This is a genomic window from Nocardia sp. NPDC049526, from assembly GCF_044465765.1.
GTDB lineage: Bacteria > Actinomycetota > Actinomycetes > Mycobacteriales > Mycobacteriaceae > Nocardia.
The window spans coordinates 638306-695976 of record NZ_JBITMA010000001.1 but is presented as its reverse complement, the minus strand read 5'-3'; the positions used below and the strand labels follow the sequence as shown (position 1 = coordinate 695976).

Here is a 57671-nt window from a genome sequence, read left to right as displayed (position 1 = left end):
CGCGGGTGATGGCGAGCAGCGCGAGCCCGGCAGGCAGGGCGCGCATCAGCGCGGTGAAGAGCGGACGGTCCGGCGGCAGGAATTCGGTGGTCACGGCGTAGGTGGAGCCCCATGCGATCGGGGCGAGTGCGGCGAGCGCCAGGGTGCCGGCGTACGAGTCACGCGCGGCGGTGGTTGTTGTCATGTCGGTCGCTCCTCATTGATAATCTCAACGTTGAAATATCTACTCGGCGGGATACCTCACCGTCAAGTAGATTAATGTTGAGATAATCACTATCGAGAGGAACGCCGTGGCCGACGCGATCGATCTGTTCACCGCGCACTGGAACCGGGAACGGCCGGACGTCGACGTGTCACCGATGGCGGTGATCGGGCGCATCCAGCGGCTCTCCCGCCTGCTGGAACAGGACCTGAAGAAGTTCTTCGCCGGACACGGACTGGAGTTCTGGGAGTTCGACATGCTCGCAACCCTGCGTCGCTCCGGTGGCGCCGACGGACTCACCGCGGGCGCGCTCAACCAGGTCGCCATGCTCACCTCGGGCGCCATCACCAACCGCATCGACCGCCTCGTAGCCAAGGGCCTCGTCGAGCGCGCACCCTGCCCAGAGGATCGCAGAGCAATCCGCGTCCAACTCACCGCCACCGGCCGCACCCTGATCGACGACCTACTGCCCTTGCACATGGCGAACGAGCAGCGCCTCCTCGCCGCACTCGATCAGCAGGACCGCGGTCACCTCGCCGATCTGCTGCGAACCCTGACCGAATCGCTGGGCGATACCGCGTCGTCCTGATTCGACGACTGTCCGATTACGCCACCGACAACTACTGCCGCGAGTCCACAAACGCGCGTAAGGCGACTAGAGCTCTACGGTCGGCTCCGATTCCTCGCTCGTCGGCGCGGCCGAGGGGATCGCGGGAGCGCGTGGGGGTGGCGGGGTTGGGGTCGATGCGGTGGTCGGGGCGACGGTCGTTCCGGGCGGGGCGTTGCCGCCGGGCACCGCGCTCTCGGGCGATATGTTGCCGCCCGGCAGCACACTCGCGGGCGCGACATCGGCGGGCACGGCGTTCGAGCCACCGGGCAGTGCGCTCTCGGGTGAGCTGTTCACGCCGGGCGGTACCGCACTTCGAGGCGGCGCGCTTTCGGGCACGCCATTCGCAGCACCGGGCAGTGCGCCCTCCGGTGTGCCATTCGCGCCGGGCGGTACGGCATGCTCGTTACTGCCCGGCGGCACGGTGCCGCCCGGCTTGCCCTCGTGCGTATCCGGCACCAGCTGCATCAACGTCGTGAAGTCGACGACCTGGGCACCGAGCGTCGGCGTCGCGATGATGACGCCGTTGGTGAAAAGTCGGTAGGTACCGGCATTTTGGGGTAGCGCCATTTCCGGGCCGAGCGGCCGGCCGACCGCGCTGCTCGCGCCGCCGATCCGGCGATATTCGGCATCGATCGGGGATTCGGCGACGAGGGTCTGCTTGCGGGGATCCACCGGATTACCCGCACCGACCACCGGGGTGCCGAGTTCGGCGGGCGTCGGTCCGACATCGAAGGCGTAGATATCGGCCGGTTCCCCACCGTCGGGTGCGGAGGAGTACTCCGAACGCAGGATTCGGCCGTCCCGCAAAAGCACCGTCCCCGCGGTCGATGCAATGGCAGCGGCCGCGCGCGGATCCTCCTTGGCCGTGCCGGGATACTCCTGGCAGTCGGTGGTATCGCAAGTCTGCGCGTAAGGGTAGCGGCGCTCGGCCAGCGCGTACGAACGTGCCGCGATCGCTTGTGCGCGAAGGGCTTCCGTCGCTCCCTTGTCAGCCCAGTTGGCCTGTACCTCCGCCGGGACGACACCGAGCAGATAGTCCTCGACGTCGACGCGGTTCACCGTGCGCGCCTCACCGTTTTCCATGGCGACACCGAGCGAGCCGCGATATGCCGAACCACCGCACAGCGTCAGATGTTCGGCGGCGGGACGGTTGGGCCGCGGGTTGAGCGGATAGATCCATGGGTCGGCGGTCGCCCGCTGCCACAGCACCTCACCGTCACAGCCCATCGTGACAACCACATTCGCGCCGCCGCCGGGCAGCGCGGTGAGATGCGCGACCTGGCCGCGCGGCAGCATTTGGCCCGCGACTCGCAATCCGGCGTCGGCATAGGCGTCCAGCGTCGAGTCGTCCTGGGCGGACAGCCGCACTCCGACGGTGGTCGCCGAGATTTTGCTGAGCGTCGCGCCCGGGTAGTAGTGATCGAGAATGCGTTCGGCAGCCCAGCCTTCCAGGGCACTGTCGAACGCCCCGACCTGACTCATACCGCGCCCATGGCCCGGTCCCGCCAACGGACGGACGAGGGCGTCGGTCGGCCAGACCCAGAATGCGAGTACTGTGCCGGCCAGCACGGCCGCACCACCGGTGACCAGCACCGGACGGATGGAAGTCGGAGTTCCCGATATCCGTCGCCCGCCAATTCGTCCGCGTGGCGCACTCGTTTTCACCCGCAATTTTCGCTCCCCCCGCGTCGTGTCATTCCGGTGCCGTTTACTTCGCATCCGTTCACTCCCACGGTTTTCCAGGACCTGATCGGTTCGATACCTGTCGGCATGTCGTTCCATCTGGTCGCAAATCGAGAGCTACATTCGAGCAATCACATAATCCTCAACCAGAGGTTTAGATATGTGACAGTTGTTAACTAGTGTGATCGTTGATGCATCAGGAAGCAACCCTGACATTCATGCAGATAATCGCTCGGTTCGACCTGATTGGAGATGCTCGTGCCGTACCGCAAACCGAAACGTTCCTACGTGCTCCCGGTTGTCACCACACTTGCGGTAGCGGCTCCGCTCGCGACGTTCACGCTGAGCGATTCGACCGATTACCGCTCGACAACCGGTAGCGAGCTCGCCGCAATCCCCGCGCAATTGGCCGAGGTGGTTCTCACCACGGCGCCCGACATCACCCTTCCACTGCGCGAACTCACCGGTCTCGAACTACCTGATCTGCATCTTTCGGATCTACGCATGCTGCCGATTCCGGAATCCATTCCGGTTCCCCAGGGTTTGCCACTGCCGCCCGGTGTCGAGCTACCGCAGGAAATTCCGCTACCCAAGCTCGATCCCGGACAGAGCACACCGAGCCAATCGGTTCCCGGACAATACGTTCCCGGCCAATCGCTTCCGGGTCAGACGGTCCCGGGCCAATCGCTACCCGCCCAAACCATCCCAGGCCAACCGCTACCCGCCCAAACCATCCCAGGCCAACCGCTACCCGCCCAAACCATCCCAGGCCAACCGCTACCCGCCCAAACCATCCCAGGTCAGACCCCGTCCGCAGACCAGGGCACAACCCCCGGTCAACCGACCCAAGGCCGTTCCCCAGCCGCCGCCTTCATCGCCGATCCCGCCCAGCTCGAGCCCGACGTCACCCCCGACACACCGGCACTGTCCCCCGGCGCCGTCCCGCCGGAACTCCTCGGCCAGGTGGGCGCGCAGGTCAAGGAGCTCAGCCGCGATACCCCGTTCAGCGTTGTCGCACTGACCGCGCACGATCTGGTGAATACCAAGGCGTTGGTCCGGGCCCGTCAGTCCGACGGCATGTGGGGTCCCTGGTACGACGCCGAGGCCGTCGACACTCGTCGCAACGATCGGGTGACGGGCGGCACCACCGGCACCGAGCCGATCTACGTCGGCAATACCAAGTCCGTGCAGATCCTGGTGACACGCAAGCCTGCCGTGGCGGCCGCACCGCGTCCTCCCGTCGCGGGTGACGCTGAGGGCGCCGTGCCGTTGCTGCCCACCCCGGCCGCCGGACGTTCCGATGATCCGGCCCAGACCGCGGCCGCACTGACGGCCGTGCTGATCGATCCGGGCCGCGGCGCGATCGACGGCGCGCTCAACAATGTCGCCGCGGCGCTCCCCGGTGGCGGACCCAATGTCATCACCCGATCCCAGTGGGGCGCGGACGAATCCATCCGCTGTGAGGAACCCACCTACGACGACCAGCTCGGCGGCCTCACCGTGCACCACACCGCGGGCCGCAACGACTACAGTCCGGCCGAATCGGCGGGCATCGTCCGCGCGATCTACACATATCACGCAAAGACCTTGGGCTGGTGCGATATCGGCTACAACGCACTGGTCGACAAGTACGGCCAAATCTTCGAGGGTCGCTTCGGCGGACTGGATCGTCCGGTGCAGGGCGCGCACGCGGGTGGGTTCAACGAGAACACCTCGGGTGTCGCGCTGATGGGCAACTACGAATCCGCGGAACCTTCGGAAGCGGCGATCAATGCGATCGGCCGGTTCATCGGGTGGCGGTCCAAGATCGCGGGCCTGGATCCCAAGGGCTACACCACGATGTACTCCGAGGGCACCGAGTTCACCTCGTACGCGCAGGGTGAGGCGGTTCGGCTGCCGGTGGTGTTCGCGCACCGCGATGTCGGCAATACCAGCTGCCCCGGTGACTCCGCCTACGCCGATATGGACCGCATTCGAGATATCGCGGCGGGCATATCGGCACCGTCCGGCACCTCCACCAAGCCGCAGCAGCAGGCACAGGCGCCGACAACCCAGCAACCGCAGGTGCAGACCGCCCCGCAGACCCAGACCGATATCGCCACGCTGGCCGCACTCACGGCCAAGCTGCTCGGCATGGTGAATCAGAATGCGATCGCCAAGCACTGGGCCGATAAGGGCGGTCCGGACGGTCCGCTCGGCGCGGCCGCCTCGGAGCCAATGCCCGCCGCGCAGGGGCAGCAGTACGCGAAGTTCGTCAACGGGTACGTCTATACCGGCCCGAACGGTCAGGTGTTCGAGGTGATGGGTGCGATCCTGGATCGCTTCCTCGCCCTCGGCGGCGATGCCGGGCTTCTCGGGCTGCCGATGACCAACAGCTACTCGGTGCCGAACGGGCTGCGAACCGACTTCCAGTACGGCTCACTGATTCTCAACGAGCTGACCGGCATTATCACCACCGTCTGGAAGACCTATAACAACACCTACCAGCAGCAGGTCAACCGCAACCCGGTCGGCCAGCTCGTCGCGCCAGGCCCCGATCCGGTCCCGGCGCCGGCCGGCTGACCGGCACGCTCACACCCACCAGCGCTCGAGCACTTGCGCCACACCGTCTTCGGAGTTCGCCGCCGTGATCTCGTCCGCGGCGGCGATCGCCTCCGGATGCGCATTGGCCATCGCGACGCCGTGGCCGACCATGGTCAGCATCGGAACATCGTTGGGCATATCGCCGAATGCGATGATCGCCGAATGTTCGACACCGAGGCGTTGGGCGACGATGGTCAGGCCGGACGCCTTGGTGACGCCGGGTGCGGAGAGTTCGATCAGGCCGTGGTCGGTCGAGTAGGTGATATCGGCGCGGTCGCCGATCAGCGGTGCGAGGACCGCGCGCATATCGGCGCTGGAGGTGCCGCGTAGTCGAACCAGCATCTTGATCGCGGGCGCATCGATGACCTCGGCGCGCGAAACCTCGGTGTCATCCGGATTCAGCCAGGCATGTTCGTATTCCGGCGAGCTCACGAATTGCGGCGTCACCGCGTCGTGCGCACTGGCGCCGACGCGTTCGGCGGCGAGACCGCAGCCGGGCAGTGCGCTTTCGGCCAGGTCGGCGATCCAGGCCAGGGTGTCCACGTCCAGGGTCCGGCTGGCGAGCACGCGGTCGGCGGCACTGTCGTAGATCACCGCACCATTGCCGCAGACGCACAGCGGCGCGAAACCCAGCCCGTGCACCACCGGATCGATCCAGCGCGGCGGGCGCCCGGTGGCCAGTACGAACGGCACCCCGTCGGAGATCAGAGCAGCCACGGCCGCCTTTGTTCGCGCGGTGACCCGCTCGTCGTGATCGATGAGGGTGCCGTCCACATCGGTGGCAACCATCTTCGGCTTGGGCAGGTGCAGGCGCGTCACCTATTCCATCCTGCCGGACGACCATCTCGGCCAGGTCGCGGCTATCACTGCGACGGCGGTCGCCGCCACGGGGAGTCCTCGGCCTTCATCGTCGGGTCGGACTGCCGTTCAGCCAGGTCTGGTGCCGGAGAATCCGGTGCTGCCTGCGGATTCGCTCCCCATTGCGGTTGTCCGCCCGCCTGATCGGTACCTGCTTGCGGATACGGCGGAACATCGGCTGACGGACCGTATTGCGGATAAGGCGCGGGCGGATAGGGCGCGGGCGGATAGGGCGCGGGCGGATAGGGCGTCGGACCGGACGGATACCCGGCCGGTGGTACAGCAGGTCCGGACGGATACCCAGCGGTTGGCACAGCAGGTCCGTACGGATACATGGCCACGGGCGGCGCGGCTACCGGGTTGTGGTTGAGCCAGCGCGTTGTCGGGGGCACGAGGGCGAGCACCGCGGTGACGATCGGGAAGATCAACCCGAACAGACCACCGATGCCGCCACCGATCTCCGCCGCGCTTCCGCCCGAGGTGGTGTAGTGCAGGGTTACCGCGTACTCCGTGATCCCGGCGATCACCACCACCGCGCATCCGGCAACGACGAGCACCCGACCGAGCGGCCGCCTGGTGAACATCATGATCGCGCCGACCCCGAGCAGGAACGCCGTGACCACCGCGATCGAACCGGCCACCAGCAGGTAGGTCTTGATCCAGCTCTGCGCGAACAGGCCGGTCGAGTCGTACTCCGCGAGATCACGGGCCAGGTCGGTGAGCCCGAGCACGATATTGAAACCGCCGCCGAGCAATTGGCCCGCACTGCCGATACTCGCCAGCACCCCGGCCGTGATCGCGGTGCCGCCACCGGGTGCGGGTGCCGGGACCGATGGATAAGGCTCATATTGCGGATAACCCATGAAGTCCCCCTTTGAGCACCGGAAACGCCTGGACAGACCGGTCTGCACAGAATAGAGGACATGCCGATCTCACGCGTGTCACGCACGCTCGCACGCACGTCCTTATGATCAGGGGCTAATACTCGATGCTGGCCCGACCAGCCGTAGGACCAGAGGACTGATGACCGGCTTCCTGCTACGACGCGCGCTCAATTATGTCGTGCTGTTGCTGCTGGCTTCGTTCCTGACGTTCAGTCTGGCGTCGCTGACGTTCACGCCGCTGGACAGTCTCGAACAGCGCAATCCACGTCCGCCGCAGGCGGTGATCGATGCCAAGGCCGAACAGCTGCATCTCAACGAGCCGATCCCACAGCGCTATATCAGCTGGCTGAAGGGCATCCCGCAGGGTGACTTCGGCCAGACGCTGGCCGGGCAGCCGGTCAGTGAGGAACTGCCACGCCGGGTGCTGGTGAGTCTGCGGCTGCTGATCATCGGTTCGATCGTCGGTACGGTGCTCGGGGTTTTGATCGGTGCGGCCGGGGCGATCCGGCAATACAAATTCAGTGACTACTTCACCACGGTCGTCTCCCTGCTGGTGCTGAGCACGCCGGTGTTCCTGCTCGCCACCTTGCTGAAATACGGTGCGCTGGAAGTGAATACGCTCACCGGATCGCAGATCTTCCTCTATACCGGCGAGACCTCGGCGAACAAGATCAACGGCTTCTTCCCGCAATTGCTCGACCGCCTCCAGCATCTGGTGCTGCCGACGGCCGGTCTGGCTCTCGGCGCGATGGCCGGCTACAGCCGATACCAGCGCAATGCCATGCTCGACGTGCTGCAGAGCGATTTCATCCGCACCGCCCGCGCCAAGGGCCTGACTCGCAACAAGGCGCTCTACAAGCACGGCCTGCGGACCGCATTGATCCCGATGGCGACGCTGTTCGCCTACAGCCTCGGCGGATTGATCACCGGCGCGACCTTCACCGAGAAGATCTTCGGCTGGCACGGCGTCGGGGAATGGCTGGTCAATTCGATCAATGCCCAGGACCTCTACGTTGTCGTCACGGTGACGGCGTTCGCCGGTCTTGTCGTGCTGGTGTCGGGTCTGCTCTCCGATGTCGTGTACGCGATTCTCGACCCCAGGGTGCGTGTGTCGTGAGTGAGCGCAGCGAACGAACCATCAACACAGCACCGTCGGGCGTGACGGAGCCGAGCGCTAGCGAGGCGCAGTCATGACCGAAGCCGAAATCATTGTCCAGGGCGCGCCGGAGGTCACGGCCGCCTCGGGTCGGCGCAGGCTCGTGCTGCGGCGGTTCCTGCGCAATAAGGCCGCGGTCGCGGGCGTGATCGTGCTGCTGATCCTGGTGTTGGTCGCCTATGTGCTGCCGTACTTCTGGACCTGGGACTATCAGGAACTCGACGGCACCGCGCTGCGGAAACCGCCCTCCGCAAAGCATCCCTTCGGCACCGATGCCATCGGCCACGACGTACTCGCCCAAACCCTGCGCGGTATGCAGAAATCGCTGATCATCGGCTTCTGCGTCGCCATCATCAGCACCACCATCGCGGCGCTGACCGGTTCGATCGCCGGACTCATCGGCGGTTTCACCGACAAGGCCATCATGTGGCTGGTCGACCTGCTGCTCGTGGTCCCGAGTTTCATCATCGTCGCGCTGTTCGCGCCGAAGACGAAGGGCAGCGGGTCCATCCTGCTGCTGATCCTGCTGCTGAGCGTCTTCGGCTGGATGATCAGCGCACGCATCGTGCGCGGCCTGACCATGAGTCTGCGCGAACGCGAATTCGTCAAGGCCGCACGGTATATGGGCGCGCCGACCAGGACGGTGATCCTGAGTCATATCCTGCCGAATATCGCCTCGATCCTGATCATCGACACCACGCTGTCGGTGGGGGCGTCGATCATGGCCGAAACCGGTTTGAGCTTCCTCGGATTCGGTGTGCAGTCGCCGGATGTCTCACTCGGCACGCTCATCGCCTCGGGCACCGCATCGGCGCTCACCTTCCCCTGGCTGTTCATGTTCGCCGGTGGACTGTTGATCGTCATCGTGCTCTCGGCGAATCTGGTCGGTGACGGATTGCGGGACGCATTCGATCCCAGCGCCAAACGGGCTCGCTCGCGCAAGAAGGCTGGGTCGGAAAAGAAGGTAGCGGCATGACGGGCCCAGCGGACAAGGTCTCCACCGAAAAGAACTCCACCGCACCGCTGTTGGAGGTATCCGACCTGCGGGTCTCCTTCCCCAGTGAAGAGGGCCGCATCGACGCGGTGCGCGGGGTCAACTACACCGTCTCCGATGGCGAAGTGCTCGCGATCGTCGGCGAATCCGGATCCGGTAAGTCGGTCTCCTCGCTCGCGGTGATCGGATTGCTGCCGGAGCAGGCGCGGATCAACGGCTCCATCCGGCTGCGTGGGCGCGAACTGCTCGGGCTCGGCGATCGCCAATTGTCCAAGCTGCGTGGACGTTCCATCAGCATGGTGTTCCAGGACCCGCTCTCGGCGCTGACGCCGGTATACCGGGTCGGTGATCAGGTCGCCGAAGCCCTACTCGCACATACGGATATGACCCGTCGAGAGGCCTCGACGCGGGCCGTCGAACTGCTGGATCTGGTCGGCATTCCGGAACCGGCATTGCGCGCCAAGGCATTTCCGCACGAGTTCTCCGGCGGTATGCGTCAGCGCGTGGTCATCGCCATGGCCATCGCCAATGATCCCGCGCTGATCATCTGCGATGAGCCGACCACCGCACTCGATGTGACGGTGCAGAAGCAGATCCTGAATCTGCTGCGCAAGGCGCGCGATATCACCGGCGCCGGTGTCATCATGATCACCCACGATATGGGCATCGCCGCCACACTCGCCGACCGGATAGCGGTGATGTACGCCGGGAAAATCGTCGAAACCGCCCCGGCGGCAGAGCTTTTCGCCGCACCACGAATGCCGTATACGGTCGGCCTGCTCGGCTCGATCCCGCGCATGGACGGTCCGGCCCGCAGTCCGCTGATCCCGATCGTCGGCGCACCGCCCGCCATGCACGCACTGCCGCCGGGTTGCTCGTTCGCGCCGCGCTGCCCCATCGCGATCGATGACTGTCGTGCGGCCGAGCCGCCGTTGGAGAAGACCGGCCCCGGCCATTCGGCCGCCTGCATCCGCACCGCGGAAGTCACCTCCGCCGATCTGTTCGAGGCCTACCGCCAGGAAATTTCGGAGCCGTCCGCCGAAGCCGATACCGATGAGCGTGTGGTGCTGCGGGTTTCGGATCTGGTGAAGACCTATCCGATCACCTCGGGGGTGGTGTTCAAGCGCCGTAAGGGCGAGGTCCGCGCCGTCGACGGCATCAGCTTCGAGGTGCGCGCCGGGCGCACATTGGCGCTGGTCGGCGAGTCCGGATCCGGAAAATCCACCACACTCACCCAGATTCTCGAACTTATCAAGCCGCAAGCGGGCACCATCGAGATCATGGGCAGCGATATCGCGACCCTGACCAAGGCGCGCAGGCGGGAGATCCGCCGGAAGATGCAGATCGTCTTCCAAGATCCGACGGCCGCACTGGATCCGCGGCTGCCGATCTTCGACGTGCTCGCCGAACCGATGCGCATCGATGGCCGGCCCCGCACCGAAATCGCCAAGCGGGTGCCGCTTGCTCGAACAGGTCGGTCTGCGGCCCGAACACGCCGACCGCTATCCCGCCGACTTCTCCGGTGGCCAGAAGCAACGCATCAGCATTGCCCGTGCGCTGGCCCTGGATCCGGAGATTCTCGTGCTCGACGAACCGGTGTCGTCACTGGATGTGTCGATCCAGGCGGGTGTGCTGAATCTGCTGCGCAACCTGCAGACCGAACACGGTCTGTCCTATCTGTTCGTCTCACACGATCTTTCGGTGGTCCGCAATCTGGCCCACGATATCGCGGTGATGTATCGCGGGAAGATCGTCGAGGCCGGGCCGGCCGAACAGATCTTCGACCGCCCGAGCAACGAATACACCCGGGCGTTGATCGATGCGGTCCCGGTGCCGGTCGTCAGCCGATAGAGGGAGAGCGCGATGCGATCGAGAACCAGAACCAAATGGGCGGCACCGGTTGTCGCACTGGGGCTGATCGCGGCGGGTTGTGGTTCGGGCGGCGATTCGACGGCGGGGCTGTCGGATACGCTCGGCACCACCAATGACATCAATCCGAAGAGCGTCGACGAGGTCCGCGACGGTGGGAATCTGCGGCTGGCGACCACGTCGTATCCGGCCAACTGGAACACCCTGTCCAATGACGGTAACGACAGCGATATAGCCGATATCGAACGGCCGCTGATGCCGCGCGCGTTCGACACCAACGCTGCGGGCGAGTTGTCCATCAACAAGGACTATTTCACCGATGTCGCGCTGACCGATACCAACCCGCAGCAGGTCACCTACACGATCAACCCGAAGGCCGTATGGTCCGACGGCAATCCGATCACCTGGGAAGACATCAAATCCGAAGCCAATGCGCTCAGCGGTAAGGACAAGCGATTCCTGATCGCCATCACCAACGGCTTCGAATTCGTGGACCGGGTGGAGCGCGGCGTCGACGACCGCCAGGCCGTCCTGACCTTCAGCCACCCCTATGCCGAATGGCGCGGCCAGTTCGCGGGCAATGGCTCACTGTTCCCGAAATCCGTTACCGCCGATCCGGATTCGTTCAACAACAGCCTCGCCGATGCCATGGGGCCGAGCGCCGGACCATTCCAGGTCGTCTCCACCGACCGGTCGCAGGGCCGAATCGTGCTGGGCCACAATCCGAGATGGTGGGGGACCAAGCCCAAGCTCGACACCATCACCTACAGCGTGCTCGATCACTCGGCCTGGACGACTGCGCTGCAGAACAACGAACTCGACCTGGTGCAGCTGACCACGGTCGACGACGTCCAGACGGTGCGCAATACCGGCGGCCTGGTGGTGCGCCGCGCGCCGGGTAATCGCTGGCGCCACATCACCTTCAACGGCGCGCCGGGGTCCATCCTGTCCGATGCCAAGGTGCGCGTCGCCATTTCGAAGGCAATCGATCGGCAGGCGATCGTCACCGCGATTCAGAACGGGCTGGTCGAGAATCCGAAGCCGCTGAACAATCACATCTTTCTGCAGGGGCAAGCGGGCTACCAGGACAACAGCCTCGGCTTCGATCCGAGCGCCGCGGCGCGCGAACTCGACCAGGCGGGGTGGAAGCTCAACGGCGATGTGCGGGAGAAGGACGGGCGCAAGCTCGTTATCCGCGATGTCATGTACAACGATCCGACCTGGGTCCAGGTCGCCCAGATCATCCAGCAGAACCTCGCCGGAATCGGCGTGGGGCTGACCATCGACACCAGGCCCGGCGCGGGGTACTTCACCGATGTCATCCAGCCCGGCGATTTCGACGCCGCCCAGTTCGTCTGGGTGGGTGATGCGTTCGCGTTCAGCAGTATTCGCCAGGCGTACTACTACGACCCGAACGATCTGCAGGGCAATTACGCCCGTGTCGGCTCGCCGGAGCTCAATGCCCTGATCGATCGCACGCTCTCGGAACTGGATCCGGCGAAGGCGCTCGAGCTGGCCAATGAGGTGGATCGCAAGGTGTTCGAGGAAGGTCATTCGCTGCCACTGATGCAGAGCGACGGCAGCTTCGGAGTCCGCGCGAATCTCGCCAATATCGGTTCCCCCGGCCTCGCGTCCTACGACTACACCAAGATCGGATTCGTGAAATGACAACAGCACGCATCGCCCGGCAGCGCCGGGTGGGAATTCGGATCGCGGCACCCGCCGTCGCCATCGCGTTGATTCTGTCCGGATGCGGGTCGGGTGATGACGTGACGGCGGGTTCCAGCTCGATCGGCACGGCCAACGACATCAATCCGAAGGACGCCGGCGAATTGCGCGACGGCGGGAATCTGCGGCTGGCGCTGACGAACTTCCCGGCGACCTTCAATGCATCGCACGTCGACTCCGACGGCGAGGTTTCCGATCTGGTCGGGTGGGCATTGCCGGGCTCGGTCAAATCCGATGCGGCGGGCGATATCACCACCGACACCAACTATTTCACCGAGATCAAACTCACCAATACGAATCCGCAGACCATCGTCTACACGATCAATCCCAAGGCGGTCTGGACCGATGGCACGCCCATCACCTGGGAAGACCTGAAATCCCAGGCCGAGGCGCTCAGCGGGCGCAACCCCGCCTTCCAGGTGGCGGCAACCCAGGGCTACGCGCAGATCGGCACGGTCGAACGCGGTGTCGACGACCGGCAGGCGATCGTCACCATGGCCCAGCACTACGCGGAATGGCAGGGCATCTTCAGCACGGTCTATCCCAAGGCGTCGACCGCGACCCCGCAGGCCTTCGACGATGTCAACCGCAACGGTCTGCCGGTTTCGGCGGGTCCGTTCATGATCACCTCGATCGATAAGGCGCAGCAGCGAATCGTACTGAGCCGCAATCCGAAGTGGTGGGGTGATACGCCGAAGCTGGATACGGTCACCTACAGCGTGCTCGACTACTCGGCGCGGCTGAACGCACTGCAGAACAATGAACTGGATTCGGCATCGGTATCGGGCATCGATGAGGTCAAGACGGCCTCGAACGCGCCCGGCATCAAGGTGCGCCGCGCGCCCGCGCCGCGGTTCTCGCACTTCACCTTCAACGGTGCGCCCGGCTCGATCCTCGCGGATCCCAAACTGCGCGTTGCCATTTCGAAGGGTATCGATCGGCAGGCCATCGCGACCTCGGCCCAGCAGGGCGTCGTGGTCGACCCCAAGCCGCTCAACAACCACATTTTCATGGTTGGCCAGAAGGGTTATCAGGACAATGCGGCATCGGTGGCCTACAACCCCGAACAGGCCGCCAAAGAACTCGATGACCTCGGGTGGAAGCTCAACGGTGACGTCCGCGAAAAGGACGGCCGCAAGCTGGAAATCCGCGATGTGATGTACCAGCAGGAGAGCTGGGTGCAGATGGCCCAGATCGCGCAGCAGAATCTGGCCAAGATCGGCGTCAAACTGCTCATCCAGACCTATCCGGGCAATGGGCTTTTCACCGATGTGGTCGACCCGGGCAACTTCGACGTCGTCCAGTTCACCTGGAGCGGTGGCATCCTCCCGCTCGGTGCGTTGCCGCAGATCTACGCCTTCGACCCCGCGAATACGTTGAGCAATAAGGGCAAGATCGGCTCCCCGGAACTGAATGCGCTGATCGAACGGACGATCGCCGAACTCGATCCCGATAAGGCCATCGAACTGGCCAACGAATGCGACAAGATGATCTTCGACGAGGGCTTCTCGCTGCCCATCGTGCAGTCCGCGGGCACCGTGGCGGTGCGCGAGGGGCTGGCCAACTACGGCGCCTTCGGCCTCGCCTCGGCGGATTACACCAAGGTCGGGTTCGAGAAATGAGATTCGCAACCGCGGTAGCAGTTCCGATTGTCGCCCTCGGCCTGCTCGTGACCGGTTGCTCCGACAACAGCATCACCCCGGGCACGGTCGATATCGGTAGTACCAACGACATCAACCCGAAGGATCGCAGCGAGCTGCGCGACGGTGGCAATCTTCGCCTGGCGCTGAGCTCGTTCCCGGAGTCGTTCAACTATCTGCACGTCGACGGCAATACCGAAAGCACTGCCTCCGTCATCAATCCGACCCTGCCGTCACCGTGGGTCAGCAATGCGGCGGGCGAGCTGACGGTCGACCACAATTACTTCACCGATATCAAGCTGACCAATACCAGCCCCCAGCAGGTCACCTACACGATCAATCCGAAGGCCGTATGGTCCGACGGCAGTCCGATCACCTGGGAGGACCTGCGATCGGAAGCGGCCGCGCTCAGCGGTAAGGATGCCGGTTTCCTGATCTCGTCGTCCAGTGGCTTCGACCGGGTCGGGAAGGTCGAGCGCGGCGTGGACGATCTCCAGGCCATCGTTACCTTCGACAAGCCGTACGCCGAATGGCAGGGACAGTTCTCGCCGCTGTATCCCAAGGCAGTCACCGCGAATCCGGAGGCGTTCAGCAATCTCGACCGCGACGGTCTGCCGGTCAGTTCTGGGCCGTTCGTCGTTACCTCCATCGATCGCGCGCAGAACCGGATCACCCTGGGGCGCAATCCGAAATGGTGGGGCGATACACCGAAACTGGACGCCATCACGCTGAGCGTGCTCGACGACTCCGCGGTGCTGCCCGGTATCCAGAACAACGAGATCGACTACGCGTACATGTCCGGGATCGAGAATGTGACCGGCGCGCGGAATTCGAAGAATGTGGTCATCCGGCGCACACCGGAGCCGAGCTGGTCACATCTGACCTTCAACGGCGCCCCCGGTGCACTGCTGTCGGATCCGCAACTGCGGATTGCCATTTCGAAGGCGATCGATCGGCAGGCGCTGGTGAGTGCCGCCCAGAACGGTGTGGTCGACAACCCGACACCGCTGAACAACCACATCTACATGAAGGGCCAGAAGGGCTACCAGGACAATTCGGCCCCCATCGCCTTCGATCCGGACGAGGCGGCGCGGATGCTCGACGCGCTCGGCTGGAAGCTCAACGGCGACGTCCGCGAAAAGGACGGCCGCAAACTCGAATTACGCGATGTGATGTACCAGCAGGAAGCCTGGGTGCAGACCGCGCAGATCGTGCAGCAGAACCTGGCGCGGGTCGGGGTGAAGATGACCATCCAGACCGTGCCCGGCAGTGGGCTGTTCAAGAATGTGATCGATCCGGGCAACTTCGATATCGCCCAGTTCAGTTGGGGCGGTAGCGTTCTCCCGTTGGGCGCGCTACCGCAGATCTACGCCTACGACCCGGCGAATCTGATGGGCAATAAGGCCCGCATCGGATCCCCGGAATTGAATGCGCTGATCGAGCAGACCATTGCCGAACTCGATCCGGCGAAGGCCATCGAGTCGGCGAACAAATGCGATCAGATGATCTTCGCCGAGGGCTATTCGGTGCCATTGCAGCAGGCCTCGGGAACCTACGCGGTGCGCGACAACCTCGCCAACTACGGCGCTTTCGGCCTCGCCTCCCCCGACTACACCAAAGTCGGCTTCCTGAAGTGAAATTCGGACCGGGCCACCCCCTGGCCTATCCGGTCTCGGTGACCATCGGCGCCCTGGTTGTCTGCCTGGCCTGGGCGCCGTTCGGCGACTTGGACCAGGTGGCGGCATTGACGACGGTTGCTCTTGGCATTCTGGGCTATACGGGGTTTCAGTTCGCCAGAGCGTTGGGGCTTTTGCCGAATGGATTAGCAGACATCGGCCCACGCCAGGCGGATGCACCTCGCGGCGAGGGCGATGCCGGCTCACACGTCGGTGCCGGCAGCGGCATGAGCGACAGCACCGGGACCAGCGGCACGGGCCGTGACAATCGAGCGCGCACCGTGGAGATCAAGCGGGTGCGCAACCAACATCGGCTCGTCAGCCGAAGTTGGCTCGAGATCAACGAGAACTATCGAACTCGCTGGCTGCCAATCTTTTTCGATCCGGCACTGCTCACCATGGCCGAGACCGAAGCCGAGGTGACCGACAGCTCGGTCGACACCGCCACCTCGCACTTCTACCCGTCCGGAAAGGCACGCAGCTCCGAACCGCCCGGCCGCCTGATCGACAACCCATCCCGTCCCGATCCCGACGCTCCTGTCCTCGCCACCGACTCCGCCCGGGTCCGCCGCCGTCTCCTGCTCGACGCCCAATCCACCGTCGCCGCACCCTTCGTAGCCCTCATGTGGGTCTACATCGCCGCGGGTGGCTTCATGGCCTTCCTCGCTGCCACCTCGGTAGCCGCCGCCACCGCCATCTGGCTGGCCGCAATTCGCGGCTCCGACCCCAGCTGATCTCCCGAATCGCCCGCTCTGCCGGGCGTCGTCGGGGTCAATCGAGAACGCGGATTGTCCCGTTCGGCCTCAACGTTGCGGTTGGCGCTGCGTCTTGCTGGTTATTCGAATACTGATAGAGCGCACCTAGTTCGCCCAGGTCCCGCCTCATGGTCACTGCCGGCGAAGGTTGGCGCGGGTCGTACACGGGATCAGCGATCCGGGACGCAGCCTGGCACCGCTGTTCGCCGCGCGGGCCGAGTGGTCGGTGAACCTTGGCGAGGTCGACCGGGCTCGCGGGATCTGGAACGCCAAGCAGCAAACACGTCGCCGACGCCGACCTTTCCGACCCAACCCGGAAGGTTGGCTCTACGGTCGAGACTGGTCTGACCACTTGACCTCCTGACCTTTTTGGCGCAGAGTGGCGGTATGGCGTTGCAACCTGTGGTCAAGCGGTCGGTATCGGGCGATGTATTCGAGCAGATCGCGGCGGATGTGCTCAGTGGGGAGTTGGCGCCCGGCGCGACGCTACCCAGCGAGCGGCAGTTGGCGGAGGCGTTAGGGGTTTCGCGACCCGCGGTACGGGAGGCACTGCAGCGGTTGGCGGCGGCGGGACTGGTGGCCGTGCGGCAGGGGGATGCGACCACCGTGCTGGACTACCGGCGCGGGGCCGGGCTGGAGGTGCTGCCGCGACTGCTGGTTCAGGCCGGCGAGCTGGAACCGAAGGTCGCGCGCAGCATTCTGGAAGCGCGGCTGCACAACGGACCGAAGGTGGCCGAACTCGCGGCGATCCGGCTCGGCAAAACCGAGTCGGCCACCGTGCGCGCCGCCCTGGATCGCACGGTCGAAGCGCTTGGCGCCGAACAGGATCCGATCGCACAGCAGCGGCATGCGATGGAGTTCTGGGATCACGTCGTCGACGCCGCCGACTCCATCGTGTTCCGGCTGATGTTCAACATGTTGCGCGCCGCCTATGAACCCGCGCTCGCGGCGCTGGCCCCGATCATGTCCGCCGAGGTGGGCAATGTCGAGGCCTATCGAAACCTGGCCGCCGCCATCGAGGCTGGTGCACCGGACCAGGCCGCAAGCACCGCTCGGACGCTGCTCGAACCGGCTACTACGGCCCTGATCGAAGTATTGGAGGGCACCGAAAACATCGAACGCTGACGGCGATATGCGATCCGGCGTCGACAATCCCGGATCACCGCGGCGGTTCGGAATATCGCTCGGTCGCCACCGAATGGACGGCACCGACTGGCTCCATCGAGGAACTACCATGACGAAACCACAATCATCCAGCAAGGATTCGGCCACGACGCGCGAGCGTGTGCTTCAGGACGAGCGGCCCCTGCGCCGCGGTCTCACCCTCGCCGCCGCCTTCCGCGAATTCATCCGGCACCCCTCGCCATGGCTGATCGGCACCACCCTGGCGGCGGCGCTGGTCGCCCGGATCATCGTGGGCGACTGGCAACCGACCGACGCACTGGTGCCCGCGGTCATGCTCGCGGTCTTTCCGGTCTTCGAATGGATCGTGCACGTCACGGTATTGCATTGGCGGCCGAGGCGCCTCGGCTCGATCCCGATCGATAGTGAACTGGCGCGCAAACACCGTGAGCACCATGTGGATCCGCGCAATATCCCGCTGATCTTCATCCCGACCAAGACGCTTTCGGTACTGGTGATCATCTTGATCGCGATCGCGACCCTGGCCTTCCCCCGGCTCGGCCTCGGCCTGACCTTCCTGCTGATGATCACCGTGCTCGGCCTCGGCTACGAGTGGACCCACTATCTGATCCACACCGACTACAAGCCGAAAGGCTCGCTCTACCGGGCGGTTTGGCGCAACCATCGCCATCACCACTACAAGAACGAGCACTACTGGTTCACCGTGACGACCTCCGGCACCGCCGACCGTCTGCTCGGCACCTATCCGGACCCGGCAACCACCGAAACCTCACCGACCGCCCGACATCTGCACTCCGCCTGACGGGCTCAGTCCGTCCCGAGCAGGCGGCGCGCGATCGCCCCGGCACGGTCCGCCGCTGCCGGGGCGTTCTCGCGTACGGCCGTGACAATCGCACCGTCGACGAGCAGCGCGAATTCGGCGGCCAACTCCTCGGCATCGGATCGACCTGCGGCGGTGAGGATTTCGCTGAGGTAGTCGATGACGCGTCGCTTGTGCCGATCGGCGGCCCGATGGGCGGCCGAGCTCGGATCGGCCACTTCGACCATAGTGTTGATGAAGGCGCAGCCGCGGAAATCATTGCGGGCGAAGCGTTCCGAGAGCGCGTCGAAGACCGCGAGCGGACGGTCCGCCGGGTCGCTCGCCTTCGCTTCGACGGACTCTCGTAACCACGCCAGCCAGCGCCGATCCCGGTCCTCGAGTACGGCGACGACCAGGTCGTCCTTGCTGGCGAAGTGGCGATAGAAGGAGGCGCGGCCGACACCGGACTCCTGCAGCAGGCGATCGACGCCGACCGCCCTGATGCCCTCGGCGTAGAAAAGTTCCTCGGCCGTGGTGAGTAGTCGCTGCTTGGCCTGTGTTGCCATGGCCTCACCATACCAGTACGGCACCGATCGGTACCGTCCGACTTGACGTGTTCGGTACCAATCAGTACCGTTCCAGTTCGGTACCGATCAGTACCATCATGTTCGAGTTTGGAGTCACGATGTCTCGGCTACCGCTTGTATCGACCGAAACCGCCGACGCCGAGCAGGCCGGCCTGCTCACCGAGGTGCAGCGCCAACTGGGCCGGGTTCCGAATCTCTACTCCGCCATGGCGAACAGCCCCGCGACACTGCGCGGATACCTGAACATGCGCGACGCGCTCACTCGCGGCAAGCTCTCGGCCCGCATCCGCGAACAACTGGCCCTGCTGGTCGCGAGCGAAAACGGTTGCGACTACTGCATTGCCGCGCACAGCATGCGAGCGGGGCGGATGGGTTTCACCGAGGAGGCCATCGCGGCCACCCGCGCGGCGCATGCCGATGATCCGCACGCGGATGCGGTACTGCAGGTCACGCGCGAGGTGCTGCGATCGCGCGGCCGGGTCGACGATCGCGTCATCGACTCGGCCCGCGAGCGTGGCGTGAGCGATGCCGAGTTGAGCGAGGTGGTCGGCCATATCGCGCTGAACGTCCTGTCGAACTACTTCAATCACGTCGCCCAGCCGGAGCTGGACTTTCCGCCCGCCGAACCCACGGAAGGCAACACGATGAACGCGAAATGGCGTAAGGCCACCAAAGTCGCTCTGGTCGACGGGTATTCACTGCTCGACCGGGATGGACGGCCGGTTCGGGCGATCGATGACGTCGAGGTGTCGATCGAGGGTGGATTCCTGCACATCAAGATTGCGGAGTCGACCGAGGTGCAGGTTGTTTCGGCGCCCGCGGTGGCGCTTGTCACTTACCGCCCCGAAGCCTGAGCAGCGCAGCCGAGAGCCCGGCCCGGTCCAGTACCGAGCCGGGCTCTCGTCTGCATACCCTCACCCCGTACCAGGTTGACAATGTACCCTAGGGGGGTATGGTAGATCCGAGTTCGACGGGACGGTCCGCCGAACAATCCGAACGGAGCCTCCTGATGAACGCAGCAAGCAAGTTCACCGGCTTCACCCTCGGTCTCGCGGCGGTCTTCGGGATCGCACTGGCCGTCGGTGCCGCGCTCGGGCCGGAACCCACCGAGTCCGCGCACGACTCGAATGGGCACGACTCGAATGGGCACGAGGCCATGGGCGAGTCCGACGAGCTGCCCGCGGGACTCATGGCCAGCGAAAACGGCTACACCCTGCGCTTGGATACCCCGCAGACCACCGCGGCGGCGAATGTCGCGCTGCGGTTTCGCATCCTGAATCGCGACGGCGCACCCGTCACCAGCTACGTCCGCAGCCACGACAAGGATCTGCACCTCATCGTGGTCCGCCGCGATATGGCCGCCTTCCAGCACGTGCATCCGGTACTCGACCGAACCGGAGCCTGGAGCGTCCCGCTGGATCTCACCCGCGCCGGTGACTACCGGGTCTTCGCCGACTTCACACCCGATGGCGGTAAGAATCTGACGCTCGGCGCCGATCTTCGGGTCGCGGGCAACTACGACACGCAGGCACTGCCCGCGCCGTCGACCACCGCGCAGGTCGGCGAGTACACCGTCGCGCTGAACGGCACGGTCACGCCGGGCCAGGCCTCGAAGGTCGTGCTCTCGGTCAGCCGCAATGGCAAACCGGTCACCGATCTGCAGCCCTACCTGGGGGCCTATGGTCACCTCGTGGCATTGCGCGCCGCCGACCTCGCCTACCTGCACGTCCATCCGGAGGGCAGCCCCGGCGACGGTGTGACCCCGGCCGGACCAGGCATTACCTTCTACGTCGACGCGCCGAGCACGGGCGACTACCGACTCTTCCTGGATTTCCAGCACGAAGGCGTGGTTCGCACCGCCGAATTCACCCTCTCGGTTGCCGGTTCCACACCCATCCCGGCAGCCGAACCTGCCGGACACGGCCACTGATCACTACCCTGAGTCGCACAGAACGGAGCACACGAATGACCACCGCGACACAACCATCCGCCGGGCAGGTCGAATTGGTGATCGGTGGCATGACCTGCGCGTCCTGCGCCAATCGCATCGAGAAGAAGCTGAACAGGCTCGACGGCGTCACCGCGACGGTCAACTATGCGACGGAGAAGGCGCGGGTCGACTTCAGCGGTGATATCTCACCGGAGCAGTTGATCGCCACCGTCGAACAGGCCGGTTATACCGCCGCGCTGCCGATCGAGGAGCCCGCGGAAACGGCCGTGGAAGCGGATCCGACCGCGGCGCTGCGGAGCCGGCTGCTGGTTTCGCTGGTGCTGACGGTTCCGGTCATCGCGCTGGCGATGGTGCCCGCGCTCCAGTTCGACAACTGGCAGTGGCTTTCGCTGACGCTGGCCGCGCCGGTCGTGGTGTGGGGCGCACTGCCCTTCCACCGCGCCGCGTGGGCCAACCTGCGGCACGGCACCGCCACCATGGACACCCTGGTGTCGATGGGCACGCTCGCGGCGTTCGGCTGGTCGCTGTATGCGCTGTTCTTGGGCACGGCCGGTATGCCCGGCATGAAGCATCCGTTCGAGTTGACCATTGCGCGGATGGACGGCACCGGCAGCATCTACCTGGAGGCCGCCGCGGGCGTCACCACCTTCATCCTGGCCGGACGCTACTTCGAGGCGCGCTCCAAGCGGCGGGCCGGGGCGGCGCTGCGGGCGCTGCTGGAGCTGGGCGCGAAGGAAGTCTCGGTGTTGCGCGGTGGCGTTGAACAGCGAATTCCGGTCGAGCAGTTGCGCGTTGGCGACACCTTCGTGGTGCGGCCCGGTGAGAAGATCGCCACCGACGGCGTGGTAGTCGAGGGTTCCTCTGCGGTCGACGCCTCGATGCTCACCGGTGAATCGGTGCCGGTGGAGGTCGGTCCCGAGGATGCGGTGGTCGGCGCGACGGTCAATGCCGGCGGGCGGATCGTGGTGCGCGCCAATCGCATCGGCGCCGACACCCAGCTGGCTCGGATGGCGAAACTGGTCGAGGACGCGCAAACCGGCAAGGCGCAGGCACAGCGGTTGGCGGACCGGATCTCCGGGATTTTCGTGCCGATCGTGATCGCGCTGTCGGTCGCGACGCTCGGATTCTGGTTGGGTACCGGCGGTTCGGTCGCCGCGGCGTTCACCGCCGCGGTCGCGGTCCTGATCATCGCCTGCCCGTGCGCCCTCGGGCTGGCCACGCCGACGGCTCTGCTGGTCGGCACCGGTCGCGGTGCGCAGCTCGGCATTCTGATCAAGGGGCCGGAGGTGCTGGAGTCGACCCGTCGGGTGGATACCGTGGTGCTCGACAAGACCGGCACCGTCACCACCGGCAAGATGACCCTGCTGGATGTCATTGCCGCCGACGATGAGGACGCCGCCGAGGTGCTGGCGCTGGCCGGGGCGCTGGAGGATTCGTCGGAGCATCCGATTGCCCAGGCGATTGCCAAGGGTGCCCGGGAAAAGGTCGGTGCGCTGCGGCGGGTCGAGGATTTCGCGAATATCGAGGGCCTCGGCGTGCAAGGTATGGTGGACGGCCATGCGGTGATCGTCGGGCGCGCAAGGCTGCTCGCGGACTGGTCGCAGCAGTTGGACGCCGACCTCGAGCAGGCCATGCACGCTGCCGAAGCCGACGGCAAGACCGCCGTCGCGGTGGGTTGGAACGGTAGGGCACGCGGCGTGCTCGTTGTCGCGGATGCGGTGAAACCCACTTCCGCCGAAGCGATCTCGCAGCTGAAGGCACTCGGTCTCACCCCGATCATGCTGACCGGCGACAATGCCGCCGCGGCGAAAGCCATTGCGGCACAGGTCGGTATCGATGAGGTGATCGCGGAGGTGCTGCCCGCCGACAAGGTCGACACCGTCAAGCGGCTGCAGGCCGAGGGCAAGGTGGTGGCGATGGTCGGCGACGGCGTCAATGATGCCGCGGCCCTGGCCCAGGCCGACCTCGGCCTCGCTATGGGCACCGGAACCGATGTCGCCATCGAGGCCGGCGACCTGACCCTGGTCCGTGGAGACCTGCGCGCGGCCGCCGATGCGATCCGACTGTCCCGCAGGACCCTCGGCACCATCAAGGGCAATCTGTTCTGGGCCTTCGCCTACAACGTCGCGGCGATTCCGCTTGCCATGGCCGGACTGCTGAACCCGATGCTCGCGGGCGCCGCGATGGCGTTCTCCTCGGCCTTCGTGGTCAGCAACAGTCTGCGCCTGCGCGGCTTCCGCTCCACCGCTCGATAGGAATCGGGCGGGACGGCGTCCATGCCGTCCCGCCCGATCCCATGGCTCACTCCAAAATGCCGCTATTTGCCAGACCCGCCGCGGCACTTCCGGTGGCCCAAGCAGCAGCGGCACTTCCGGTCATGGCCAAGAGGGAGAGCAGAATCATCGGTTCGACCTTTCGTAGAGCAACGATCAGCAATCGAAAGCTACTGCGGCCCAAAAGCGTCCACAATCAGCTGCGCGATACTCTCGGCAACCTCTCGCGACATTGCCAGTCAATTCCCAGCAAGAAATTCGCTTTTGCATGAGCGCGGTCGACGCCCTCGAACCCGGTTCGCCCAGCGGACTATCACCTGGACGCCTGTGCGCCTGTCGCGGCAGTGTCGACCCGGTCACCGAACCCGAGGAGCCAGCCGATGCCCATCATGGACAACCCCGAAATCCCTCCCGCCGTTTATGTTCAGATCGACCGCGATATCGATGCAATCCGCCCGATAGGTCCGATCAAGGTGACCGTGACAACGGAACTGGTCGACAACTTCTCCAGCGGCGCACGGCAATTGGTTGTGCGATCCACACCGATTCGCGACGAGGGCGATCCCCCCGGACCGATTCGCGACGATGGCGGGCCGCCCACCAAGGACTAGATATCCGACTCGAACCTCACTACCGTCGCGCCCGTTCCGCAAACAGCGCTGCTCCGGCACCGGTGAGCTGGTCCCATGCGTGCCGGCGACCGGTCACGATCAGGAGCAGGGCCGCGACCGGGCCGGTGATGGCGGATCCGTCGCCGGCGGACCAGTCGGTGTCGGTTGCGGCGAGGCGGTAGCCGGTGAATTTCTTGCGGGCGTGGAATGGGGCGCCCATTGTCCAGATTCGGTGGATGGCTGCGCGTGCGGCGGCGACCGGCATATCGCGGGTGATGCCGAGTGGGACCGCGATGTCTTGGCCGTGCACCAGTAGGTCCATCAGGCGATCGGCCGGTGTCGTGCCGACCGCCGTGACCCGCGCGTCGATGCTGTCGCGCAACTCGCCGAGCAGCTGCTGGGTCGTGATGCGGTCCGCGTGGCGAATGGCGGTATCGCGGATCGCCCGGTCCAGGCTGCCGCGGGCGCGGATCACATTGATCAGGATCCAACCGATGGAGGCGCGGGCGGACAGCACGACATGTGCGACGACATCGCGGACCCGCCAGCCATCGCAGAGCGAAGGATGGTTCCACTCGGCTTCCGACAGCGGCTCCAACAGCTCGACCAGACTGGCTCGCTCGGCGGCGACAGCCCGCCAGATCTGGTCGGTGCTCATCATGGTGTCCTCGGCCATCCGCGTATCTCCTTGTCCCGGTGGGTGTTCCAGTAGGGTAGGAACTCCACCGAGGTGGAGGTTCCAGCGAATGTGACCGAGAACACACACCGCGACGGCCTGGTGAGCATCGGGGAACTGTCGCGAGTCACCGGGGTACCGGTCCGCACGCTCCGCTTCTACTGCGACAACGGGGTGCTGGAGTCGCGGCGCAGCGGTGGCGGGCACCGATTATTCGATCCGGCCACCACGGTCGATCAGGTGTTGCTGGTGCGTCGCCTCCGAACGCTCGGCCTGAGCCTGTCGGCAATCATCGAAGTTCTCACGGGCACCCTGTCGATCGCCGACGCGATCGCCGCGGAACGCGCCGCACTCGACACCGAACTCGGCGTGCTGTCCTGGCGGCGGGCATCACTTCGCGCCGTCGAGGATGCACCACCCGCCGACCGCGCCCAACGGTTGGAATTGCTTGCGTCCGTGCAAGATCGGCATCGCGCACACGACAGTCTGGTGATGTTCTGGCGGACACTGCTCGCCCCGATCCCACCGGCACTGTTCGACGGATTCATCGCGATGAACATCCCGCAACTACCCGCCGATCCAACCCCTCAGCACATCGTCGCCTTCGCCGAACTCACCACCCACATCACTGATCCCGCATGCACCGCCGCGATGTCACGACAGCTCTGGCGGACGAATCCGACCCGAATCCACGACAAACTCGCGCTGGTCACCGGTGTCGCCGAAGCATGCGCGGCCGTGGACTCGCTCGGCACACAACCACATCCGGGCCCAGAACTCGACCGTTTCATCGACGCGCACGCCACCGCCCGATGCGACCGCGACACTCCACGCCTGCGACACCGACTCCTCGACAACGCACCCGACAACGACCCGCGCATCCATCGCTACTGGAAACTCACCACCCAGATCACCGGAACCACCACCGCGGGAACCGCCCTCTACTGGCTGTACCGAGCACTTGCACAGTGGGCCGATGACGTCCGCGCATGACCGCAGGTAGCTGTTCGACCTGACCGGATTGCGGACGGTCCGTGCTCGGCAGCTGCTCGGCGATAGGCGGCGGCTAGTTCGGCACCTACTTCCATGCATGCGAGTGGCGCGGAGCGGGCCACCATCAACTGGTTGCACAACGGGATCAGCCTAGGTAGATTCTCAACCGATTGCATATTGCAACCAGAAGGGATTCCGATGACACAGTTGGTCCGAGTTCAGAACTTCAACGTCTCCAGCGATGGATACGGCGCCGGCGAGGGACAAACCCGCGAGCGCCCCTTCGGCCACGCCGATCCGAGCGCGTTCTTCTCCTGGGCAGGCGCTACCGCCCACTGGCCCAACCGAACCGACCCCGGCGGCACCTACGGCCTCGACGACTACTGCACCCGCGACTTCACCAACAACATCGGCGCCGAGATCATGGGGCGCAACAAATTCGGTCCGCAACGGGGTCCATGGGAGGACTACGACTGGCAAGGCTGGTGGGGCGAGGAACCCCCGTTCCGCACACCGGTTTTCGTCCTCACTCATCATGTACGCCCCTCGATCACCCTGGGGGACACCACATTCCACTTCCTCGACGCGTCTCCGAAAGACGCACTGGCGCAGGCATTCGACGCCGCCGCGGGCAAGGATGTGCGAATCGGCGGCGGTGTCGCCACAGTCCGGGAATTCCTCGACGCCGACCTCATCGACAACATGCACATCGCCGTCACACCAATCGACCTCGGTCGCGGCGAAAGGCTGTGGTCCAGCCCCGACGAACTCATCGACCGTTTTCACCTGGAGCAGATCCCGAGCCCGAGCGGCGTGGTACATCACTTCTTCTGGCGAAAGTGACACAACTCTCGGTCACACCACCCCCAGGACTGGGGGCTTCCGGCCGCAACCGGCGTCCGATTCGATCTACGGTAGTAACGATTGCCCATTTGGTGGCCTACCTAAACGGGCTTGCACGTTGCGCGGATGCGATTTTCAGGAGAGACGCGGTATGCGATTCAGAGTTCTCGTTGCGGCGGCCGCCGCTGTGACGGTCGTCGGCACGGGAGTGAGCCTGGTGGCGCCTGCGGCCTCGGCCGCACCGATCAACAGCGCGGCCAAGGCACCGGACGGTTCCTACATCGAGAAAGTAGAGACCCTCGGCGACCGCAAGCTGCAGCTCGAGGTCCACTCCACGGCCATGGATCGGACCTTCCCGGTCCTGGTGGATCTACCCGCGGACAACTCGGTCCCGCGCCCGACGCTGTATCTGGTCAACGGCGGCGGCGGTGGCGTCGACGGTAACGCCTCTTGGGACCAGAAGACCGACGCCAAACAATTCCTCGCCGACAAGAACGTCAACGTCGTCGAGCTGATCGGCGGCCGGTGGAGCTACTTCGCCGACTGGCGTGCGACCGATCCGGTGCTCGGCGTGAACAAATGGCAGACCTTCTACACCGAGGAGCTGCCACCGATCATCGATGCGGCGCTCGGCACCAACGGCAAGAATTCGATCGCGGGCTACTCGATGGCGGGGACATCGGTGCTGATGCTGGCGATCACCAAGCCCGGCCTGTTCCAGAATGTCGCCGCCTACAGCGGCTGTGCGCAGACCAGTGATCCGATCGGCCAGAAGTTCGTGCAGACCACGGTCGAAACGTGGGGCGGCGGTAACCCGGACAATATGTGGGGACCCGCGGACAACCCGCTCTGGCAAGCGAACGATCCGGTCCTGCACGCGGACAAACTGCGCGGAACGAACCTCTGGGTTGCGGCGGGCGGCGGTCTGCCCGGCGCGCACGACGCTCCCGGTGACCCGTTCATCATGGGCGACGACAAGTACAACCCGATCAGTGTGGCCAACCACGTCGTCGTCGGCGGCATCATCGAGGCGGCGATGAGCGCCTGCTCGCACAACCTCCAGAACCGGTTGAACCAGTTGGGAATTCCGGCGACATTCGACCTGCCCCCCACCGGCACCCACACTTGGGGCTACTGGCAGGACGACCTCAAGCAATCATGGCCGGTACTGTCCAAAGATCTCTACTGACCGACCCGCCCGGCCGCAACTACCAACCCATGTGACCGTATTCCTCGCCCCGACCTGGACAGCCGCAGGTCGGGGCGAGCTGTGTCCGATGCCGCAGTGACCGGTCATCACCTGTTGCGGCGACTGTCGCCACATCCCGGTCTCCGGTTCGCAAGCTGTAGCGGCGGAGTCGTAACCGAGCCGTATCACGCCGGGTAGGTGTGGATTTCGGTGGCCTTGACCGCGGCCCACAGGGGCGTTCCGATCCGAAGACGCAAATCGGCGACGGTCGCGGGAGTGACGTCGGCGAGCACGGATGGGCTGCCATCGAGGCGAATCCGGGTGGTGTTGGCGTGCTGTTCGAGCCCGACCACGGTGACCGGCCAGGCATTTCGCGGGCTGCCCGTTGGTTGTTCGAGGTGCAGGCTCACCGCGCTCGGCGGGAACGCGACATGTACAGCGCCTTGGGCAGGCTCGGCGACAGTGAGTGCGCCACCGTCGTCGAGATCGATGGCAGTGCCGTGGGCGCTGCCGCGATAAAGGTTGAGGCCCACCAGGTTTGCGACATAGTCCGAGCGTGGTCTGCGGGCGACCTCGCTGGGCGGTCCCGCCTGGATGATGCTGCCGTTTTCGACGATGACCAGGCGGTCGGCCAGCACCATGGCATCGAGCGGGTCATGGGTGACCAGCACGGTGTGTCCGGTGTAGTCGGCGAGGTGGTGGGCGAGATCGGAGCGAACCTGCAAACGGGTGCTGGCGTCGAGTGCCGCCAACGGTTCGTCCAGCAACAGCAGCCGCGGATCGGTGGCCAGCGCGCGGGCCAGCGCAACACGTTGCGCTTGACCGCCCGACAGCGCACGCGGTCTGGCGTGCAGGTGCTCGGCGAGGCCGACTCGCTCGAGCCAATACTTCGCGCGGTCGCGTGCGGCCCGGCGGTGGTGCCCGCGGGCACGCAGTCCGAAGGCGACATTGTCCAGGGAGGACATGTGCGCGAAAAGCAGGTAATCCTGGAATACGACGCCGATCGCGCGCCGTTCGGCCGGGATGAACAGCTTCGGCGGTGCGTCCCAAGTGTTTTCGTCGAGACGAATGCTGCCACCGGTGAGTGGGGTGAGTCCGGCCAGCGCCCGCAGCGCGGTAGTCTTGCCCGCCCCGTTGGGACCCAGCAGTGCGACAACTTCACCCGGCGCCACGCTGACGGCGATATCGAGTTCGAATTTGTCTCGGGTGACGCGTATTTCGGCGTCGAGTGTCATAGCGCTCCTCGCGTCCACCGGTCCCGCAGCGCGGCCAGTACGACCACCGACACGGTGAGCAGCACCAAGCTGAGCACGATCGCGTCCTCGGGATCGGTTTCCAATGCGAGGTAGACCGCCAGCGGCATGGTCGTCGTCTTACCCGGGAAGTTGCCCGCGAAGGTGATCGTGGCGCCGAACTCACCGAGCGCACGCGCCCAGCACAGCACCGCACCCGCGATCACACCCGGCATCACCGAGGGCAAGGTGACCCGCCGGAAAGTCAGCCAACGCGACGCGCCCAGAGTGGCTGCGGCTTCTTCGTAACGGGGGTCAGCTCCCCGCAAAGCACCCTCGACGGAAATCACCAGAAACGGCATCGCCACGAATGCTTCGGCGACGACGACCCCGGCTGTGGTGAAAGGCAGTGAGACATCGAACCACTCGTACAGATAGCGGCCGATGACCCCGCGCCTGCCCAATACCAGCAGCAACGCGACACCGCCGACCACCGGCGGCAGCACCAGCGGGACCGTCACCAGCGCCCGCACGAACCCGAGCCCAGGGATCTCACCGCGAGCGAGCAACCACGCCAAGGGAATACCGAAAACAAGGCAGACGACAGTCGCCGAGCTCGCACACACCAGCGAAAGGCGCAGCGCCTGGCCCACTTCGGCGCTGAACAAGCGGTCGGGCAGACCGCGCCACGGCGCGCGCAGCAGCAGCCCGGCCAGCGGCAACAACAGAAACGCCAAACCGCAGACGGCGGGCAGCACGAGAACGAGCGGTCGCCGCCCGCGCGCTGCCCGCCGTCGCGCCGACGTCCGGATCACGGGTTGTCGAATCCCGCCTTGGTGAACACCGTGCGCGCTTGGTCGGACCGGACGAACTCGACGAACGCCGCGGCGGCCGCGGAGTTGGGGGCCTTGGCCAGCGGCGCTAACGGGTAGTCGTTGATCGCCTTGTCCGCCTCGGGAAAGTCGATGCCCTCCACCTTGTCACCCGCGGCCTTGACATCGGTGCGGTAGACGAGCGCCGCGTCCACCTCACCGAGGGTGACCTTCGTCAGTACTGCCTTGACGTCGGCCTCACGTGTGTCGGGCTGCGGGTTCACACCGGCGACCTCGAATACGCTCTTCGCGGCGGCACCACAGGGCACCTGCTCGGCGCACAGCGCGATCTTGGGTTCGGTCTTGCCGAAATCGGCCAGTCCGGTGATATGACCGGGATTGCCCTTGGGGACCGCGATTTCGAGCCGATTGCGCACGAACGTCACCGGCGTTGCCTTGATATCGCCCGCGTCGACGACCTGCTGCATATTCTTCGGCGCCGCCGAGGCGAACACATCGACCGGGGCGCCCTGCTTGATCTGCTCGGCCAGCGCCGAACTCGCACCGAAGCTGTACACAACCTTGACGCCGGGGTGGGCGGCCTCGAACTGCTTGCCCAACTCGGTGAACGTCTCGGTCAACGATGCGGCCGCGAATACCGTCACCGTGCCCGAGATCTTATCGGTGGGGGCCGGATCGGACGACTTGTCCGATCCACAACCGGCCAATGTCAATGCGACAGCTCCGGTCAGAGCAGCCGCACTCAGCGAACGAATCATCCTCATCAACTTTCCGGGATTTCTACAACAACATGGGTGGATTTGACCGACGCGACCGCGACGCTGCCGACCTCCAGGCCGAGTTCGTCGACCGAGTCCCGACTCAGCAGCGATACCAATCTGAACGGCCCGGCCTGCATCTCGACCTGAGCCATCACCGTGTCCTTCACGATGCGTGTCACGATCCCGCGCATCCGGTTCCGCGCCGAGACCGCCACCGTGGCACCCGGCTCCGGGGCCTCCGAGTTGGCCCGCAGAAATTCCGCCAGCTCACGGCCGCTCACCCCCTTGCGCCCGTTGTCCAGCTGGATCGCGTCGAGTCGGCCCTGATCGATATACCGCCGCACGGTGTCATCGCTGACACCCATCAACGCAGCAACCTCACTGATCCGCAGATTCGACACGATTGGCAGCATATTGCCGTATCCACGGAATTCATAGCCGAATGCACACGCGCCAGCGGATCGTATCCATACCTTCGCGGGGTGCTCAGGCCATGAGAGTTATCCGAAACACGACCCACACCACGTCGGTACGCGATTCGACTCCGGCAACCCGGTGAGGTTCCGGTCGGCCTGTGGCTAGCCGACCGGCACGGTCACGCCGGAGGACGACGGGGCGCCGTGCAGGACCAGCTGGCTCGGGGTGTCGTTCTTCTTGTCGTTCTTCTTGCCGTTCTTGTCCTTGCCGGGGAGGTCGAAGGGCAGGCGGATCGTGCGGGTACCCCCGGGAGCGATCTGGTCGGCACCGGTGCCGAGCGGGTCGAGTTCGGCGGTCGCGGTCGGGTCGGGGACGAGGGAGCGACCGGCGGCGGTGATCAGGCGCTGGTCGGCGATGCGGAAGACTTGGCCATGTTGAGAGACGTTGGTGACCGTCAGCGTCACGATGGTGTAGGAACCACCCGGGGTCACCGAACCGGTGCGGCTGACGTTGGACACCACCTCGGTCACGGTGAAACCAAAGTTTCCGTCGCGCACCGCACCAGCCGGAACCGAGGATTGTCCCCCGGTCGAGGGCGGCAACGAATTGGTCGAGGCGGCAGCGGGCGTCGTCGCGCCTGGAGTGGAGCCGGACCCGAGGTCGCTGCTCAGCAGCCACAGTGCCGCCGCAGCGACAAGTGCTAGACCGGCGGCGATCGGTAACCATCGGCGCACCAACAGCTTTCGCCGAGGCGCTGGTGAGAATATCTGGGGCTCGGGCGATTGCGGCGCCGAAAGGGGCTCGGCCAAGGTCGGGGGCGGCCCGACGGCGGTAATAACGCGGGTATGCGGGTGACTGCCCGATCTCGCAGGGGCCGGTTGCGCCGGCACGGGCCCGCCCAAAGCCGCACCTGCCGCGGCGGCGAACTCCCCCGCGCTGGCATAGCGTTCCACCGGTTTCTTGGCCATGCCGCGCGCGATAACAGCGTCCAGCGCCGGCGGGACACCTCCGGCAGCCCGCGACGCACGCGGTGGTTCGGACATCAAATGCGCATGCATCTGCTGTGCCGGATCGCCGTCACCATACGGCAGCTTCCCGGTGAGGGTTTCATACAGCACGCAGGCCAGCGAATAGACATCCGAGCGGACATCGGCCGTGCCGGTGAACCGCTCCGGCGCCATATAGCCCAACGTGCCCACCACCAAGCCGGTGGCCGTGAGGGCGCTGCCGTCCGCGGCACGGGCGATACCGAAATCGATGAGATATACGAAACCGCTGGTGTCCTCGAGAATATTGCCCGGCTTCACATCCCGATGAACAAGCCCCGCCGCATGAGCGGCATCCAGCGCCTCCGCCGCTTGGGCGATGACCTCGACCGCCCGAGCCGGCACCAACGTACCCGACCGCAGCCGCGTGGCCAGATCGATGCCCTCGATGTAGTCCATCTCCAAAAACAGATGACCGTCGACCTCACCGAAAGCGTGAATCGGCACGATGTGTGGGTTGCGCACCTGGGCGCCCAGCCGCGCCTCCCGCTCGAAACGGCGCCGATAGCCCGGATCGGCGGAATACGCCGCAGACAACACCTTCAACGCAACCGTGCTACCGGTGCGGTCGCGCGCCGACCACACCTCACCCATACCGCCACGACCCACCAAGCGTTCGAGGTGGTAATTCCCGAACGAGCCGCCAGCGCTCTGCACCGACACCCCCTGACCGTATCGCTGCGGATCGTTGCTCCCGCGACCGGGAGAGCGGATGACGTGATCTTCGAGGGGCCCGGAGGTTGGGTTCGAGTTCTTGTCATCGTCTGCCCTCGGGCCGTTGGTGAGGCCCTGGGGTTTGTCGGCGAGCCGGCAAACGATTCGCGGAACACCTATCCCTCGGATCGGCTGCGACGCCGCCCCATCGGTCGCCGACACCGACGTGCAGCCTTCGATTTCTCCCGCAGTCTCACCCTGCACCCGATCATGTTGTCGCAGATGGATAGTCGGCTATTCGCGAATCCTGGTGGTGTGACGCCACGTATTTGCATCGAAGCTATTCGCGAATGGACGACAACAGGGCAGGTCAGCGTCTTGCGCCCGGCCGAGCGTCTGCCCTGTCGATCATCCGAAATGCCGATGCGCATGCCCATCCGCCATATAACGGCGCTATTTGCGCGAGCGCACTGACGCTGCCCTGATTCGATGGATCCCGGCTGTCCGTTCAGACCTCCAGTGATCATTTTGTTATGCCGGTACTGTGCGAGTTCGCATGTGGCGCAGTATCGTCGGGCGCGGTGCGCAATAGTGGCCGCTCGATTGCTGTCTATTCATCAGAGCAGCAAGAGGCAGTCTCCCCCTGATGAAGTAGTGGAACTCGGTTGTTCCGAGGGCCCGAAAGGTTAGGAAAACAATGTTCCGTTATGCCCTGATCAAGACGAGTCGCGTCCTTGCAGTGAGTGCCCTGCCGTTAGCTGCGGCCGTCGTATTCGCCGGCGCGTCTTCCGCATCCGCGGGTCAGGCTGCTACTGCGCCGGCTCCAGCGGCACCGGTTGTTGCCCAGCCGATCGCCGGGCTCCCGTTGGAGGATGTCACCACCAACCCCGACGCGCAGTACCCCGATCCAGTGCTGAACGGCGCGGCTGCGGGCGCGGCGATCGGCTCCGCCACCGGTTCCTTCATCGACCCCGTGCCCACCCTTCTCGGCGCCCTGATCGGCGGGATCGTCGGCTCGGTCAACCCGGGCGTCATCCCCCAGGTGCTGCCCTGATCCCCTAGGACACAACCCTTTTCGTCGAGTCCGAGCAGCGCGCGCTGCTCGGACTCGACTCGTTCACCGACCCTGCACTCAGCTTGTCGCGGGGATAGAGACCGCGCTACCCGCGCACTAACGGTGAACCGGCTGTCTTCGTGGTTACTCGATGTGGCGGAACGGTCTCGGGGAAGATTCGTCGCACCACCACGGGCAACGAACGAGCCTCGACAGGCACGCCGCCTTCATGGTCTCGCGCATATGACAACTCAAACGGGCACTACTTTGCCGAATATCGTGCGCTCGTCACCCGGCCACTGATGTCGTACGGCCCAGTTCGGGTTCGATTCGGTGCGGGGTGTTCGCATCGGGGTAAATAGCATCGTGGTCCCGGCAACAGCACCCAGGCGCCGGCCATTGGCGAGTTCCGCTCTGTCGGCGGCGTGGCGTTATAGCGTCGCCGTGCCCGATTTCAGCGATGGGACGTGTCGTGGCGATTATGTGGACGCGTTTACTCCGCGCACGGGCATCGAATGTGACGAAGTCCGACGTGGAATGTGATGCAGGTCATTGCCCAGGAAGGCGTGGTTGGGCATCGTCATCAAATCGTTTTCGGAAAGAACCTGGTTGGAGATGCCTGAATGGCCGACCACAATTTTGCTTACGACCTGACGCTGGACGAGGCACGACGGCGCAGCGCCGTCGTCGCGGCGCTCGGTGACGACTGGGATCCGGTCGCGGTGCTCGCCGAGGAAGAGCTGGCGTACGACATGCTCTACTCGAATCTCGACGATGAGCAGCAGCGGATCTACGAGGAACTCGTCCAGGCCGGAATCCTGCCGGATCGGGCCACACGCCAGATTGCCGACTGATCTCACCGCCGAGCACGAACCATGACTGGTGTTCGGGTTGTTGCCTCCGGCGAGTCGTGACCTAGCTGCTCCGGCTCTCGGCTGAGTTCGTGGGCAGGGGATGCGCGGTCTTCAGTAGCCGCATACTGCACTGACCGAACGGGCCGGCGAGCGTGGTCGGCGGGTGCGGCGCTCGGCGGGTGCGGCGCACCCGCGCTCAGCGACAGATCTTGTCCGCGACATCGGCAGGCACGCCGATGTCGGTGCAGTGCAGCGCACTGCCGAGGTCCACAGGCTTCCAGCCTCCGTCGGCCGCCACGTAGTGGAACAAGACTTGGGCTCGGTTGACAGTATTGTTGTGGGTTCCCGTATGGGCCATCGCCCACTCCCCCGCACAGTCGATTCGATCCTCGAGTTCGATCGGCGTCGCCAACCGCGACTCGATGTCAGTGCCTCGCAACGCCTCGAGCAAAACTGCCTTGGTAACCGGGCACACTGGCGAGCTCGCTGAACTCGGATCGATCACCTCCGTCGGGAAGTCACGGTCCGGGGTGACCGCGCGATCGTCGGCGCCCAAGGTGAGAGTGACAATGACCGGCCCACCCGAGGGACAGCAGCTGGCGTCTTTACCCGTCAGCCAACGGTACTGGACCCCGACACTGCGATCGGACGAGCCGACCACCTGTGTATAAGCAGTCGACTTCTTGGTCGCGGTGCCCAGATAACCCGCGTGATTGAACAGCATCACGTGCCAGGGTGAGCTAGCGGTGCCGTGCGGAGTCCCAGCGAGCACCCAAAGTATCGCGGGACAGGCGCCCACGGAGGCGTCGGTGCCGCTGTCGGCGTAGAACCCGTCGCCGCCGACACCGGCACCGAGTGTGCCCAGCGCGGCCGTGACCACCGCCGACTTCAGATCGACGCATCTGCCGTTTCCGGCAGTAGCCGGAGCATTGTCACCAGCAGGCTGCGTGGCATCTGGTGATTGCTGACCGACGGGCGGCTGAGCGGATCCCGGCACGGCAACGGTAGCGGAGCCCGACACCGACGACCCCCCGGAAGTCTGCGTCGTCACGCCGTCCTGACATGCCGTCGCCAGCGCCACCGCCGCGGTCGCCACCATGATGGCGATAATCCTCTTCATCGAGTGCCCTTTCCCCTCTGTACTACAGAGCACTTCGGGTCTCGAATGAAAAACGTTGCGCCCCTTCTTTCATGGGCACGCGGTCGCCTGTCTGGCCGCCTACGACGTAGGCCGAGCGAAAGTCTTCGGACGCTGTGCGGGACGTACGGACGCGACCATTCAGCTATTGGGCGTGCGACTGGTGAAATCGAAGGAGCCGCCGTCGATGCCCCAGGAGATGATCCGTTCGGGATGGATCCGAATGATCGAGCGCTCCTGGGGCGGGAACGGCGGCTCCTGGTCGTCGAGCGCCTCGGCCGTGCCCCGCACCTCGATGCCGCGAATAACGTACGGCTCCAACGAGACCTGCTGGTCGACGACGAACGAAACCCGACTGCCCGCCTCGACGTTGCGGTACTTACGGCTGGCGTGCATACGCATACCGCCGATGTCGATGGTGCCGTCGGCATTCAGCCGATAGCTGGTCGGGTTGTTCTGCACAACGCCGTCAGGCGATACCGTAGCCAGCCGACCGATCCTGGCCTCCGCGAGAAACTGCTGCTCATTCGTAGTGAAAGTCACCAATGAAGCGTAGCGGGATGCGTCGGCAGCGAACCGCCATCCTTTGCTTCGGTCAGGATGAGGTGGCCTGTCCGTTCAAATGGAAGTCAGGCTCGCTCGATACTGTTGACTTGGGGTTTTTCGTGGGGCGGATGACGGGATTCGAACCTGTTCCGGCGCTTCACAAAAGCCCTGGCCAATCGCCTGAGCTAACCCAAATGTTGGGCCTCAACAGACCTTTCAGAACTTTTCAGTACGTTGCGGGACACCAAGCTACCATCTGTCTGGTGACATAATCACCACCCCTTTTGCCCGCTGCGATCTCCGGAGTGGTGACTACCCTATCGCCTGTGAGGGTGATGGGACCACCGGTTTTGCCAGGAGTATGGCAGGCGACACCGGCCTCCTTCCTTATCGATTGCCGCCTATCCGTGCAGCAGTCCCGACATCGCAGATACTGATGCGACTCTGACAACACTGGATACGGGGTTCCGCGCGGTCCGGTCTACCACTCGCTGCGAGCTATCCCGATCCGTCGCGCCCACAGGCGCATCAGCTTTTGCGCGTCGCGTCCACTACACACCCGTCCACGGCTCGTACCCGCTCGTCTGCCGGCGAAATACTCAGCGGTGACGACGAGGCTTTCGGGAATTGCGAGTTGCTGCGTGCGCCACCGGTGGAGGCGAACACGACGTGGTCGCGCAGGATCCACACGTCCGAACGCTCTTCCATCTGTCCAGATGCGTCGAGGGTCGTCGCGCCGAAGAACGTGAGACGACCGTCGATGATCACCGTGGCATTGGTGAGCCGGTAGCCATCCATGGTCAGGCCCGCTTGCACCTGCGCGACGACATTCTCCGACGCCGGCGCGCATCGCGGATCCGACAGAGACACCGGCGCAGCGGCCGGTGTGGTTGGCGGCGCGGTAGGGGCTGAGCTGCTTGTTGTACTCGCCGCAGTTGATTCCGAATCTTCGTCATCCAGGCCGAGCGCCTTTGAGATGAGCACGACGACGACTATCAGTGCGAACACACTGACAACGCTGGTGATCAGAGCGTGCACCAACGCATTGGCTTGCCCGCGTATGCCAAGGCGTTCGTCTGGTTCGATGGACATGGGAATCCTTTGTGCGATTGACGAATTGAGACTGCGCCGCGAGCACCTATTGCCCCTGCGCACGAGGCGCGGAAGCATCCTGTTCACGGCACGCCATGGCAACGTTAGCGCTATAGGAACCCGAGTAGCTCGCTGATCTTCACTCACGAAATCGTGCCACGGCGCGACCAGCAATGAAGCGCTACACCAAGTTTGGCCGGCGTGTGTCCTGCCTGCTCGTAGTGCCGGGGGAATGTGCTTGAACGTCCGAGACGGAAGTCGGGAAGGCTGTACTGATTCATCGAATCCGCGACCTACCGGTCGCGTGACCCTGGCGGTGGATCGCCTGCATTGTGTTCACGGGCACCTTGGTCGCCGACACGAACTGTCCCACGTGCCGCTACCTCGACCATCGCCTCGCCAACCCCAAGCCGGTGCGGGCCGGATGCCGAGCCGCCGCAGGCACGTTGCTGGTCAGGGATGAACTGGAACTCGTTGCGGGCAAGCGGGGCGCGACGAAACTAGGGTTTGGTTTGATGCCGCGTGGGCGATGCGTGCCCGGACCGCAGCGTGACGCTGCGCCGATCCGCGCGTCCACCGAGTACAAGGCACGCGCGGGCATCGTTGCAGACGGTCGAATCTGGTAGCGGCACAACCGAAGCCGGACAGCCTATGGGGTCATCGACGGTGCAGATGATCAGTTCTCGGCCACTGAGACTGCCGCCGAACATGCTCGTGCACATCGGAATCGACCCGGTCGGGCCGCTCCGCGCGGCCACGTGGATCCAGAGCCGCGGCTGCGATACCAAGCAACACCAGCACGACGATGACGGCCACGACAGATCCGCCGATCAACAACAACTGTTCCCTATTCCCTTGACAGGTGCGCGGCGCGAATACCGCCACCAGTGAGCTGATAGTCCTTGCGGCACAAATACTTCCATGCCGTACCTCCACAAAGCCGGGCCCCGCCACCGCGGTCAGCCATTCGAGCTCGGTCACCACGGGTCCCGGAATCCTGACCCCGCCTGAGCTGCAAACTGGATGCGGTGGTGCACATTGAGAGCAGGTGTTATCTGCATCATCTCCGTGGCGTCGATGATCGCAGCACATAACTCAGCACGGTCTTGCCGGGTTTTCGCGCGACTGGCGAAGAGCGCCTTGACCGGTTCGAGCATTACGCCAAGGGCACCTATGAAGGAATCTGTCTTGGCGGCGCCCGATGTCGAAGATTTGATGCGTTCGTCGACACCCGGGTTTGCAGTCATCGCTGCTCAATGGTTGATTGCGGAGATCGGGTCGGTGCGCGGTGGGATCGGGTAGGTCCGGAAGCCCGGCTGGGTGGGACGCGACCCGAGGCGTCCGGGTCAAGGACTTGACCTTGCCCATGGGGCAAGGCTCGAGCATGGTGGCATGAACGAGAAAACACAGCAGGAACTGATCGAATTCGTTTCCGGTGCGGCAGAGCAGCTGGGTGTGCCGGGTGTCGCCGTGGGGGTGTTGGCCGACGGCCGGGAAGGCTTCGCCTGCCATGGGGTGACGAGCATCGTCAACCCGCTGCCGGTCGATGCGGACACGATGTTCGTGGTGGGGTCGGTGAGTAAGACGTTCACCGCGACCGCGTTGATGCGGCTGGTCGCCCACGGCCGGGTGGAGTTGGATGCGCCTGTACGCCGCTATGTTCCGGAATTCGCCACTGCGGATGAAATCACCGTGTTGCAGCTGCTCAACCACACGGCCGGGCTGGAATGGAAGCTCGGCGTCGATCCCGGCGAAGGCGACGATGCTCTGGCGCGGCACGCGGCCGAACTCGCGGCCACGCCGCTGATCGCGGAGCCGGGAGGTCGAGCGTCCTACAGTCAGGCGGGGTTCAACCTGGCCGGACGCATCGTCGAGAACGTCACCGGGCTTACCTTCGAGCAAGCCGTCTCCTCGCTGTTGTTCGAGCCGATCGGGCTGGCACACAGCTGCTACGCGGTCAACGATGTGATGACTCGGCGGTTCGCGGTCGGCCACAACGCCGACGCCGACGGCAAGCTCACGGTGGCCCGGCAGTGGAAGGACAACCGCTCCAACAACCCCGGCGGCGGTGTGGCGACTTCGGTGAGTGATCTGCTGCGGTGGGCGAGGTTCCATCTCGGCGACGGCCGCGCCGAGTCCGGCGAGCACCTGTTGCCCTCCGAAGAGCTGCATCGGATGCGCAACCAGACCGTGGAACTGCGCGGGACCACCTTGGGAGATGCGTTCGGGATCTGCTGGTTCCTGCGCGACATCGACGGTGTCGCGACCATCGGGCACGGTGGATCGGGCAACGGCCAGTTCGCCGACCTGCTCCTGGTGCCCGAGCACGATTTCGCTGTCACCGTGGTGTCCAACGCCGGCCCCGACGCCGGACTCGCATTCAACCGAGCCGTGGTCACCTGGGCGCTGGAACACTACCTCGGGGTGGTCGAACGCGACCCGGAACCGCTGCCCTACGACCAGGCGCGGGCAGCAGAGATCGTCGGGCACTACGAGAACGAGATGATGCGGCTCACCCTCGACAGCGACGGGACAGGACTGACGATCGCCTGCGCCATCAAACCGGAGTTCCGCGCCGCCACCGATACCGAACTGCCGCCCGACCTGCCACCGGCTACCCTCGGCCTGCTGCCCGGCGACACCGGCGACTACATCGTCACCGACGGAGGCCTGGTCGGACAGCGCGGGTTCTTCACCCGTGACCAGGACGGCGTCGTCACCGGGATCGATCTCGCAGGCCGGCTGTTCGCCCGGACGTGAAACCAGCCGCAGCCGACCGGTGCATTGGTGAAAGGGAACGCGCATGATCACCATCGGACAGCTCGCGCGGTATGCGGGCGTGACGACCAAAGCCGTGCGCGTCTACCACGACCGCGGCCTGCTCCCCGAGCCCGAGCGAGACTCTTCCGGCTACCGCCGCTACCGCGCCGAAGACGCCGTCCAACTGGTCAAGATCAAGACACTGGCACGGGCAGGCGTCCCCCTGGCGCGAGTCAAACAACTGCTCGCCGCGAGCACCGGCGAGTTCACCGCAGCGATCAGCGAGATCGACCACCAACTCGCCGAACGCGCCCAAGAGATCCGCCGCACCCGTGAGCAGATCGCCGAACTCGGTCGCGGCGACGGCCTGTTCGTGTCCACCGACGTCGCCGAATACCTGCACCGCCTACGGCAACTCGGCGTCAGCGAGCGTGCGGTCCGGATGGAACGCGACATCTGGATCCTGCTGCAATCGGTGGCCCCCGAGCAGGCCTCGGACTGGATCACCGACAAGTTCGACTCCATCGACGATCCGCAATTCCGGGCCATATACCTCGACTACGACGCAGCGTTCGACTGGCCGACCGACGACCGGCGCCTGCCGGACCTAGCCGACCGTACCCAGCGGTGGATGGCAGACCGGCGCACCGGGGCAGGCTGGACCACCCCGGAGCTGGACCCCGCACTGATTCGCCTGGTCAACGACGCGGTCGGGATCACCTCACCCGCCTGGCAACAGCTGGCACACCTCGCGCACAAGGCAGCCGCCGAATAGCACCTCTGCCTCGGCACCGGGTAGCCCGCAGGTAGGTGCCGCGAAGATCCCGCGACTGAGGAAACCTGCCCGGTTCGAGGGCATAGCTGTGCGGCCTTGAACCGGCCCTTTTCGATGGACACCGAGGGCGCTCGCGCACAGCGTTCGCCCTTGCGGTCCGGTTCTAATAAAAACGACCTGCGACACGAAGAGCCACCGATGAGCGCCGCCACCGAAATCATTGCGCCGCAACCCGATGGCCCCTGCCACGATGGTGTCCCCGAATCCCCGCCAAACAGGTTGGGGATCTCGGGACGTTTCATCCACTCCGAAGACCCCGGTGGAAACGCGATGTCATCGGGGGCGCCACCGATCACCGAGAGCTGGTTGGCGTTGGTCGAGCCAACCAGCCGGTAGCAGAATCATCCGTATTGAGCGGGGTCCCAGGTACGGGTCGGCTTGTTGGTGATGATGAACCGCAATGCCTTGATCATGATGTCACCTCCTTCCTGGGGCTCGGTCCGGCGCGGACAGGGCTTGTGGGGTACCGCCGCAGGGTGAACGGCCTGGGGATCGCGGCATTGGTCACGATCGGGCGGGTATCACCGCCGCCGATGACGCGCAGAGAGGTGTTCTCGATGAGGGTGGTGGCTGCATCGGTGACCAGATCGTGGGCGACCGCGGCGCCGGCGCAGGTGAAGGGGCCGGAACTGAAGGGCACAAATGGGCCGTGTTCGCTCGGTCGAATCCAGCGGTCGGGTTGGAATGCCCCTGGTCTGGTCCAGTGTTCGTTGTCGTGATGGAGCAGATAGGGGCTGACCGACAGCAGGTCGCCGGTCTGGAAGGCGATCCCCCCGAACTCGGCGGGATAGGGGACGGGACGGCTGACCATCCAGGAGACCGGCCGGTGCCGCAGGGCCTCACGTACCACCCAGTCGACGGGCCAAGGCCATGGTGAGCCGGGAGAGTGGAGACTACCCAGCAGCACCGACCACGCGAGCGAGTAGCCCAGCGGTCCCACAATGGACCGGAACATCAGCACATACAGCTGCGCCACCGTTGTATCGGCGACGCCGTCGGGACAGGCACCGATCACGGCATCGAGCAGATCCCGTGGTTCGGCTTCCGCAGTGCGGCCGGTGGCGCTGCGCCGGTCCCGGATCTGCTGGTTCAGCGCGGTGGACAGCTTGGCGCGCAGCAGCTGCGCCCGCGCCCGCTGCGCCATTCGGGCCGGGCGAAGCGCGCCCACGCGTGCATTTCGCTCCAGTAACCGTCGCAACTCGGGAGAACCATCGGGGTGCAGCAACAGGTCCGCGGTGCACCGATACACCAGCTCGACCCCCGCTGCGGGCCAGCGAGTGACGGAGGGCATTTCGATCACCGCCGCCGCCAAGCACTCGCGATACTCGGGCGTATGCGTCCGCAGAATCGCGCGCACCGCGCGGCCGAAATCGACTTGAGCAGACCGCGAAGGCAGCATAGAACCGAAGAATCCGGACTTCCCCGCATTGAAAGCGCGGTCACTCAACACCGTCAGCGCCAGACCCGTATCGCCGACACACCACCCGCCCCACGGCAGCCCGAACACCTCTACCGGGCTGGTCCGGCGCAGATTCTCGAGGAAACCCAACGGATCACGCCGGAATCGGCGCATCTCTGCAAAACCCATCGGACGGTCCTCTCATAGAGAGGGTGAGCGATTCATCAGATGTTTCGAGCGGATTTATCCACTGGCTGTGCGTACAAACGCAAACCACGCATATCTCGACTAATTTTACAAGCGAGGCCGTGGAGGTCGACCACGAGGCGAGTACCCCGGCACCGCCGGGACCTATCGAACACTGTGCCAGCAGTGATATCGGTTCACGATCACGCGACCGCCGGCAACCGGTCATTGAGGTCTAACCGGTGCAAACCTGATCCCCCTCGGCGAGGGTTCCCGTTGCCAGGCGCGCGTACATGAACATGTCGCGGCGTCGATTGCCGACCTTCTGCCACGATCTGAGGAGCCCTTCGCATTCGAAACCGGCTCTCTCCGCAGTGCGGATCGAAGCGCGGTTCCAAGGTTCCACATAGAGCTGGAGCCGTGGGATATGCAGCTCTTCCAGTGCCCAGGTAGCCATTGCCGCCAGAGCATGCGCGGCGACGCCATGGCCGCGGGCAGAGCCGACCACCCAGTAGCCGACCGATGCGCGGCCTTCGTCGATGTCCTTCAACCACAGGTCGATACTTCCCAGTGGTGTGTCGTCCCGTCGCCGGACGATCACCATCGGGTATCCGGTTCGATCGGTCGCTCGTTGCCGCTGGCGTTCGACAAACCGCGTTGCGTCCTCGCGCGAGAAGGTCGCCGGCACCGTGGTTATAGGAATCAGGTCGTCGGCAGAGGCTTCCCTAACAAGCTCGAGGTCTGCCGCAGACAACGACCACGGGCGGAGTTCCAAGTCTGCGGTGGCTCTCAGATGCGGTATTTGCAGAGCATCGTCCATTGTCAGCCTCCCCACAATATGCACAGGCTATCGGCCCGGCGTCACCGTTACCACTTCCATTTCCGAGTACCGCAGGCACACGCCGACCCCCGCAATTCGATCGCCTCCGGCAGGCATCGGCCGGTTCACCGCGCGATCGAGGACGGAGCCGAGCCGGAAAACTGGGCAGGTCGGCGACTACCCGTCCCGAAGGTAGTACCGAACTGCTCGGGCTGAAAGGCGCTACTTCGATCCGGGACGCAAAGGTCACTGGCCCGCGTCTGGCCAGATTTCTACCCCTCGGAATCAGCTACATCGCCTTCCCTATTGCTCGCCGACACCGAGGGGACGCCTTGGACGTCACACCTGCGATGGTCGCACCCTGCATCCAATCACGTTGTCGCAGATGGATCCGGCGCTAAGCCAGTACCGCAGATAATGCGGCCACGGGCCAATACAAACCGGTGGTTCAGCAGCGGTTTGCGAAAAATCTTCGCGGACAGCGATGACTCCTGCGACGGTGCTCCGTCCTATCTGTTGAACGCGCTACCAACCCGGCGCGACCGACCAGAAGGACCAAAAATGACCACCGCCAACCCCTCCGCCAACCTCTCCAACGACATCACATCCGACCGTCCCGGCAAGGTCCGCAACCGCGCCCTGTGGACGCTGCAGATCCTGCTCGGCCTGTTCTTCATCATCGCCTCCGGCGGGCCGAAGCTCGTTATGCCCAACGCCCTGACCGACAACGCCCCCGAGAATCTGACCATCCCCCTCGGGCTGCTCGTCTTCATCGGAGTTGCGGAGGTCGCGGGCGGTGTCGGCCTGATGGTGCCCAGGCTCAGTGCCCTGGCTGCCGCGGGTCTGTCGGTTCTCACCGTGCTCGCCGCCGGGACGCAGGCTTTCATCGCCGACAAGCCCCTGATGGGGATCTTCCCACTGGTGCTCGCCGCGATCTTCGCCTGGATCGCCTACGAGCGCCGCGCCACCATCACCGATCTGCGCGACTCGCTCTCGCGATGACAAATCCATACCCACGACTGGCGATCGGTGGTCCACCCACCGATCGCCGGTCGTGCGTTCTCGCCATCGATCGCCCGTCGGGTTGGCGGCGATCGATCCAGCGGCCATCTGGTCCGCGGCGCCCAGCCGGGCGCCGCGGACCAGGTGTCCGTTGTCGCGTCCGGGCGTAAAACGACTCACCGACGCCGTGCGCCACGCCGCGCCGATAGTGCGTCCTAGGAAGCCATCGGGCGCGCGACAGGATGACCCGGCGATCCGCGCACGAACGCTGCGGCGCTACGCGTTGAGCCTGCAACGATTTCCGATAGCCAAACCTCCGAGCTGGACCCAGAGACCGGATCCGGTTCCGGTGACATGCTGCGTCCGCATCTGCGCCCAGCGGAGGTCCGGCGCAGCCTGACTTCCCAGAAGACTTGGGCGAACGACTTTCACCGCCAGCTGATCACAGCGTTGGCGGAGCCGATGCCACCGGATCCGGCGTGGCTTGCATGGCTACCGCTGTACGAGTCTCGGTGAGATCCGGCAGGTATTTGTAGATCGTCGATCGCGAGACGCCGAGCAGTCGGGCGACCGAGGACACCGTCTCTTCAGGTGCCGGTCATGACGGATCGTGGCGGCCGCGGAGCCGGTCGCGTTCGGCGGTGAGCGCGGCATTGGTGTCGCGCAGTGCGGTGTTGGTGTCCTCGAGGTCCAGGATGCGTGCGATCGCGGCGAGGTTGATCCCCTGCCCGGCCAGGGCGGCGATGCGCGCGAGCCGCGCCAAGTCGTCGTCGCTGTAGCGGCGGGTACCGCCCGCGCTGCGGGCTGGCGTGAGCAGCCCGTGTTCCTCGTAGAGGCGCAGCGAGTGCGCCCCCATCCCGGCCAGCTCGGCGGCCACCGAGATCCCGTACACCGCCTGCCCCGGGCCAGGCCGATGACCGGAGCCGAGTCCGGGCGGGTGGTCGTGGCGATCAGGCAGCATCTACATTCCTCTCTTGCTCCTTCCAGATTACCTCAGCATGGTTCTTGCACTCTCTTCAGTCGAGTGCTAAAAAATATCTAAGCCAGATGACAGAGATTATCTGAGTTCCCTTCAAGTGAGAATGGAGTAAGTGGAGGTGGCGACCATGCTGATGCGCACCGATCCGTTCCGGGATCTGGATCGACTGACCCAGCAGATATTCGGCACGCCGGCGCGTCCGGTGGTGATGCCGATGGATGCCTGGCGCGAAGGCGATGAGTTCTTCGCCGAACTCGACCTGCCCGGCATCGACCCGGAATCCCTCGACCTGGACATCGAACGCAACGTGATCACCGTGCGCGCCTCGCGTCCGCAGCTGGACCCCGAACGGTCGATGATCGCTGCGGAACGCACCCGCGGGGTGTTCAGCCGTCAGTTGTTCCTGGGGGAGAATCTCGACACCGACGCCATCCGCGCCGACTACCGCGACGGGGTGCTGCGCCTGGTCATCCCGGTCGCGGAGAAAGCCAAGCCCCGCAAGATCGAGATCAGCCGCCACCACGACGAGCACCAGGCGATCAACGCCTGATCCCCGCGGTATCACGGGAGGTCCTGTGATGATGCCGATGGTGTGCGCGACCGGTCACTCGACGACCGGGGCCACGAACGAGCTGTCGTGGCCCGATGCCCGGCTGCTGGCGTTGGACCCCGATCTCGAGGAGTTGTTCGCCGAGCTCGACGAGGTCCTGTGTCAGGCCTGGGACCGGTGGCGGTCCCTACCGCCGCGCCAGCGTCGCGAGCCCGGGTCTGGGTCCGGGCCGGGCACGTGGCGGCCACGCAGGCGGGCCGCCCGGTGTCCGGGACGCCGACCGGCCGCAGGGCAGGGCCGCCAGCGCGGCCCGCCCCTGCGGGTGTGCCAGGCGGTCTCGATGCGGTACCCGATGACGAGACAGAGCGAGGTGATGCCCGTAGAAGACACTGAAGACCGCACGAAACGTTCTCGCACAGAAGTATTCTCGCGACAATCGGGCCGGCGACCCGAGCTCGATGCCCGCTCACCGATACAGGCGCGTCAGGACCCCCCTCTCCGGCGCGTGCACAGCCACAGTGGTGGCATCAGCAGGCAGGGCACGGGTCCGCCGCCCGTGCGGGAACATCCACAGAAGTTCATGTTCAGACTCTTCCCGTCCACGGGTGGGCCCGGTCAGCACGAAGGCTTCCGGGCTCATCCGGCCCTTTCGCCCGGGTCGACCACACGATGACGTTCAAGGAAGGGATCGCCGTGACCAGCACCTGGACCACCGTCAACCCGGCAGGCAGCGACTTCGATCGCGCCGGGCAGAACGTTCCCGTCCACGACAGCGACCGCGACATCGGCCTGGACACCACCGCGCTACAGCCACCAGCCGAAACGGTGCGCGCCGCGGTCGATCCCGCCGACCTCACCGACCGTATCGACCAAGCCTGGATCACCCCACTGGACCTCGATGACAACTACGACTACAGCCCCGCCGAATGACCACCCCACCCCTCGGGGCATCACCCCATCCGACACCGCACGGTGCGACCCGCACACCGACGGCGGGGAAGAACCGCCGCGCTGGCACCACGGCCAGGTCGCCTGGTTCAACACCGAGAAGGGTTTCGGGTTCCTGACTCCCGACACCGGTCCCGCAGTATTCGTCGACTACCAGGCGATCGACCTCCCCGGGTTCAAGACCCTCGTCGCCGGGCAGCCGGTGGTATTCACCATCACCGACACCCCACGCGGCCCCGAAACCACCCACGTCGTGCCCTACACCCGCGCACACACCACCCCGCACATCTCGCAACGCCCCTGCGCTCCCGGTATTCGACCGCACCGGCGGCGCTGCCGTCGCAGCAAGCCGTAACCCCTGACACCGCACCCCCGCATCATCCGGTAACCGCCACAAGGACCATCGTGATCGCACCATCACATACCCCCGCCACAGCGAACCACACCCCGACCATGCACCATACGCCCACGCCCGCAACCGATCTCGGCGACACATCGGCAGTACACTGGCCCGACCCCAGCCCCCTGGACCACTGGTGGACCGGGGTCATGGACGGTGCCCTGACCCCGGTCACCGCACCCTCGGCCGGAGTATGAAGATCCATGCTCACCTTGCTCGCACTGCTGGTTGCCGTTCCCCCGCTCGCTGCGCTCGCTGGCTGGGCGTGCGTGGCAGCCGCCTGCTGGCACGAAATCCGCACCCGCTACCGGCAGCCACCACCCGACCAGTCCGCCGCCCGCACCCTGGCACCGGCACTGCGGTGACCACCGCCTCCACACGGACCGGGAATCGAAACCGGACCCGCCCAGCCATGCCGAGGACAACGGATTCGGCACATCACCCTGTTCCGTTAGCCGATCGGCCACCGGAACACCCACGCCCCCAGTACATGCCGAATCAACTCGAGGCCCGAGCCGCATTGCGGCTCGGGCCAGTTCAAGATTCCGGGGCCATCACACAGTGGCCTTCGGCACCCTCCACCCACCGGGGTGCTGTTGCTGGTGTGGACCAAGCTCATCACCGGGCCGGTCGAGGTCGAAGCGCTCGAGGGTTTCCAGCGGAACCGTGACGGTACGAATACCGCGCGAGGACTTGGGCTTTCCCAGCTTCATCTCACCGCCGACGTACTTCCACGCCTTGTTGATCCGGACATCGCCGGTCCGCTTGTCGATGTCGCGGATCTGGATGGCGGTGACCTCGCTGGGCCGCGCCATCGAGACTCTGGTGTTTTCGTGGAGCGGATGACGGGATTCGAACCCATTGGGACGCTTCACAAAAGCACTGGTCAATTGCCTGAGCTAACCCAAATGTTGGGCCTCAACAGACCTTTCAGAACTCTTCAGTACGTTGCGATGCACCAAGCTACCACCTGGCTGGTGACATAGTCACCAGCCCTTTGCCCGCTGCGATATCCGGGATAAGGGAATCGCGTCCGGTATTGCGGTTACGTTCTGCGGTTTCGTTTTCGGAGCGGTCATGCTGTGGCCGCGCCGGATTCCGAAGGGCCACAGCGTCGACGAGATCGCACAACGCATAGCCCGCGAACGCAAGGCGAGCTCTCACCTGAAACCGGCTTCTAGGGGTAGGGGGCCTGATTCGGCTAGCACCGGTCGGTTCGAGCGGGTTCGCCCACGGGCGGGCGAATCCTTGGGCAGAGGTGGTGTTCATCGATGAATGTGGATGAGGGTCGGCCGCCTGCCGTAGGTGTGATCGGGACGGATCTCGCAGGGACGCGCCGCGACCACTACGAGCTGAATATGCACGGGCTGGCTCGGCGCCACAATTTCGAACTGCCCGAAATTTTGCCACTCACCGACGAAACTGCTTGCCCCACAGCAGATCTCGCTCTAACGATGCTCCGGAATCCCGAAACACCGAACGCGTCCGTTTCCGGTTCGGGAGGCGGGGCGCGTTGTCTACCCGGACAGACCGATTAGTTTGCGCTCGTGGCGATCAGTGAGGAGACCTAGCCCATCTCGTCAAGGCGGGGTCGATGTTTTCGAGGTGTTAGAGATCAGCGTCGCTGGTGACCCCGAGATCGCATTCGTCGAGGCGATTGGCGATCCCCGGCCCAGGATCTACCCGATTTCGACGCCCATCCCCTATCCGGTGTCTGCCGACTCGCCGACCGAGGCGGATTGATTTCCCGGAATCCGCTGCTGTTAAACATTTCCCCTGTCAGGATGATCGAGCACGCGACGACTCCTGTCGGGGGAGAGCCGCCTATGAGAGCCCGATCCGGGTCGCGTCACCACACGTCGCAGGGGAATACATTGAGCTACCAACAACCGCCGCCGCATCCTCCGTATGGTCAACCGCCACGTCCTCCGATGCCGACGAAACAGAAGTCGACGCCGGCATGGGTGTGGATCGCCGCGGTTATCGGTGGGTTGCTGGTGTTGGGCCTCATCGGTAGTGCCCTCGGCGGCACTTCGAAGGACGCCGCTGGAATCACCACTACCCAACGAGCGGCACCAGTCGCCTCCGCCGCACCGGCCGTGACTGCGTTCGCCACGACCACAACCACAGTGGCACCGGCGAGCGACCTAACTATCCCGAACGTGGTTGGCAAGAACGGCGCGGTCGCGGCCGACGAACTGAAGAAAGCCGGGTTCACCAATGTCACCTACGGGTCGGCGACACCCGGCGTTGAAGTTGTGTTGATGCTGTCGAACTGGACCGTGCGCGCAGTAGAACCCGGCGCGGGTACCGTCGTCGCGTCAAACTCGGCGGTCGTGCTGACGATGACGAAGAACAACCGGTGACCGGCCGATGGTGATCGACCGCGAAATGCGGAGCCCGTTGCCGCAAAAGCTTCCGCTGCCAGGATGGTCGAGCATGCGACGACTCCTGTCAGGGAAGCACAGCCCACCGCGCCGAGCAGGTCGCGGCACTTAGCAGGGGAAACATTGAGACATCAACTCATCGCGGCCGTCGTGACATTCGCCGGCGCTGTTCTGGCGTTCGCTCTCACTATCGGCCTCGCATCACCCGCCTCGGCCACACCGCAGGCGCCGGTACCCGAACCGGTTGCTGTCGCGGTCGAACCGAACGCGCCCACACCGGCCGAGCCAATCGGGATTTGCATGATGCCGGGCGACACGATCGAACTGCGTGCCGGGATCGGCGCTGTGCTTGGCGCGCTCGCCGGACTCCCGATATTCATTATCGGCGCGATACCCGGCGCTCTGATCGGCGCCGGATTCGGGGCGCTGTCCCACATCATCGCGTCATGGTCGATGCAGCAGATGGGCGGTTGCAATCCGTGACCCCGGTTCGAGTCTGAAATGACAAGACACCCCCGACCCGCATACTTGGTCGGGGCGTCTTTGCGTTCGGGTTGGCTGCCTCTGTGTCGTAGGCGATCTTGGCTAGCTGTTGCGGTCGACGCGTCAATCGGTGCTGCCCAGTGGTTTCGTCCGTCTCCGACGCGGAGATGTTGTCGGTGTCGTCAAAATCGAAGCCGGTCTAGATATGTGCTCGCCGGTGGGGACAAGTGTGGTCGCGCAAGTCGAGACACCGGACGCGAGGGGCTTCGCGCCATTGATACGCACCCGAATCAGAGCAACGTCACGCGGATATCTGGTTTGGTCTGTTCGGCGGCTTTGGCGAGCCGGGCATCGAAGGTTATGAGCGGAGCGTCGTGTAGGACAGCGACCGCCAGGTAGGCCGCGTCGTATACCGAGACGTTGTGGCGCATCGCCCAGACCGTATGCAACAGAGAGACATCGGTTCCTACGTAGACGATCTGCATAGCGGCGAGCGCTCGGAACGCGGCATCGGCGTCGTCGGCGGTCAAGTGATTGCCGAGCACGGCCTTGCGGAGGGTGCGCAGCACCTCCAATGGCATGTGCGCGGGAGCGACCCAGTCGTCGTCGGCGAGCATCGCCGCTCGCGCGGTGTTGCCCTGAGTCGCAGGGCTCGACAAGGCCATAACCATGACGTTCGCGTCGACGACGATCACTCGTCGTCCTCGCGGCCGCCACGAATCTCCTCGACGACATCCTCAGCGCCCATACCGAGGCTGCGGTGCCCTGTCAAGCTCTCGAGCAGATGCTTGTTTCGCTCGGCACGCAACTCTCGTTCCAGCAGGGCACGTAGGTACACCTGAGTGGACTGACCGCGGGCTGCGGCGCGTGCGGCGATAGCGTCCCGCACCTCCTCGGGCACGTCCTTGATTTGAATCGCAACGACCATATCTACAGTCTACATGCGCATGCCATGCGCATGTAGACGATTGCCCCTTTGCCGACACCGGATCGTTTACCGCCGTCCACCTACATCGGTGGATCGACGCCGAATTCAGGCGAGGCATCGCTGGGGCGAACAGTCTCACCGAGGTTTGTCGGCGGCGAAGCACGGCTGGGTTCGAATGTCTTGCCGGGCCAGCCGTGTGCCGGCCACGATGTCGGCGTGGAGGTGCTCTTTCGCAGCCGCGTTCATGCCGAGTGCCGGATGCTGTGAAGAGACTTGCCCGACCGATCGTTCAATACCCAGAAGGACCACCCGTTGCGGTTGGAGCTGACGGTCGGCTTGTAGTGCGCCACCACGGCCCCGGCCGCTCCGGTCGGTGTGTTTTGAAGCTCCGTCCGTCGAGCGGTCCCGATGTGATGTCGATCCGGGTGGTGTCGCGGTCGTAGGAGCTCGGAACCAGATTCGGAGTCACGATTCGTATAGGACGAATTTGCCGACGCGGGTGGGGTCGCGTTGGTCGATTAGGCTTGTCTGCAACTTCAGCGGTGGCCGGAATGAGCAATCCAATCCGATACCACCCTCAGCGGTAGAAACGATGGCGCGGCACACTGGATGGCCGTGGAACGCTTCCCCGGCGAGCTCGAGTCCCTCCGTGCCGACAACGCCCGCCTGCGGCGGTTGCTCGACCTCACCGAAAACCAGGCGCGCGCAGCCAATCCGGACCAGACCGCAGTGTCGACCCCGGTCGACATGCGCTCTGCTCCGGAAGCCAAGGTCAGGTTCTACCTCGACTTGTTCCGTTGCCGCCCTGATATTTACGCGATTCGCTGGGAGAACCGCCAGGACGGTCGATCGGGCTGGATGCCCGCGATCCGGGGACGTTGGCGCACCGGCATGTCACGATCGGAAGCGTCGTACCTGCCGCTCACCGACGAGGTCGTCGCCGCCCATCTGCGCGGAGCGCACCATATCGGCTTGTATCCGCTGGGCGACGACGACACCTGCTGGTGGGTCGCCGCGGACTTCGACAAAGACACCGCGATGCTCGACGCCTTGGCATACCTCAAAGCAGCCCGCACCAAGGACATCCCCGCAGCACTCGAGGTCTCACAATCCGGCCGAGGTGCGCATGTGTGGATCTTCTTCGCACAGGCCACCGCCGCTGCCCTAGCTCGACAGATCGCCACCGGCCTGCTCGCCGAGGCGATCCAGCTGCGCGGCAGCATGAATCTGTCCAGCTACGACCGACTGTTCCCGTCGCAGGACACGCACACCGGCCGCGGCATGGGCAATCTCATCGCCGCACCATTAAATGGAACCAGACGCCAGCACGGCACCACCTTGTTCCTGGATCCGGCCACTCTCGAACCTTTCGAGGACCAGTGGGCCTACCTCTCGAGCATCCCGCGACTGTCACCGAAACAAGTTGCCGCACTTGCCAACATGTCGCCAGAACCAAAAGTCGGACACGATGTTCGGCGCCTGCAGCTGCCGACCTCTTCGCGGATCATGCCACGCCCGGCAGCCGTAGTGCGCGCAACATTCGCAGCCAGACTCCAACTGACCGCCGCTGATCTGGGCCCCGCCATGATTTCGGCGGTCAAGCACGCCGCGTCCATCCCGAACCCCGAGTTCTACACCCGCCAGCGCACCCGCCGAAGCACCTGGGACACACCACGATACCTGCGCAGCTACGACGAAACCCTCGACGGCGACCTCGCCCTCCCCCGCGGACTATTGCCCTTACTCACCACACTGGTCGAATCCGCCGACAGCACACTGCGCATCGAAGACAACCGACTCGAAGGCGACCCACAGTCGTTCCATTGCTCGGCGGAACTGCGCCCCGAACAGCGAGCCGCGGTACACGACATCGAGGTCGACGACACGTGTGTAATTGTCGCACCACCCGGTACCGGCAAAACCGTCATCGCCTGCGCCGCAATCGCTTCCCGGGCCACGACCACATTGATCCTCGTCGACCGCAAAGCCCTCGCGGACCAATGGCGGGCCCGGATCGCTGACCATCTCGGATTCAAGTGTGGACAAATCGGCGGCGGCCGATCCAAGACCACCGGCGCCATCGACATCGCCCTACTCCCCACCCTGGCACGCCGCACCAACGTAGCCGAACTCACCAACAGCTACGGATTCGTCATCGTCGACGAATGCCACCACATCGCCGCATCCGCCTTCACCGAAGTCCTCAACCAAATCCCAGCCCGATACTGGCTCGGACTCACGGCCACCCCCTACCGGCGCGACCAACTCGACGACCTGATCTACCACCAACTCGGCTCACGTACCCACACCGTCGACAGTCCCGCGGCAGGACAACTACCGACCAACAGTGAAACGCCTGCACCCCACCCCGTGCTCGAGATTCATCCGACGCAATTCGCCTACAACGGCGACGCCGATCCGTCCCAACCGGGCGGAATGGCCGAAATCTATCGGGCGCTGGTCGCCGACGAAGACCGCCTACAGCAGATCACCACCGACATCCAGACCGCGCACCACGGCGGCGCACAAATACTGGTACTCACCACCTGGGTCAACCACCTCGAAGCGATCACCGACCACCTCACCGACGCAGGCTGCCACGACATCATCGTGCTCCGCGGCGGCATGAAAGCCCGCGACCGCCAAGCAATTACGGAAACGATCCGCACCCGCCAAGCCGATGGATCACCACTGCTACTCGTCGGCACCGGCTCATTCATCGGCGAAGGCTTCGACTGCCCCGCCCTCGACACCCTCTTCCTCGCATCCCCTATCTCATTCAAAGGACGCCTCGTCCAATACGTCGGGCGCATCACCCGACCACATCCCAACAAGGCCACCGCCACCGTCCACGACTACCACGACGTCCATACCCCGGTGCTCGCATCATCACTACAGAAACGCGCCCCCGGCTACGTCACCCTCGGATTCCCCGACCCGCGCAAACCCCACAACTGGAATACGGTCACAATGTCGCCGACAGCAACTACATGAGCCATACACACCCAAGCCGGGCGACGGAATTCGCTGAATGGCCGCGGTGAGATCTCTCAGTGGGCCGAGGTCAGTTCATGCAGCGACACGAGCAAGTCACGGTCACGGTTGAAGCCGCGTTCGGTGATCAGACGGACGGCGCTCTCAGCCTGCGCATGTCATCCTGGGAGGCCGCCGCCAGCCGGCCATGCAGATCTGCGAGATCCTGTGGGCGCGAAACATCGTCTCGGGCCAACAGTTTGAGCGCGATGAGGTGGCAGTAGTCGCGACCGGCAGCGTCAACCCGGGCACGATATCGAGGTTCTCTGCGGACTGCACGATCTCGGACTCAATTCCCGAACTGGCGAACAGGATGTCGACCAGGGACCGACACGCCATCGGTACACCGGATCGGTGTACCGCAGTCCACCTACGTCGGTGGATCGATGCCCGATTCAGTCGAGGCATCGCTGGGGCGAACAGTCTCACCGAGGTTTGTTGGCGGCGAAGCACGGCTGGGTTCGGATGGCTGGCCCGGCCAGCCGTGTGTCGGCCACGATGTCGGCGTGGAGCTGCTCTTTCGCAGCCGCGTTCATGCTGAGTGCCGGATGCTTTGTCTTTCAAAGGCGCCTCGTCCAATACGTCGGACGCATCACCCGACCCACCCCGGCAAGACCGCCGCCACCATGCACGACTACCACGACGTACTGACCCGGTCATCGCATCCTCGCTACCGAACGCGCACTCGGATACACCTCCGTAGGGTTCCCGACCCCCGACGCAAACGCCGCAACTCACATCGGCAAGGACAGCCGCCGAACACGGCCGATAATGTAGATTGTATCTACATAGATCTTGTCTACATAGAATTGGATTACATAAGGGGCTCCGGTGGCAGCATCAGGTTTCGTCGGCCGAAATACCGAGCTAGGACTTCTGAGGACTCGCTTGCAGCGTGTCGCGGAATCCCGCCGAGGTGTAGCCGTTGCGATCAGAGGGCGGCGACAGGTCGGAAAATCGCGACTGGTTCAGGAGTTCTGCAACGCGGAGCAAGTACCGTATCTGTACTTCACCGCCACGAAGGGTATGCCGGTATCCGAATCGCTGGCGACGTTTCTCGCGGAATTGAAAAGATCGGGGATCGCAGCGAATCCCGAGACCCTCCCCGAGACAATCGGCGGCTGGCCCGACGCCTTCCGGCTGCTGGCCACCACGCTCGGCGATACGCCGACAACTGTCGTAATCGACGAATTACCTTGGCTGGCTGAACAAGACATGGTTTTCGATGGCGCGTTGCAAACGGCGTGGGACCGGTTGCTGCAGCAACGCCCGGTTTTGCTGCTACTCCTGGGTAGTGACATCCATATGATGGAACGCCTCACCGCCTACGACCGCCCGTTCTACGGGCGAGCAGACAACCTCGTCCTCGATCCGCTCAACCCGGCCGAAGTCGGTCGTGCTCTCGGCCTCGACGCCGCTGAGAGCATCGACGCGCATTTGATCACCGGCGGGCTGCCAGGCATCTTGCGTAGCTGGCCGCATGGGCTGTCGCCGCTCGAGTTCGTGCGACGCGAATGCGACGATCCTGCTGCGCCGCTGTTCGGAGTACCCGAGGCCACTCTCCTCGCCGAGTTCCCCGCACCCGACCAAGCGCGACGCGTACTCGAAGCGATCGGAAGCGGGGAACGCACCCACGCCACCATCGCGGCTTCGGCGGGCAGCCGCAGTGGCGCATTGCCTTCCGGGACGTTATCGCCTCTACTTCATCGACTCTCGGTAGAAAAGCAGGTGCTCTCGGTAGACCAGCCACTGTCGATCAAACCCGGGAAACCGGCACTCTACCGAGTCGCTGACAGCAACCTGCGGCTCTACCTCGCAACCCTGCGCTCGGTTCAGGACCTGGTCCGGCGAGGACGAGTCGCCACAGCCTACGAGTTGTTCGCTCGACGCTGGACCTCCTGGCGCGGCAAAGCCGTCGAACCCCTCGTGCGAGATGCGCTCGAACTGACAGCGCTCGCGGGAGAACTGCCCTGGAAAGACATCACCGCGGTCGGCGGCTGGTGGAACCGCGCCTTCAACCCAGAGATAGACCTCATCGGCACCGACCGCTCCCCCGTTGCCAATCGAGTGATCTTCGCCGGATCGATCAAATGGCTCGGCACCCCATTCGACCACCACGACCTAGCCGAACTCACTCGCGGGGTCGCCAGTGTTCCAGGCTTCGTCCCGCACGAAACAGCATTGGTCGCAGTGTCCTTAGCCGATATCGAGCGCACCCTCGCCGACACCATCGACCTGGTATGGAACGCCGCTGACGTGCTCTCCGCATGGAGTTGAGGAAGCCGCCACAACGTTTGCCAGCAACCTGTCGACCAGATCACTCAGCTGTCGCCAAGTCCTATCATCGACGTTCGGGCTACGTTTCATCCGACAAAGGCTGTGCCGCAACGAACCGGAACTTCTTTAGGCGGGGTCCAGACCTGGAGAACCCCACCATGAAATCCCGGCATAGGCGCCGTCCGGAGGCGCGGTGGTGTGCCCGAGAACCAGGTGGTGACCGCCGTGGTGACGCGGCACGAAGTCGAGGCTGCCTGAATGGTCGATGACCAGGACTTATGCGGGCGGACCTAGGAGGATTCGAACCCTGGTCCGGCGCTTCACGATTCGGCTGGTCAATAGCCTGAGCTAGCCCAAATGTTGGGCCTCAACAGACCTTTCAGAACTTTTCAGTACGTTACGAGTCACCAAGCTACCACCGTTCTGGTGACACCGTCACCGCGGCCTTTGTCCGCAGTGATCTTGGAATGGTGACGGCGTCACCACCCCTCACCGGGTGACGGGAAGTCTCCCGCGCCGGATCACGGGACTGGCTTGGTCGCTGCAATCGGCGTGGTGAACGGCTTGGTTGCTGCACACGCCGAACACTTTGCGACTAAGGCGCTCCGGGGCAACTTCGGCCACATCGTCGCCAAGGCCTACGCAGGCCACGCCGACACCCACACCAACGGAGCAACCACCATCTACACCCGCGCCGGAATCGAAGAATGCGCACTGGCGCTCGCAGTCATGACGGTGGCGCCGCCCCGGCCGAGGCGGCGCCACCATTCCCCGCGCAGAAGCCAAGGTGTTGACGAAACCGAGCTCAAACCTGATCGAAGCGACCCGGCTCAGTAGAACTTCTGCTTCTCACTTCTGGCACAACAGGATTCGGCGCTCTGCAATCATCTTCGCTTCCACACTCCTGACAGCATGAATAGCGAGTGGCTATCTTCTGTTGAACACGCTGTGCCGCATCGGATTCGGCTGGATTCAGCTGAAAATAAGGAGCAAATACGGAGTTCCGTACGATCCTCAACGTCAAGGTGCGAGGCATCGCGGCTGCGTCCCCAGGGCGATCTGGACCTGAGGTCTCTGGGTTACGGCCCGATTCGGCGTGCTGGGCGCAAGCCCGTGGATGACCTGGGTATAGAGCTCAACCCGTGCCACGGAACACGGTGGACGTCTACACCCTCAAAACAACTCGCGGATTCTGCTGACCCGAGCGGTCAAACTGCGAAAGGCAGATGAGTGCTACACACTCTACGGGGGCATGAGTGCTCTCAGATGGATATGTTTTGAGCTGCTCGCCAGTAAGACGGTGCCATCAGGCTGAGGAGCGAAGACGACCGCATTTACCCCGCCGGTATGACCG

Annotated in this window: 54 protein-coding genes and 1 pseudogene (1 of these 55 cut by a window edge); 33 read left to right on the top strand and 22 right to left on the bottom strand. The window is 64.7% G+C overall.

The window, feature by feature from the left end; translation table 11 throughout:
- Nucleotides 1-184, bottom strand: partial view of an EamA family transporter gene (locus tag ACIBW7_RS03055; protein ID WP_397043499.1) — the 5' end (the start) only. 743 nt of this gene lie to the left of the window's left edge; 184 of the gene's 927 nt are visible here — the first part of the coding sequence; its start codon is at nt 182-184; its stop codon lies off the left edge, out of view.
- A gap of 106 nt (nt 185-290) precedes the next feature.
- Here ACIBW7_RS03055 and ACIBW7_RS03050 point away from each other — a divergent pair, with 106 nt between their 5' ends.
- The gene (locus ACIBW7_RS03050) at nt 291-791 is read left to right on the top strand and encodes a MarR family winged helix-turn-helix transcriptional regulator (RefSeq protein WP_397043497.1); all 501 of its coding nucleotides are present in this window, start codon (nt 291-293) and stop codon (nt 789-791) included.
- Between the two features lie 66 nt (nt 792-857).
- On the opposite strand, the gene ACIBW7_RS03045 is transcribed toward ACIBW7_RS03050, so the two are convergent.
- Nucleotides 858-2405 carry a SpoIID/LytB domain-containing protein gene (locus ACIBW7_RS03045; protein WP_397043495.1) on the bottom strand — a complete coding sequence of 516 codons (1548 nt, stop codon included), beginning with the start codon at nt 2403-2405 and terminating at the stop codon, nt 858-860.
- Between the two features lie 342 nt (nt 2406-2747).
- On the opposite strand from ACIBW7_RS03045, the gene ACIBW7_RS03040 reads away from it, so the two are divergent.
- The gene (locus ACIBW7_RS03040) at nt 2748-5057 is read left to right on the top strand and encodes an N-acetylmuramoyl-L-alanine amidase (RefSeq protein ID WP_397043493.1); all 2310 of its coding nucleotides are present in this window, start codon (nt 2748-2750) and stop codon (nt 5055-5057) included.
- 9 nt (nt 5058-5066) lie between these two features.
- Here ACIBW7_RS03040 and ACIBW7_RS03035 read toward each other — a convergent pair whose 3' ends face one another.
- The gene (locus ACIBW7_RS03035) at nt 5067-5867 is read right to left on the bottom strand and encodes an HAD family hydrolase (RefSeq protein ID WP_397044157.1); all 801 of its coding nucleotides are present in this window, start codon (nt 5865-5867) and stop codon (nt 5067-5069) included.
- Between the two features lie 74 nt (nt 5868-5941).
- Nucleotides 5942-6799, bottom strand: a complete 858-nt coding sequence (locus ACIBW7_RS03030; protein WP_397043491.1) for a hypothetical protein — start codon at nt 6797-6799, stop codon at nt 5942-5944.
- A 160-nt stretch (nt 6800-6959) separates the two neighbouring features.
- Here ACIBW7_RS03030 and ACIBW7_RS03025 point away from each other — a divergent pair, with 160 nt between their 5' ends.
- The 9 genes and pseudogenes from ACIBW7_RS03025 (at nt 6960) to ACIBW7_RS02985 (ending at nt 18583) form a co-directional block, all read left to right on the top strand.
- Nucleotides 6960-7937, top strand: a complete 978-nt coding sequence (locus tag ACIBW7_RS03025) for an ABC transporter permease (protein WP_364474330.1) — start codon at nt 6960-6962, stop codon at nt 7935-7937.
- A gap of 73 nt (nt 7938-8010) precedes the next feature.
- Nucleotides 8011-8952, top strand: a complete 942-nt coding sequence (locus ACIBW7_RS03020) for an ABC transporter permease (RefSeq protein WP_397043488.1) — start codon at nt 8011-8013, stop codon at nt 8950-8952.
- Nucleotides 8949-10821 (top strand): annotated as a pseudogene (locus ACIBW7_RS03015) (ABC transporter ATP-binding protein). The gene ACIBW7_RS03020 and the pseudogene ACIBW7_RS03015 overlap by 4 nt, the downstream one beginning before the upstream one ends.
- A gap of 12 nt (nt 10822-10833) precedes the next feature.
- Nucleotides 10834-12507, top strand: coding sequence for an ABC transporter family substrate-binding protein (locus ACIBW7_RS03010; protein WP_397043486.1), 1674 nt, complete (start codon nt 10834-10836; stop codon nt 12505-12507).
- Nucleotides 12504-14189: an ABC transporter family substrate-binding protein gene (locus ACIBW7_RS03005; RefSeq protein ID WP_397043484.1), complete on the top strand. Its 1686-nt coding sequence runs from the start codon at nt 12504-12506 to the stop codon at nt 14187-14189. The genes ACIBW7_RS03010 and ACIBW7_RS03005 overlap by 4 nt, the downstream gene beginning before the upstream one ends.
- On the top strand, nt 14186-15844 hold the full coding sequence (locus ACIBW7_RS03000) for an ABC transporter family substrate-binding protein (RefSeq protein WP_397043482.1): 1659 nt from the start codon (nt 14186-14188) through the stop codon (nt 15842-15844). Before ACIBW7_RS03005 ends, ACIBW7_RS03000 begins: the two co-directional genes overlap by 4 nt.
- 44 nt (nt 15845-15888) lie before the next feature.
- Nucleotides 15889-16617 (top strand): hypothetical protein, encoded by a 729-nt coding sequence (locus tag ACIBW7_RS02995; RefSeq protein WP_397044155.1) that lies wholly within the window; start codon nt 15889-15891, stop codon nt 16615-16617.
- Between the two features lie 408 nt (nt 16618-17025).
- Nucleotides 17026-17763 carry a FadR/GntR family transcriptional regulator gene (locus tag ACIBW7_RS02990; protein WP_397043480.1) on the top strand — a complete coding sequence of 246 codons (738 nt, stop codon included), beginning with the start codon at nt 17026-17028 and terminating at the stop codon, nt 17761-17763.
- A 109-nt stretch (nt 17764-17872) separates the two neighbouring features.
- Nucleotides 17873-18583: a sterol desaturase family protein gene (locus ACIBW7_RS02985; protein ID WP_397043478.1), complete on the top strand. Its 711-nt coding sequence runs from the start codon at nt 17873-17875 to the stop codon at nt 18581-18583.
- A 5-nt stretch (nt 18584-18588) separates the two neighbouring features.
- Here the strand turns inward: ACIBW7_RS02985 and ACIBW7_RS02980 are convergent, their stop codons facing one another.
- On the bottom strand, nt 18589-19146 hold the full coding sequence (locus ACIBW7_RS02980) for a TetR/AcrR family transcriptional regulator (protein ID WP_397043477.1): 558 nt from the start codon (nt 19144-19146) through the stop codon (nt 18589-18591).
- Between the two features lie 119 nt (nt 19147-19265).
- Between ACIBW7_RS02980 and ACIBW7_RS02975 the strand changes: the two genes are divergently transcribed.
- The 4 genes from ACIBW7_RS02975 (at nt 19266) to ACIBW7_RS02960 (ending at nt 24002) form a co-directional block, all read left to right on the top strand.
- Entirely contained in the window at nt 19266-20021 is a 756-nt protein-coding gene (locus ACIBW7_RS02975; RefSeq protein WP_397043475.1) for a carboxymuconolactone decarboxylase family protein, read from the top strand.
- Between the two features lie 155 nt (nt 20022-20176).
- Nucleotides 20177-21097, top strand: a complete 921-nt coding sequence (locus ACIBW7_RS02970; protein ID WP_397043474.1) for a hypothetical protein — start codon at nt 20177-20179, stop codon at nt 21095-21097.
- Between the two features lie 35 nt (nt 21098-21132).
- Complete coding sequence (locus tag ACIBW7_RS02965) at nt 21133-23373, top strand: heavy metal translocating P-type ATPase (protein WP_397043472.1); 2241 nt, start codon at nt 21133-21135, stop codon at nt 23371-23373.
- A gap of 398 nt (nt 23374-23771) precedes the next feature.
- Nucleotides 23772-24002: a hypothetical protein gene (locus ACIBW7_RS02960; protein ID WP_397043470.1), complete on the top strand. Its 231-nt coding sequence runs from the start codon at nt 23772-23774 to the stop codon at nt 24000-24002.
- A gap of 19 nt (nt 24003-24021) precedes the next feature.
- Here ACIBW7_RS02960 and ACIBW7_RS02955 read toward each other — a convergent pair whose 3' ends face one another.
- Nucleotides 24022-24678: a maleylpyruvate isomerase family mycothiol-dependent enzyme gene (locus ACIBW7_RS02955; RefSeq protein WP_397043469.1), complete on the bottom strand. Its 657-nt coding sequence runs from the start codon at nt 24676-24678 to the stop codon at nt 24022-24024.
- A 72-nt stretch (nt 24679-24750) separates the two neighbouring features.
- Here ACIBW7_RS02955 and ACIBW7_RS02950 point away from each other — a divergent pair, with 72 nt between their 5' ends.
- The 3 genes from ACIBW7_RS02950 to ACIBW7_RS02940 all read left to right on the top strand — a co-directional run bounded on the left by ACIBW7_RS02950 (nt 24751) and on the right by ACIBW7_RS02940 (nt 27703).
- A complete protein-coding gene (locus ACIBW7_RS02950) occupies nt 24751-25671 on the top strand; it encodes a MerR family transcriptional regulator (RefSeq protein ID WP_397043468.1) in 921 nt (306 codons plus the stop codon).
- Nucleotides 25672-25869: 198 nt separating this feature from the next.
- The gene (locus ACIBW7_RS02945; RefSeq protein ID WP_397043466.1) at nt 25870-26514 is read left to right on the top strand and encodes a dihydrofolate reductase family protein; all 645 of its coding nucleotides are present in this window, start codon (nt 25870-25872) and stop codon (nt 26512-26514) included.
- A 151-nt stretch (nt 26515-26665) separates the two neighbouring features.
- Complete coding sequence (locus ACIBW7_RS02940) at nt 26666-27703, top strand: alpha/beta hydrolase family protein (RefSeq protein WP_364474297.1); 1038 nt, start codon at nt 26666-26668, stop codon at nt 27701-27703.
- A 185-nt stretch (nt 27704-27888) separates the two neighbouring features.
- On the opposite strand, the gene ACIBW7_RS02935 is transcribed toward ACIBW7_RS02940, so the two are convergent.
- The 5 genes from ACIBW7_RS02935 to ACIBW7_RS02915 all read right to left on the bottom strand — a co-directional run bounded on the left by ACIBW7_RS02935 (nt 27889) and on the right by ACIBW7_RS02915 (nt 32655).
- Nucleotides 27889-28938 (bottom strand): ABC transporter ATP-binding protein, encoded by a 1050-nt coding sequence (locus ACIBW7_RS02935; RefSeq protein WP_397043463.1) that lies wholly within the window; start codon nt 28936-28938, stop codon nt 27889-27891.
- Nucleotides 28935-29747 (bottom strand): molybdate ABC transporter permease subunit, encoded by an 813-nt coding sequence (modB, locus tag ACIBW7_RS02930; protein WP_397044154.1) that lies wholly within the window; start codon nt 29745-29747, stop codon nt 28935-28937. The genes ACIBW7_RS02935 and modB overlap by 4 nt, the downstream gene beginning before the upstream one ends.
- Nucleotides 29747-30526, bottom strand: coding sequence for a molybdate ABC transporter substrate-binding protein (modA, locus tag ACIBW7_RS02925; protein WP_397043461.1), 780 nt, complete (start codon nt 30524-30526; stop codon nt 29747-29749). The genes modB and modA overlap by 1 nt, the downstream gene beginning before the upstream one ends.
- Nucleotides 30527-30531: 5 nt before the next feature.
- The gene (locus ACIBW7_RS02920) at nt 30532-30930 is read right to left on the bottom strand and encodes a molybdopterin-binding protein (protein WP_397043460.1); all 399 of its coding nucleotides are present in this window, start codon (nt 30928-30930) and stop codon (nt 30532-30534) included.
- Between the two features lie 177 nt (nt 30931-31107).
- Nucleotides 31108-32655 (bottom strand): serine/threonine-protein kinase, encoded by a 1548-nt coding sequence (locus ACIBW7_RS02915; protein ID WP_397043458.1) that lies wholly within the window; start codon nt 32653-32655, stop codon nt 31108-31110.
- A 688-nt stretch (nt 32656-33343) separates the two neighbouring features.
- On the opposite strand from ACIBW7_RS02915, the gene ACIBW7_RS02910 reads away from it, so the two are divergent.
- Together ACIBW7_RS02910 and ACIBW7_RS02905 are read left to right on the top strand one after the other, a co-directional pair.
- Nucleotides 33344-33700, top strand: coding sequence for a hypothetical protein (locus tag ACIBW7_RS02910; protein ID WP_397043456.1), 357 nt, complete (start codon nt 33344-33346; stop codon nt 33698-33700).
- A gap of 623 nt (nt 33701-34323) precedes the next feature.
- A complete protein-coding gene (locus tag ACIBW7_RS02905) occupies nt 34324-34554 on the top strand; it encodes a DUF6400 family protein (RefSeq protein WP_397043454.1) in 231 nt (76 codons plus the stop codon).
- Nucleotides 34555-34750: 196 nt separating this feature from the next.
- Here ACIBW7_RS02905 and ACIBW7_RS02900 read toward each other — a convergent pair whose 3' ends face one another.
- The 4 genes from ACIBW7_RS02900 to ACIBW7_RS02885 form a co-directional block, all read right to left on the bottom strand.
- Entirely contained in the window at nt 34751-35674 is a 924-nt protein-coding gene (locus ACIBW7_RS02900; RefSeq protein ID WP_397043452.1) for an LppP/LprE family lipoprotein, read from the bottom strand.
- 159 nt (nt 35675-35833) lie between these two features.
- Nucleotides 35834-36235, bottom strand: a complete 402-nt coding sequence (locus tag ACIBW7_RS02895; RefSeq protein ID WP_397043451.1) for a PPOX class F420-dependent oxidoreductase — start codon at nt 36233-36235, stop codon at nt 35834-35836.
- 531 nt (nt 36236-36766) lie between these two features.
- Complete coding sequence (locus ACIBW7_RS02890; RefSeq protein WP_397043448.1) at nt 36767-37330, bottom strand: hypothetical protein; 564 nt, start codon at nt 37328-37330, stop codon at nt 36767-36769.
- A 977-nt stretch (nt 37331-38307) separates the two neighbouring features.
- The gene (locus tag ACIBW7_RS02885; RefSeq protein WP_397043446.1) at nt 38308-38577 is read right to left on the bottom strand and encodes a hypothetical protein; all 270 of its coding nucleotides are present in this window, start codon (nt 38575-38577) and stop codon (nt 38308-38310) included.
- 145 nt (nt 38578-38722) lie between these two features.
- Here ACIBW7_RS02885 and ACIBW7_RS02880 point away from each other — a divergent pair, with 145 nt between their 5' ends.
- Together ACIBW7_RS02880 and ACIBW7_RS02875 are read left to right on the top strand one after the other, a co-directional pair.
- Entirely contained in the window at nt 38723-40090 is a 1368-nt protein-coding gene (locus ACIBW7_RS02880; RefSeq protein ID WP_397043444.1) for a serine hydrolase domain-containing protein, read from the top strand.
- Between the two features lie 43 nt (nt 40091-40133).
- On the top strand, nt 40134-40865 hold the full coding sequence (locus ACIBW7_RS02875; protein ID WP_397043442.1) for a MerR family transcriptional regulator: 732 nt from the start codon (nt 40134-40136) through the stop codon (nt 40863-40865).
- 469 nt (nt 40866-41334) lie between these two features.
- Here the strand turns inward: ACIBW7_RS02875 and ACIBW7_RS02870 are convergent, their stop codons facing one another.
- Both ACIBW7_RS02870 and ACIBW7_RS02865 read right to left on the bottom strand, forming a co-directional pair.
- Entirely contained in the window at nt 41335-42513 is a 1179-nt protein-coding gene (locus tag ACIBW7_RS02870; protein WP_397043440.1) for a cytochrome P450, read from the bottom strand.
- A 232-nt stretch (nt 42514-42745) separates the two neighbouring features.
- Entirely contained in the window at nt 42746-43330 is a 585-nt protein-coding gene (locus ACIBW7_RS02865; protein ID WP_397043438.1) for a GNAT family N-acetyltransferase, read from the bottom strand.
- A gap of 561 nt (nt 43331-43891) precedes the next feature.
- Between ACIBW7_RS02865 and ACIBW7_RS02860 the strand changes: the two genes are divergently transcribed.
- Nucleotides 43892-44332, top strand: a complete 441-nt coding sequence (locus ACIBW7_RS02860) for a DoxX family protein (protein WP_397043436.1) — start codon at nt 43892-43894, stop codon at nt 44330-44332.
- Nucleotides 44333-44774: 442 nt separating this feature from the next.
- On the opposite strand, the gene ACIBW7_RS02855 is transcribed toward ACIBW7_RS02860, so the two are convergent.
- Together ACIBW7_RS02855 and ACIBW7_RS02850 are read right to left on the bottom strand one after the other, a co-directional pair.
- Nucleotides 44775-44912, bottom strand: coding sequence for a helix-turn-helix domain-containing protein (locus ACIBW7_RS02855; protein WP_397043434.1), 138 nt, complete (start codon nt 44910-44912; stop codon nt 44775-44777).
- A gap of 18 nt (nt 44913-44930) precedes the next feature.
- Nucleotides 44931-45293: a MerR family transcriptional regulator gene (locus ACIBW7_RS02850; RefSeq protein ID WP_397043432.1), complete on the bottom strand. Its 363-nt coding sequence runs from the start codon at nt 45291-45293 to the stop codon at nt 44931-44933.
- Between the two features lie 145 nt (nt 45294-45438).
- Between ACIBW7_RS02850 and ACIBW7_RS02845 the strand changes: the two genes are divergently transcribed.
- The 5 genes from ACIBW7_RS02845 (at nt 45439) to ACIBW7_RS02825 (ending at nt 47574) form a co-directional block, all read left to right on the top strand.
- Nucleotides 45439-45861, top strand: coding sequence for an Hsp20/alpha crystallin family protein (locus ACIBW7_RS02845; protein ID WP_397044152.1), 423 nt, complete (start codon nt 45439-45441; stop codon nt 45859-45861).
- Between the two features lie 693 nt (nt 45862-46554).
- The gene (locus tag ACIBW7_RS02840; RefSeq protein WP_357484693.1) at nt 46555-46791 is read left to right on the top strand and encodes a hypothetical protein; all 237 of its coding nucleotides are present in this window, start codon (nt 46555-46557) and stop codon (nt 46789-46791) included.
- Nucleotides 46760-47164 carry a cold-shock protein gene (locus tag ACIBW7_RS02835; RefSeq protein ID WP_397043430.1) on the top strand — a complete coding sequence of 135 codons (405 nt, stop codon included), beginning with the start codon at nt 46760-46762 and terminating at the stop codon, nt 47162-47164. The genes ACIBW7_RS02840 and ACIBW7_RS02835 overlap by 32 nt, the downstream gene beginning before the upstream one ends.
- Nucleotides 47165-47214: 50 nt before the next feature.
- The gene (locus tag ACIBW7_RS02830) at nt 47215-47406 is read left to right on the top strand and encodes a hypothetical protein (protein WP_397043428.1); all 192 of its coding nucleotides are present in this window, start codon (nt 47215-47217) and stop codon (nt 47404-47406) included.
- Nucleotides 47407-47412: 6 nt separating this feature from the next.
- Nucleotides 47413-47574 carry a hypothetical protein gene (locus tag ACIBW7_RS02825; RefSeq protein ID WP_397043427.1) on the top strand — a complete coding sequence of 54 codons (162 nt, stop codon included), beginning with the start codon at nt 47413-47415 and terminating at the stop codon, nt 47572-47574.
- Nucleotides 47575-47763: 189 nt separating this feature from the next.
- Here ACIBW7_RS02825 and ACIBW7_RS02820 read toward each other — a convergent pair whose 3' ends face one another.
- Nucleotides 47764-48024, bottom strand: a complete 261-nt coding sequence (locus tag ACIBW7_RS02820; protein WP_397043425.1) for a hypothetical protein — start codon at nt 48022-48024, stop codon at nt 47764-47766.
- 1116 nt (nt 48025-49140) lie between these two features.
- Here ACIBW7_RS02820 and ACIBW7_RS02815 point away from each other — a divergent pair.
- On the top strand, nt 49141-49575 hold the full coding sequence (locus ACIBW7_RS02815) for a PASTA domain-containing protein (protein ID WP_397043423.1): 435 nt from the start codon (nt 49141-49143) through the stop codon (nt 49573-49575).
- Nucleotides 49576-49899: 324 nt separating this feature from the next.
- Entirely contained in the window at nt 49900-50079 is a 180-nt protein-coding gene (locus ACIBW7_RS02810) for a hypothetical protein (protein ID WP_397043421.1), read from the top strand.
- A gap of 290 nt (nt 50080-50369) precedes the next feature.
- On the opposite strand, the gene ACIBW7_RS02805 is transcribed toward ACIBW7_RS02810, so the two are convergent.
- Together ACIBW7_RS02805 and ACIBW7_RS02800 are read right to left on the bottom strand one after the other, a co-directional pair.
- Nucleotides 50370-50774 (bottom strand): type II toxin-antitoxin system VapC family toxin, encoded by a 405-nt coding sequence (locus tag ACIBW7_RS02805; protein ID WP_397043420.1) that lies wholly within the window; start codon nt 50772-50774, stop codon nt 50370-50372.
- Nucleotides 50771-51007, bottom strand: coding sequence for a FitA-like ribbon-helix-helix domain-containing protein (locus tag ACIBW7_RS02800; protein WP_397043418.1), 237 nt, complete (start codon nt 51005-51007; stop codon nt 50771-50773). The genes ACIBW7_RS02805 and ACIBW7_RS02800 overlap by 4 nt, the downstream gene beginning before the upstream one ends.
- A gap of 615 nt (nt 51008-51622) precedes the next feature.
- On the opposite strand from ACIBW7_RS02800, the gene ACIBW7_RS02795 reads away from it, so the two are divergent.
- From ACIBW7_RS02795 to ACIBW7_RS02785, 3 genes are all read left to right on the top strand, one after another.
- Nucleotides 51623-54001: a TOTE conflict system archaeo-eukaryotic primase domain-containing protein gene (locus ACIBW7_RS02795; protein ID WP_397043415.1), complete on the top strand. Its 2379-nt coding sequence runs from the start codon at nt 51623-51625 to the stop codon at nt 53999-54001.
- Between the two features lie 870 nt (nt 54002-54871).
- The gene (locus ACIBW7_RS02790; protein ID WP_397043413.1) at nt 54872-56317 is read left to right on the top strand and encodes an ATP-binding protein; all 1446 of its coding nucleotides are present in this window, start codon (nt 54872-54874) and stop codon (nt 56315-56317) included.
- Nucleotides 56318-56851: 534 nt separating this feature from the next.
- Nucleotides 56852-57154, top strand: coding sequence for a hypothetical protein (locus tag ACIBW7_RS02785; protein WP_397043411.1), 303 nt, complete (start codon nt 56852-56854; stop codon nt 57152-57154).
- Nucleotides 57155-57671 lie beyond the last annotated feature (517 nt).

Excerpts from the sequence above, each read along its gene's own strand:
- ACIBW7_RS03040 (WP_397043493.1), top strand. The coding sequence starts at position 2,748 with ATGCTCGTGCCGTACCGCAAACCGAAACGTTCCTACGTGCTCCCGGTT.
- ACIBW7_RS03035 (WP_397044157.1), bottom strand. The coding sequence starts at position 5,867 with ATGGTTGCCACCGATGTGGACGGCACCCTCATCGATCACGACGAGCGG.
- ACIBW7_RS03030 (WP_397043491.1), bottom strand. The coding sequence starts at position 6,799 with ATGGGTTATCCGCAATATGAGCCTTATCCATCGGTCCCGGCACCCGCA.
- ACIBW7_RS03025 (WP_364474330.1), top strand. The coding sequence starts at position 6,960 with ATGACCGGCTTCCTGCTACGACGCGCGCTCAATTATGTCGTGCTGTTG.
- ACIBW7_RS03020 (WP_397043488.1), top strand. The coding sequence starts at position 8,011 with ATGACCGAAGCCGAAATCATTGTCCAGGGCGCGCCGGAGGTCACGGCC.
- ACIBW7_RS03010 (WP_397043486.1), top strand. The coding sequence starts at position 10,834 with ATGCGATCGAGAACCAGAACCAAATGGGCGGCACCGGTTGTCGCACTG.
- ACIBW7_RS03005 (WP_397043484.1), top strand. The coding sequence starts at position 12,504 with ATGACAACAGCACGCATCGCCCGGCAGCGCCGGGTGGGAATTCGGATC.
- ACIBW7_RS03000 (WP_397043482.1), top strand. The coding sequence starts at position 14,186 with ATGAGATTCGCAACCGCGGTAGCAGTTCCGATTGTCGCCCTCGGCCTG.
- ACIBW7_RS02990 (WP_397043480.1), top strand. The coding sequence starts at position 17,026 with ATGGCGTTGCAACCTGTGGTCAAGCGGTCGGTATCGGGCGATGTATTC.
- ACIBW7_RS02985 (WP_397043478.1), top strand. The coding sequence starts at position 17,873 with ATGACGAAACCACAATCATCCAGCAAGGATTCGGCCACGACGCGCGAG.
- ACIBW7_RS02980 (WP_397043477.1), bottom strand. The coding sequence starts at position 19,146 with ATGGCAACACAGGCCAAGCAGCGACTACTCACCACGGCCGAGGAACTT.
- ACIBW7_RS02975 (WP_397043475.1), top strand. The coding sequence starts at position 19,266 with ATGTCTCGGCTACCGCTTGTATCGACCGAAACCGCCGACGCCGAGCAG.
- ACIBW7_RS02970 (WP_397043474.1), top strand. The coding sequence starts at position 20,177 with ATGAACGCAGCAAGCAAGTTCACCGGCTTCACCCTCGGTCTCGCGGCG.
- ACIBW7_RS02965 (WP_397043472.1), top strand. The coding sequence starts at position 21,133 with ATGACCACCGCGACACAACCATCCGCCGGGCAGGTCGAATTGGTGATC.
- ACIBW7_RS02960 (WP_397043470.1), top strand. The coding sequence starts at position 23,772 with ATGCCCATCATGGACAACCCCGAAATCCCTCCCGCCGTTTATGTTCAG.
- ACIBW7_RS02955 (WP_397043469.1), bottom strand. The coding sequence starts at position 24,678 with ATGGCCGAGGACACCATGATGAGCACCGACCAGATCTGGCGGGCTGTC.
- ACIBW7_RS02945 (WP_397043466.1), top strand. The coding sequence starts at position 25,870 with ATGACACAGTTGGTCCGAGTTCAGAACTTCAACGTCTCCAGCGATGGA.
- ACIBW7_RS02940 (WP_364474297.1), top strand. The coding sequence starts at position 26,666 with ATGCGATTCAGAGTTCTCGTTGCGGCGGCCGCCGCTGTGACGGTCGTC.
- ACIBW7_RS02935 (WP_397043463.1), bottom strand. The coding sequence starts at position 28,938 with ATGACACTCGACGCCGAAATACGCGTCACCCGAGACAAATTCGAACTC.
- modA (WP_397043461.1), bottom strand. The coding sequence starts at position 30,526 with ATGATTCGTTCGCTGAGTGCGGCTGCTCTGACCGGAGCTGTCGCATTG.
- ACIBW7_RS02910 (WP_397043456.1), top strand. The coding sequence starts at position 33,344 with ATGTTCCGTTATGCCCTGATCAAGACGAGTCGCGTCCTTGCAGTGAGT.
- ACIBW7_RS02905 (WP_397043454.1), top strand. The coding sequence starts at position 34,324 with ATGGCCGACCACAATTTTGCTTACGACCTGACGCTGGACGAGGCACGA.
- ACIBW7_RS02900 (WP_397043452.1), bottom strand. The coding sequence starts at position 35,674 with ATGAAGAGGATTATCGCCATCATGGTGGCGACCGCGGCGGTGGCGCTG.
- ACIBW7_RS02890 (WP_397043448.1), bottom strand. The coding sequence starts at position 37,330 with ATGTCCATCGAACCAGACGAACGCCTTGGCATACGCGGGCAAGCCAAT.
- ACIBW7_RS02885 (WP_397043446.1), bottom strand. The coding sequence starts at position 38,577 with ATGACTGCAAACCCGGGTGTCGACGAACGCATCAAATCTTCGACATCG.
- ACIBW7_RS02880 (WP_397043444.1), top strand. The coding sequence starts at position 38,723 with ATGAACGAGAAAACACAGCAGGAACTGATCGAATTCGTTTCCGGTGCG.
- ACIBW7_RS02875 (WP_397043442.1), top strand. The coding sequence starts at position 40,134 with ATGATCACCATCGGACAGCTCGCGCGGTATGCGGGCGTGACGACCAAA.
- ACIBW7_RS02870 (WP_397043440.1), bottom strand. The coding sequence starts at position 42,513 with ATGGGTTTTGCAGAGATGCGCCGATTCCGGCGTGATCCGTTGGGTTTC.
- ACIBW7_RS02865 (WP_397043438.1), bottom strand. The coding sequence starts at position 43,330 with ATGGACGATGCTCTGCAAATACCGCATCTGAGAGCCACCGCAGACTTG.
- ACIBW7_RS02860 (WP_397043436.1), top strand. The coding sequence starts at position 43,892 with ATGACCACCGCCAACCCCTCCGCCAACCTCTCCAACGACATCACATCC.
- ACIBW7_RS02850 (WP_397043432.1), bottom strand. The coding sequence starts at position 45,293 with ATGCTGCCTGATCGCCACGACCACCCGCCCGGACTCGGCTCCGGTCAT.
- ACIBW7_RS02845 (WP_397044152.1), top strand. The coding sequence starts at position 45,439 with ATGCTGATGCGCACCGATCCGTTCCGGGATCTGGATCGACTGACCCAG.
- ACIBW7_RS02835 (WP_397043430.1), top strand. The coding sequence starts at position 46,760 with ATGACAACTACGACTACAGCCCCGCCGAATGACCACCCCACCCCTCGG.
- ACIBW7_RS02825 (WP_397043427.1), top strand. The coding sequence starts at position 47,413 with ATGCTCACCTTGCTCGCACTGCTGGTTGCCGTTCCCCCGCTCGCTGCG.
- ACIBW7_RS02820 (WP_397043425.1), bottom strand. The coding sequence starts at position 48,024 with ATGGCGCGGCCCAGCGAGGTCACCGCCATCCAGATCCGCGACATCGAC.
- ACIBW7_RS02815 (WP_397043423.1), top strand. The coding sequence starts at position 49,141 with ATGCCGACGAAACAGAAGTCGACGCCGGCATGGGTGTGGATCGCCGCG.
- ACIBW7_RS02810 (WP_397043421.1), top strand. The coding sequence starts at position 49,900 with ATGCCGGGCGACACGATCGAACTGCGTGCCGGGATCGGCGCTGTGCTT.
- ACIBW7_RS02800 (WP_397043418.1), bottom strand. The coding sequence starts at position 51,007 with ATGGTCGTTGCGATTCAAATCAAGGACGTGCCCGAGGAGGTGCGGGAC.